The organism is Candidatus Manganitrophaceae bacterium (assembly GCA_012960925.1).
Lineage (GTDB): Bacteria > Nitrospirota > Nitrospiria > SBBL01 > JAADHI01 > DUAG01.
The window spans coordinates 1-52355 of sequence record DUAG01000078.1; the positions used below are offsets into that span (position 1 = coordinate 1).

General features: G+C 50.9%; 49 protein-coding genes and 3 pseudogenes. 32 read left to right on the plus strand and 20 right to left on the minus strand.

Annotated elements, in window-relative coordinates; translation table 11 throughout:
- Positions 1–386: 386 nt before the first annotated feature.
- A pseudogene (locus EYQ01_10680) lies at positions 387–1065 on the minus strand (IS6 family transposase).
- Positions 1066–1109: 44 nt separating this feature from the next.
- On the opposite strand from EYQ01_10680, the gene EYQ01_10685 reads away from it, so the two are divergent.
- Together EYQ01_10685 and EYQ01_10690 are read left to right on the plus strand one after the other, a co-directional pair.
- Positions 1110–2264: a class I SAM-dependent RNA methyltransferase gene (locus EYQ01_10685; protein HIE66251.1), complete on the plus strand. Its 1155-nt coding sequence runs from the start codon at positions 1110–1112 to the stop codon at positions 2262–2264.
- A gap of 53 nt (positions 2265–2317) precedes the next feature.
- Positions 2318–2533 (plus strand): hypothetical protein, encoded by a 216-nt coding sequence (locus EYQ01_10690; GenBank protein HIE66252.1) that lies wholly within the window; start codon positions 2318–2320, stop codon positions 2531–2533.
- Between the two features lie 16 nt (positions 2534–2549).
- On the opposite strand, the gene EYQ01_10695 is transcribed toward EYQ01_10690, so the two are convergent.
- The 4 genes from EYQ01_10695 to EYQ01_10710 all read right to left on the minus strand — a co-directional run bounded on the left by EYQ01_10695 (position 2550) and on the right by EYQ01_10710 (position 7451).
- Positions 2550–4196: a SulP family inorganic anion transporter gene (locus EYQ01_10695; protein ID HIE66253.1), complete on the minus strand. Its 1647-nt coding sequence runs from the start codon at positions 4194–4196 to the stop codon at positions 2550–2552.
- A 669-nt stretch (positions 4197–4865) separates the two neighbouring features.
- Positions 4866–5912 carry a diguanylate cyclase gene (locus EYQ01_10700; protein ID HIE66254.1) on the minus strand — a complete coding sequence of 349 codons (1047 nt, stop codon included), beginning with the start codon at positions 5910–5912 and terminating at the stop codon, positions 4866–4868.
- A gap of 57 nt (positions 5913–5969) precedes the next feature.
- On the minus strand, positions 5970–6458 hold the full coding sequence (locus EYQ01_10705) for a hypothetical protein (GenBank protein HIE66255.1): 489 nt from the start codon (positions 6456–6458) through the stop codon (positions 5970–5972).
- 132 nt (positions 6459–6590) lie between these two features.
- Entirely contained in the window at positions 6591–7451 is an 861-nt protein-coding gene (locus tag EYQ01_10710) for a DNA/RNA non-specific endonuclease (GenBank protein ID HIE66256.1), read from the minus strand.
- Positions 7452–7762: 311 nt separating this feature from the next.
- Between EYQ01_10710 and EYQ01_10715 the strand changes: the two genes are divergently transcribed.
- On the plus strand, positions 7763–8251 hold the full coding sequence (locus tag EYQ01_10715; GenBank protein ID HIE66257.1) for a nuclear transport factor 2 family protein: 489 nt from the start codon (positions 7763–7765) through the stop codon (positions 8249–8251).
- Positions 8252–8261: 10 nt separating this feature from the next.
- Positions 8262–9974 (plus strand): L-aspartate oxidase, encoded by a 1713-nt coding sequence (gene nadB, locus EYQ01_10720; protein ID HIE66258.1) that lies wholly within the window; start codon positions 8262–8264, stop codon positions 9972–9974.
- 206 nt (positions 9975–10180) lie between these two features.
- Here the strand turns inward: nadB and EYQ01_10725 are convergent, their stop codons facing one another.
- On the minus strand, positions 10181–10879 hold the full coding sequence (locus EYQ01_10725; GenBank protein ID HIE66259.1) for a lytic transglycosylase domain-containing protein: 699 nt from the start codon (positions 10877–10879) through the stop codon (positions 10181–10183).
- A gap of 65 nt (positions 10880–10944) precedes the next feature.
- Between EYQ01_10725 and EYQ01_10730 the strand changes: the two are divergent.
- The 4 genes and pseudogenes from EYQ01_10730 to EYQ01_10745 all read left to right on the plus strand — a co-directional run bounded on the left by EYQ01_10730 (position 10945) and on the right by EYQ01_10745 (position 16396).
- A pseudogene (locus EYQ01_10730) lies at positions 10945–13467 on the plus strand (AAA family ATPase).
- 121 nt (positions 13468–13588) lie between these two features.
- Positions 13589–14167, plus strand: a complete 579-nt coding sequence (locus EYQ01_10735) for a 50S ribosomal protein L9 (GenBank protein ID HIE66260.1) — start codon at positions 13589–13591, stop codon at positions 14165–14167.
- 155 nt (positions 14168–14322) lie between these two features.
- Positions 14323–15615: a nodulation protein NfeD gene (locus EYQ01_10740; protein ID HIE66261.1), complete on the plus strand. Its 1293-nt coding sequence runs from the start codon at positions 14323–14325 to the stop codon at positions 15613–15615.
- A gap of 16 nt (positions 15616–15631) precedes the next feature.
- Entirely contained in the window at positions 15632–16396 is a 765-nt protein-coding gene (locus EYQ01_10745; GenBank protein ID HIE66262.1) for a slipin family protein, read from the plus strand.
- A gap of 15 nt (positions 16397–16411) precedes the next feature.
- Here EYQ01_10745 and EYQ01_10750 read toward each other — a convergent pair whose 3' ends face one another.
- Both EYQ01_10750 and hemL read right to left on the minus strand, forming a co-directional pair.
- Complete coding sequence (locus EYQ01_10750; GenBank protein ID HIE66263.1) at positions 16412–16810, minus strand: ATP synthase subunit I; 399 nt, start codon at positions 16808–16810, stop codon at positions 16412–16414.
- Complete coding sequence (gene hemL, locus EYQ01_10755; GenBank protein HIE66264.1) at positions 16811–18094, minus strand: glutamate-1-semialdehyde-2,1-aminomutase; 1284 nt, start codon at positions 18092–18094, stop codon at positions 16811–16813.
- A gap of 206 nt (positions 18095–18300) precedes the next feature.
- Between hemL and hflK the strand changes: the two genes are divergently transcribed.
- The 4 genes from hflK (at position 18301) to EYQ01_10775 (ending at position 21579) form a co-directional block, all read left to right on the plus strand.
- Complete coding sequence (hflK, locus tag EYQ01_10760) at positions 18301–19329, plus strand: FtsH protease activity modulator HflK (protein HIE66265.1); 1029 nt, start codon at positions 18301–18303, stop codon at positions 19327–19329.
- A complete protein-coding gene (hflC, locus tag EYQ01_10765; protein HIE66266.1) occupies positions 19326–20192 on the plus strand; it encodes a protease modulator HflC in 867 nt (288 codons plus the stop codon). The genes hflK and hflC overlap by 4 nt, the downstream gene beginning before the upstream one ends.
- A 9-nt stretch (positions 20193–20201) precedes the next feature.
- On the plus strand, positions 20202–20807 hold the full coding sequence (locus EYQ01_10770) for a DUF4202 domain-containing protein (GenBank protein HIE66267.1): 606 nt from the start codon (positions 20202–20204) through the stop codon (positions 20805–20807).
- Positions 20808–21120: 313 nt separating this feature from the next.
- A complete protein-coding gene (locus EYQ01_10775) occupies positions 21121–21579 on the plus strand; it encodes a pseudoazurin (protein ID HIE66268.1) in 459 nt (152 codons plus the stop codon).
- Positions 21580–21648: 69 nt separating this feature from the next.
- On the opposite strand, the gene EYQ01_10780 is transcribed toward EYQ01_10775, so the two are convergent.
- The 4 genes from EYQ01_10780 to EYQ01_10795 all read right to left on the minus strand — a co-directional run bounded on the left by EYQ01_10780 (position 21649) and on the right by EYQ01_10795 (position 25775).
- Positions 21649–22110 (minus strand): ferritin-like domain-containing protein, encoded by a 462-nt coding sequence (locus EYQ01_10780; GenBank protein ID HIE66269.1) that lies wholly within the window; start codon positions 22108–22110, stop codon positions 21649–21651.
- A 522-nt stretch (positions 22111–22632) separates the two neighbouring features.
- The gene (locus EYQ01_10785) at positions 22633–23340 is read right to left on the minus strand and encodes an ABC transporter ATP-binding protein (protein HIE66270.1); all 708 of its coding nucleotides are present in this window, start codon (positions 23338–23340) and stop codon (positions 22633–22635) included.
- A gap of 29 nt (positions 23341–23369) precedes the next feature.
- Positions 23370–24569, minus strand: a complete 1200-nt coding sequence (locus tag EYQ01_10790; protein HIE66271.1) for an FtsX-like permease family protein — start codon at positions 24567–24569, stop codon at positions 23370–23372.
- A gap of 3 nt (positions 24570–24572) precedes the next feature.
- Positions 24573–25775: an efflux RND transporter periplasmic adaptor subunit gene (locus EYQ01_10795; protein HIE66272.1), complete on the minus strand. Its 1203-nt coding sequence runs from the start codon at positions 25773–25775 to the stop codon at positions 24573–24575.
- A gap of 910 nt (positions 25776–26685) precedes the next feature.
- Between EYQ01_10795 and EYQ01_10800 the strand changes: the two genes are divergently transcribed.
- Positions 26686–27246 carry a hypothetical protein gene (locus tag EYQ01_10800; protein HIE66273.1) on the plus strand — a complete coding sequence of 187 codons (561 nt, stop codon included), beginning with the start codon at positions 26686–26688 and terminating at the stop codon, positions 27244–27246.
- A 76-nt stretch (positions 27247–27322) separates the two neighbouring features.
- Here EYQ01_10800 and EYQ01_10805 read toward each other — a convergent pair whose 3' ends face one another.
- Together EYQ01_10805 and EYQ01_10810 are read right to left on the minus strand one after the other, a co-directional pair.
- Positions 27323–28000, minus strand: a complete 678-nt coding sequence (locus EYQ01_10805) for a hypothetical protein (GenBank protein ID HIE66274.1) — start codon at positions 27998–28000, stop codon at positions 27323–27325.
- A 1-nt stretch (position 28001) separates the two neighbouring features.
- Positions 28002–28799 (minus strand): tetratricopeptide repeat protein, encoded by a 798-nt coding sequence (locus EYQ01_10810; protein HIE66275.1) that lies wholly within the window; start codon positions 28797–28799, stop codon positions 28002–28004.
- 448 nt (positions 28800–29247) lie between these two features.
- Here EYQ01_10810 and EYQ01_10815 point away from each other — a divergent pair, with 448 nt between their 5' ends.
- Positions 29248–29580 (plus strand): hypothetical protein, encoded by a 333-nt coding sequence (locus tag EYQ01_10815; protein ID HIE66276.1) that lies wholly within the window; start codon positions 29248–29250, stop codon positions 29578–29580.
- Positions 29581–29607: 27 nt separating this feature from the next.
- Positions 29608–29841, plus strand: coding sequence for a hypothetical protein (locus EYQ01_10820; GenBank protein ID HIE66277.1), 234 nt, complete (start codon positions 29608–29610; stop codon positions 29839–29841).
- 44 nt (positions 29842–29885) lie between these two features.
- Here EYQ01_10820 and EYQ01_10825 read toward each other — a convergent pair whose 3' ends face one another.
- On the minus strand, positions 29886–30641 hold the full coding sequence (locus EYQ01_10825) for a hypothetical protein (GenBank protein ID HIE66278.1): 756 nt from the start codon (positions 30639–30641) through the stop codon (positions 29886–29888).
- A 146-nt stretch (positions 30642–30787) separates the two neighbouring features.
- Between EYQ01_10825 and EYQ01_10830 the strand changes: the two genes are divergently transcribed.
- A complete protein-coding gene (locus EYQ01_10830; protein HIE66279.1) occupies positions 30788–31126 on the plus strand; it encodes a hypothetical protein in 339 nt (112 codons plus the stop codon).
- Here EYQ01_10830 and EYQ01_10835 read toward each other — a convergent pair.
- Both EYQ01_10835 and EYQ01_10840 read right to left on the minus strand, forming a co-directional pair.
- Positions 31104–31970 carry a hypothetical protein gene (locus EYQ01_10835; GenBank protein ID HIE66280.1) on the minus strand — a complete coding sequence of 289 codons (867 nt, stop codon included), beginning with the start codon at positions 31968–31970 and terminating at the stop codon, positions 31104–31106. The two genes, EYQ01_10830 and EYQ01_10835, sit on opposite strands and share 23 nt — an antisense overlap.
- Positions 31967–33151, minus strand: a complete 1185-nt coding sequence (locus EYQ01_10840; protein HIE66281.1) for a hypothetical protein — start codon at positions 33149–33151, stop codon at positions 31967–31969. Before EYQ01_10840 ends, EYQ01_10835 begins: the two co-directional genes overlap by 4 nt.
- A 152-nt stretch (positions 33152–33303) precedes the next feature.
- Here EYQ01_10840 and EYQ01_10845 point away from each other — a divergent pair, with 152 nt between their 5' ends.
- The 4 genes from EYQ01_10845 (at position 33304) to EYQ01_10860 (ending at position 39192) form a co-directional block, all read left to right on the plus strand.
- Positions 33304–35454, plus strand: coding sequence for a nitrite/sulfite reductase (locus EYQ01_10845; protein ID HIE66282.1), 2151 nt, complete (start codon positions 33304–33306; stop codon positions 35452–35454).
- Between the two features lie 25 nt (positions 35455–35479).
- Positions 35480–35722 carry a sulfurtransferase TusA family protein gene (locus EYQ01_10850; GenBank protein ID HIE66283.1) on the plus strand — a complete coding sequence of 81 codons (243 nt, stop codon included), beginning with the start codon at positions 35480–35482 and terminating at the stop codon, positions 35720–35722.
- 263 nt (positions 35723–35985) lie between these two features.
- Positions 35986–37044, plus strand: coding sequence for a dihydroorotate dehydrogenase (locus tag EYQ01_10855; GenBank protein ID HIE66284.1), 1059 nt, complete (start codon positions 35986–35988; stop codon positions 37042–37044).
- Positions 37045–37218: 174 nt separating this feature from the next.
- Complete coding sequence (locus tag EYQ01_10860; GenBank protein HIE66285.1) at positions 37219–39192, plus strand: ABC transporter ATP-binding protein; 1974 nt, start codon at positions 37219–37221, stop codon at positions 39190–39192.
- 60 nt (positions 39193–39252) lie between these two features.
- Here EYQ01_10860 and EYQ01_10865 read toward each other — a convergent pair whose 3' ends face one another.
- Complete coding sequence (locus tag EYQ01_10865; GenBank protein ID HIE66286.1) at positions 39253–39687, minus strand: hypothetical protein; 435 nt, start codon at positions 39685–39687, stop codon at positions 39253–39255.
- Between the two features lie 235 nt (positions 39688–39922).
- Here EYQ01_10865 and EYQ01_10870 point away from each other — a divergent pair, with 235 nt between their 5' ends.
- The 6 genes and pseudogenes from EYQ01_10870 (at position 39923) to EYQ01_10895 (ending at position 45949) form a co-directional block, all read left to right on the plus strand.
- Positions 39923–42778: a hypothetical protein gene (locus EYQ01_10870; GenBank protein HIE66287.1), complete on the plus strand. Its 2856-nt coding sequence runs from the start codon at positions 39923–39925 to the stop codon at positions 42776–42778.
- A gap of 16 nt (positions 42779–42794) precedes the next feature.
- Positions 42795–43985 carry a lipopolysaccharide biosynthesis protein gene (locus tag EYQ01_10875; GenBank protein HIE66288.1) on the plus strand — a complete coding sequence of 397 codons (1191 nt, stop codon included), beginning with the start codon at positions 42795–42797 and terminating at the stop codon, positions 43983–43985.
- A gap of 114 nt (positions 43986–44099) precedes the next feature.
- Positions 44100–44444 (plus strand): hypothetical protein, encoded by a 345-nt coding sequence (locus EYQ01_10880; protein HIE66289.1) that lies wholly within the window; start codon positions 44100–44102, stop codon positions 44442–44444.
- A gap of 1 nt (position 44445) precedes the next feature.
- Positions 44446–44970 (plus strand): hypothetical protein, encoded by a 525-nt coding sequence (locus EYQ01_10885; protein ID HIE66290.1) that lies wholly within the window; start codon positions 44446–44448, stop codon positions 44968–44970.
- A 21-nt stretch (positions 44971–44991) separates the two neighbouring features.
- A complete protein-coding gene (locus EYQ01_10890) occupies positions 44992–45603 on the plus strand; it encodes an N-acetyltransferase (protein ID HIE66291.1) in 612 nt (203 codons plus the stop codon).
- 25 nt (positions 45604–45628) lie between these two features.
- Positions 45629–45949, plus strand: a pseudogene (locus tag EYQ01_10895) (oxidoreductase).
- An 86-nt stretch (positions 45950–46035) separates the two neighbouring features.
- Here EYQ01_10895 and EYQ01_10900 read toward each other — a convergent pair.
- The gene (locus EYQ01_10900) at positions 46036–47448 is read right to left on the minus strand and encodes a mannose-1-phosphate guanylyltransferase/mannose-6-phosphate isomerase (GenBank protein ID HIE66292.1); all 1413 of its coding nucleotides are present in this window, start codon (positions 47446–47448) and stop codon (positions 46036–46038) included.
- A gap of 356 nt (positions 47449–47804) precedes the next feature.
- On the opposite strand from EYQ01_10900, the gene rfbB reads away from it, so the two are divergent.
- From rfbB to rfbD, 4 genes are all read left to right on the plus strand, one after another.
- Positions 47805–48857, plus strand: coding sequence for a dTDP-glucose 4,6-dehydratase (rfbB, locus tag EYQ01_10905; GenBank protein ID HIE66293.1), 1053 nt, complete (start codon positions 47805–47807; stop codon positions 48855–48857).
- 176 nt (positions 48858–49033) lie between these two features.
- Positions 49034–49945 (plus strand): glucose-1-phosphate thymidylyltransferase RfbA, encoded by a 912-nt coding sequence (gene rfbA / locus EYQ01_10910; protein ID HIE66294.1) that lies wholly within the window; start codon positions 49034–49036, stop codon positions 49943–49945.
- Entirely contained in the window at positions 49932–50492 is a 561-nt protein-coding gene (gene rfbC, locus EYQ01_10915) for a dTDP-4-dehydrorhamnose 3,5-epimerase (protein ID HIE66295.1), read from the plus strand. The genes rfbA and rfbC overlap by 14 nt, the downstream gene beginning before the upstream one ends.
- Positions 50492–51409 (plus strand): dTDP-4-dehydrorhamnose reductase, encoded by a 918-nt coding sequence (gene rfbD / locus EYQ01_10920; protein HIE66296.1) that lies wholly within the window; start codon positions 50492–50494, stop codon positions 51407–51409. The genes rfbC and rfbD overlap by 1 nt, the downstream gene beginning before the upstream one ends.
- A gap of 99 nt (positions 51410–51508) precedes the next feature.
- Here rfbD and EYQ01_10925 read toward each other — a convergent pair whose 3' ends face one another.
- Entirely contained in the window at positions 51509–51778 is a 270-nt protein-coding gene (locus EYQ01_10925; GenBank protein ID HIE66297.1) for a hypothetical protein, read from the minus strand.
- 59 nt (positions 51779–51837) lie between these two features.
- Between EYQ01_10925 and EYQ01_10930 the strand changes: the two genes are divergently transcribed.
- On the plus strand, positions 51838–52086 hold the full coding sequence (locus EYQ01_10930) for a type II toxin-antitoxin system HicA family toxin (protein ID HIE66298.1): 249 nt from the start codon (positions 51838–51840) through the stop codon (positions 52084–52086).
- Positions 52087–52090: 4 nt separating this feature from the next.
- Complete coding sequence (locus EYQ01_10935) at positions 52091–52309, plus strand: type II toxin-antitoxin system HicB family antitoxin (GenBank protein ID HIE66299.1); 219 nt, start codon at positions 52091–52093, stop codon at positions 52307–52309.
- Positions 52310–52355 lie beyond the last annotated feature (46 nt).

Below are 52355 nucleotides of genomic sequence, written 5' to 3' on the forward strand. Positions count from 1 at the left end.
ATGGGATTGAGATCAATAAATCAGATCAGGTCGCCGCTTAATGAAGATCTCATACACCAGATTTGACAATAACTCAGGAGGCTCCCCCCCCAGCCAAGAAGGAGAATACGCTTAAAGAATTTCTTGCTAGGCGTACATTCAGGATATCAGATGATTGAAATAAAACAATCCCCTCAAAGGGGGAGGCAAGGGGTTGCCGCGTTCACCCTCACCGCTCCCTTTTTCCCTGTAAGTCGATAAAAACCGAGATGGTTGTATATTAGCAGGTTTCAATAGGAATTCGCTATTGTTGCCTATAAGTGTGATCTTTCAACCATAATTTGGGGTTTTTTGGGTTCTGTCGCAAATTACCCCATAGGACAAAAAGGGCCTGTAGATCTCAGCCTCTAAGCTGCCAATGAGAAAAATTGTTGGGCGAAGGTCTGGTGCTGTCCAACCCGCTGTTTCATCTGGCCCTTGCGAATCATATTGAACTGTTTCAATGCCGCCCAGAGTGATCCTGGCACTTCGGAATGATTTAAATCCAAGCATAGGTCGTATCTTCTTTTTGATGAAACGGTGGTCTTGCTCGATAATATTATTGAGGTATTTGCACTGCCGGATCTTTATACGTTTGCCGTTCTCCTGATTATATATTCTGATTCCAGCTTTGTTAGCCCCGCTCTTGTCGATGTTAATCTTCGAGGGTTTCTTCCGGAATTTTATCGCCTTGTTTAGAAACCTCAGCGCTGCATTCCGATCCCGCTTTGCTGTGAGGATAAAATCTATCGTTAGACCCTGTTTCTCTACCGCGCGGTAAAGATACTTCCATTTCCCTTTGACGGAGACATAGGTCTCGTCCATTCGCCAACTCAGGCCAATGGGCCTCTTTTTCTTTCTAAATTCTTTCTCGATAGAAGGAGTAAATTTCAAAACCCAGCGGTTGATAGTTGAGTGGTCCACATCGATTCCACGTTCTTCCATCATCTCTTCGATGTGACGGTAGCTCAGAGGATAAGACAGGTACCATCGGTTGCATAACAAGATGATATCTTTCTCAAAATGGCATCCTTTAAAACTTAGCATAAGGGCTCCAAAAACAGTATTTGTTTGATGACACGGATGCTATTATGAAACTGCTGGTAAAAACAATACGAACTTTGCGACAGAACCGTATTCAAGGCATGACAATGACTGATCAGCCTTTCCAATTCCAAATTGATCACATCGATCCGCTCGGACAAGGCATCGATAAAAACCACGGAGAGATCACCTTTATCGCCAAAACCCTGCCCGGCGAAACAGGGACGGCACACATCTGTAAAACGAAAAAGGGTGTGCAATTTGCCAAATTGATTGCCCTTGAGTCGTCATCGGAGAAACGCACCCCGCCCGAATGCCCCCACTTTCAAGACTGTCCCGGTTGCGACTATCTGCACACGGACTACGAAACTGAGTTGGGATTTAAAAAATCGGCCCTTGTTAAAACGTTTCAGAAGATCGCGTTCGATATGGCAAAGCTCGAAATCATATCGGCACCTCGAAGAACCGGCTACCGCAACCGGATGCAACTGCATTACAGAGAGAACAAGCTGGGCCTGGTTGACGGCCTCATCGACCGTATTGTGGAAATCCCCGATTGCATCATTGCAGGCGATGCGCTCCGGGCTGCCCTAAAAAGACTTTACGAGGACAAAAACCGGCAAGAAAAACATTCCGGAAGCGGACACTGCGAACTCTACTTTCACCACGGGGAATTGAAGATCGAATGGAACCGGCCGTATGCACACGGCGGGTTTTCTCAGGTAAACGACGAAATGAACGCAGTGCTCCGGCGCGCCGTTAGGGAAAGCTTAAAGGCGACGGTGGTTTCCTCCATTCTCGACCTCTTTGCGGGGGGCGGTAATCTTTCCGACGATTTAGTGAAGGCACACGCAGCAACCCGGGTGATGGTGGATGTCCCCCCAGCAAAGAGGCATCCCGATCTCATCCATCTGGACCTTTATCCCTTATCCGCACTGAAGATCTTCGAAAGAAAATCGCCTTTGAAGCGATTCGATCTCATTCTCCTCGATCCGCCCAGGAAGGGCTTCCCAGCCCTGAATACTTGGGTGGAAAGATACCGGCCTAAGACGCTGATCTACGTGAGCTGTCATCCCGGAACGCTTGCCCGCGATTTAGGGAGGCTTAAACCCGTACATGAGATTTCAAACTTGGTGCTTATCGATCTATTCCCAAGCACACGCCATTTTGAAACCCTCGCCCATATCCGCTTTCGAGACTGACCTTTTCTAAGGAACCTCTGATTAAGTCCGGGTTGAGTTTTTCAGGAGATAAAATGTCTCGATTCAAGGCGAAAATCGAAGAGGATGGTTCTCGCGAAGCCATACCACGCTATTTGGAAAAACCACACCTCAAAGGCAAGGATTCTACGACACGAAACGAAAAAGATCTTCATCTGTATTCGCTCGCTAACTCCGTACGCTTGCTATGCGTGGTCAAGATTTGCAACGCAGAAGCGGGACTTTTTTGCCCTGAAAAAAACAATTCATGACTTATTCAGAGCTTCCCTAAGCCAAGACATCATCCGCAATATGCCACTCCAGATCTTCAATCACACTCAGTTCAACAATACTTCCTGCTTTTCCCAACAGACCTCTACATTCCTTGCTCAAGTTCAGAAGGTGGAGTTTTTTCCCGTTTTGACTGTAACGCTCAGTGATATTTTGGAGGGCTTCAAGTCCCGAGTGATCCCAAACCCGGGATTCGGCGAAGTCAATCACAATATGTTCAGAATCACTTTTAAAATCAAAGAGATCTTTAAAGGACGTCACCGAGCCAAAAAATAAAGGGCCCTTCAGATGGTAAAGCGTTCGTCCATCTGTTTTTCTTTTTTCAGCCTGTATCATTTTCCCATGTTCCCAGGCGAAAACCAGGGCAGAAATAATAATGCCAACTAAGACCGCAATTGCTAAATCGACAGCAACCGTCACTCCAGAAACAATAATGATGACGAGCAGGTCTGATCTGGGGATTTTGTTCACCAATCGAAGACTGGACCACTCAAAAGTACCAATGACGACCATGAACATGACCCCAACGAGTGCCGCTAAGGGCACCTTTTCAATGAAAGCAGCACCAAATAAAACGAAGCCTAGTAGGCAGATGGCCGAGGTAATACCTGAAAGTCGCCCTCTTCCGCCACCACGGATATTGATCATACTTTGGCCAATCATTGCACAGCCACCCATGCCGCCTAAAAATCCATTTACCACGTTCGCAAGGCCCTGACCGATACATTCTTTGTTGCCACGGCCTCGAGTTTCTGTGAGTTCGTCCACCAGGGTTAGGGTCATGAGAGATTCAATCAATCCGACTGCTGCGGCAAGTACGGCATAAGGGAGAATCATTGTGAAGGCATCAAGGGTAAATGGCATGGCAGGCAGGCCGAATGTGGGCAGCCCTGCGGCAATTGTTGTGATACTTGCGTTGCGATCTTGAACAAAATCGAGCACGGTTCGCACAAGCCCGGGATTGCCTTGGTTGATAAAGTGTCCAATGAGGCTCACTACGGCAATGCCGATCAAGGTTGCGGGGACGGCCTTAGTGAACTTGGGGAGGAGGATGCCGATTGCCATCGTCAAGGCGATTAAAATACACATGAGAAACAGAGGTGCCATCGCAAGAAGTTCTCCACCTGCAGTAAACTGCTCAAACTGTGCTTTAAAAATGATAATGGCTAATCCGTTGACAAAACCCAACATGACCGGATGCGGTACGAGACGGATAAATTTTCCCAATTTGAGTACACCACACAGAATTTGAATCAAGCCCATTAAAATCACTGCGGAAAACAAATAACCCAGAGCATTTTCCAGGACCATGTCTGTACTCATTCCTGAGCTTTGTCCGAAGGAAACCACTTTGGCGACAAGTGGGGCAAAAATGACAGCAACAGCACCGGTTGCGCCTGAGATCATGCCGGGACGCCCACCGAAAATGCCCGTAACGAGTCCCATCATAAAAGCAGCATAAAGGCCTACTTTTGGATCGACACCCGCAACAAAAGAAAATGCGATGGCTTCCGGCACCAGAGCCAAAGAGACGGTCAAACCGGAAAGCAGGTCATTTTTTATATTTTCGGGCCGTTTTATTTTTAAGGGGATGAATCGATTTTTGGTGGAACGGAGTTTCATGGAGTGCTTAATTTCTGGCATTCATTTAATCCTTTAATTTTAATCGTTCAGCTGAGTTTTAGTTTGATTGATTTAAAGTGGGGTTGAAATGCACCCTGTGTATTCAAAGGCACATTTGAAGGCGGAACTTATGAGCTAAGAAAGGTATCGTAGGTCCACGTCCCAAGTAATTAAAATGATTGATCTACATTACGTCTTGCTTGTAGCATTCGTCAAATTTTTCAGTCTAAATTATTATCAACTTGTAGATGTTATCGGCAATTCTCAGAGATTCAAATTTTATCGAGTTGTAAGATAAATGCTTATTTAAAAAAGAGAACTGATCAAAACTCATTTCTGGAATTTGTTTTTTTTGAGTAGAATAGGTTGGAGCAGGAAGAACTTATTATTTTCCTGAATCATCTGGTGGTTAAATTACCCTCAAGCACCATTATGTAGCGAGTGGTTTTAATCTCATTAAAGTATTGTGTCGAAATTGTGATAAAATTAATCGAAAACCATAGAATCAATAGACCTAATAAAAATATCATAACCTATTGATATTACAACTTAAATTTTGGAACTACCCCAAAAAATCAGTTGCGAAAACACCCCTTTTTCATCTTCGAACCAAGGGGTCAAGGGTTCGAGTCCCTCTGGGAGCACCAGGTTCTGGGAGCTTTCACAAAGAATGGTCCTCTTTGTGAAAGCCTATAGTGTCTTTGAGTATCCGAATAGATGCCCCTGGATTAAATAGATTCCCAGTTCCTTCATGACCTTCAGTTCTTTTTCGTTCTCGATCCCTTCGGCAATAATCCCCTGTGTAGAGATCTTTCGGAGGCCGATCACCAAGTCCTTTAATACAATCCTGAACTGGGTTGAACTTACGGCCTGCAGGACGGTGGACCGGTCCAGCTTAATATAGTCTGGTGCGAGGTTGGCAATAAAGGGCAGGGAAATGAAGCCGGCCCCAAAATCGTCTATGGCGAATTGATACCCGGCCTTTCTCCATTTTCGGGTGATCTCAAGGCAATCCTGCACATCCCGTAAGATCTCTTCTTCTGAAATTTCCAGCACCACATCCATGCCAGGGGGCTTCGCAGGCAGATCGATCTTCTTTAAGACCTTGAGGTCCACGTTAAGGAACAAACAGTCCAGCTTGAGCTCCTGGGCAGTCTTCAGTTGTTTCATAAAACAAAGACATTTCAACTCATAAAGTTTTCCGATGGCATGATATCTTTTAAAGAGTTGCATAATGCTTTTTTTTCCCGAGGGGTCACGGGCCAAGGCCTCATATCCACGCGCCTGATTTAGATGAACATCCATCACGGGTTGGAAGACCACATCGATCGTTTGATCCTCCAGGGAGTATTCTTCTTCACCGATATGGAATTTATCTCCCCCTTTCTTCGCAATGTACAATGCCCGGTCCGCCAGCTGGATGAGTTGATCTGCCTCAGTCCCATGTTCTGGACAAATCGCAGCCCCGATACTGATGTCCAGCTCTGGATACCCCTTTTTGCTGAGTAGGCCAACTCCCTTTCGAATCCGTTCTCCAACGACCAGAATCCCATCCCGGTTGGTATTCGGCAGAACCACCATGAATTCATCACCTCCCCAGCGAAAAACCAAGTCAGAGCCCCGAATGGAATCCAGGAGGATTTTGGCGACCGCCTTTAGGACCAGATCTCCTGCCTGATGACCCTGGGTATCATTAATCTTCTTGAAATTATCCAGATCACAGAGGAATATGCCCATGATGTGTTGATCCCTATTCGCCCGGGTAATTTCTTCTTTGAACCGTTGCTCGAAATGTCATCGGTTATAAAGATCTGTGAGAGAGTCACGAATGGCCTGTTCAGTCAAAGCCTTTTTCTCCCGTTTTCCGTGATTTTCATGTTCTCTCAGCAAGCGGTCTGCATATCGGACGATGATGAAGAGGCAGAGATAGAGGAGTCCTAAAATAAGCGCGACCCCAACGACAACTTTTATTTGTGTTTTCCGGATTCTTTCAACCGACGGGGTGACGTCCGCATAGAGTTCGAAGACCCCTTCAATGGAAGAATCGGGATCGTTTAATCGAATAGGAATATAACTTGAAAGGATGTCTCGTTTAAAGATTAAGCCTTCAAAGCTATCTATCTCGCCTCGATGGGTGAGCGCGCTGACCACCCCACCTGTCAGGGCAGATGTGAAACCAGGATTTGAGATTTTGTCCTCCCCGATTTGCTTGGGGTCGGTTGAGAAAACGGTGAGGCCCTTTTTATTGTAGATCTTGACTTTGATCACCGAAAGTCCCTGCATCTCTTCTCGAACCGCTCTTTGAAGTTCAGCGATTTTGGATGGAGGAGGTGAGGGGATCTTCAGCCTGCGGGCTTCAGTGTGTCTATCCGGGGGCCTGTGGTCAATTGTCGGGGCATGGTGGGTAGGCCCAACTTAACCACTTGATGTGGTTTTCCCTTCGCATGTGAGTTTTTCACCGGATTGTGTCACCGGCCAGCTGGGTTTCAGTTTTCTTCCATCAAGGTCTAAGTCCTCAATTACCCCAAAGTCTGGAATAAAATCAAGCCAGGTCAGGAGATCTTTGAGGGATAGCTGGAAGCGATCGATATCTGAGGCCGTGGCCTCCCGTCTGTTTGGGAACACCCAGGCGACGTACTCTTTGTTGTCTAAGCGGTAGATGAGTTTCCACCAGTGGTCCGGTGTCTTAATCCCATGTGTTCCGGTGAAGAAATCATTTTCTGTATCATTTCCCCAGATGACCCCTCCCCATACCTCTAATGGTGTGATGTCTCTGTAGCATTCGGTAATAATTTCCGTCTGATGCCAGGCTCCTTTTGACTGCTTAAAGGCCGAGTTTTGAGGGAGGGTGTTGGTCAGTAAGAAGGTGTCCAGCAAGGCTGCTTTCTTATTGTCCATGTGGTTTGTGGAAACCAGGTGGCCTCGATCCCATGTTCCAAAAAATGGATCAACCGTTGTTGTCCGGTAAGAGCGCCAGGACTGAGGCTGACACTTTAGTGGAACTTTTCGATCATATTTGTATCGAGCACTTTTTGGGCTAATGTTTCCTCTGTCTGCACCAACTTTGTAGTAGAATGCGACGGCGCCATGGTGTTGCTCGCAGTCCAGCCAGAGGGTAAAACCGTGGTACTCTCTTTTGAGAAGATCCGGAGCGGCCTCGGCCTCTCCAGGGATCTGGACAAAGATTATAAATATTGTGAACAGCCAGTGAATCATTCGTCCTCCAATGAAGGCCGAGTTGAAGATCGTAAGTTCAAAATGTTCTGGTTTCCACACGATACCAGTATAACCGCCTGAGGTCTATCTTCAAATCATAACTTGTGGGTCTCGGTTGGAGAGTGTTGGCAATAGTCAGATCCGAAGGTGAGTTACTACTGAACTCTGCTTTGTTTCTGGAAGGGTTTCGGATTTCATGGGCTGTGAAAATGATTGCACAGTTTATGGCGATAAGTGTGAATGAGTTGATATGGGAAGGTGATTCTTGAAACGGGATAGCGATCTGTATCTGGATCTCCCCCACACTTGCCCTTGACCTTTCTTTTCACTATAATTCTCACATAATTCTTACAAAATGAGGAATCGGACTGATGCCAAGTATAGAGATAGGAAAATTTTCTTTTAGTAATTTTTCCCGACCCGCGAGATTGTTTCTCGTTGTGTACATGTTCTTCCTCCTTGGGGGTTGCGCGAGCGATGCCAAAAAGATTTCTCCGGTGCGATCACAAACAACACAGCTTCGGGAGGTGATTCAAACCTTGGTAGAGGCCTATGAACAGAAAGATGGGAAGACTTTTTTTGAAAAGCTTGATCCCTCTTTTCGCCTACTGGAACCCTTTAAAACCCAGATCAATCGGGATTTCGAAGGTTTTTCCAAAGCCGATATTCAGGTGTCCATAGAACAGATCCGGATTGAGGGGGGATTTCTCGTGACAGTCATTCGATGGAAGGGAGATTGGACCGCTGTGTCCGGTGGGCCATCGCTCAGAAAAAGAGGGCATGCTGTCTTCCGCTGGACCTCGAAAGAAAATCTACGTCTTTTGGAGATTAAGGGGAATCCTCCATTTGGGGTTTTTTGAGGAGTAAGGTATGCAGGCAAAAAAGACCAATGCGATCCTTACGGATTTTCTGATTATTGGCGGCGGCATCGCGGGGCTTCGCGCGGCCATCGAAGCGGAAAAGTACGGGAAGGTCATCATTCTGAACAAGGGAATCAAGGGAGAATCCAGCTCAGATTTTGCCCAGGGCGGAGTTGCCGCCGCCTTGGGTGATGATGGCGAGGGCATTCAATCGCACTATCAGGATACAGTCGAAGCCGGCATGGGGCTTTGCCAGGAAGATGCGGTCCGGGTCCTGGTGGAAGAAGGGCCGCAGCGCGTCCGTGAACTGATTGGCTGGGGGGCAGAATTTGACCGGTCTGGGAATGGTTTTGCCCTTGCCCGTGAGGGGGCGCATCGCCAAAGCCGAATTCTCCGAGCCAAGGGCGATGCGACCGGGTATGAAATCGTCAGAACCCTCCATCGCGTTATCGAGAAGAAAAAAAATATCTCAATTCGGAATGGCCATTTTGCCATGGATCTTGTATTAAGCCCGTATCAGGATGATGGAAATGGGCAAAGCACCCTCTGCCAAGGCGCGTGGGTACTCGATGAGCGGACGGAAGACCGGCATCTTTTCCTGGCACAGACCGTGATCCTTGCTACCGGCGGCGTGGGTCAGGTTTACAAAAAAACAACCAATCCCTTGGTGGCCACTGGGGATGGTATCGGCTTGGCCCTCGCCGCAGGGGCTGAACTGAGCGACATGGAGTTTTTCCAGTTCCACCCCACAGCGCTTTCTCTTCCTGCGGCGCCTTCTTTTCTCCTTTCTGAAGCTATGAGGGGAGAAGGTGCCGTCCTTCGGAACACGGCTGGAAAACAGTTTATGGAGGGCTATCATCCCGATGCGGAATTGGCACCGCGTGATATTGTGACGCGTGCCATCGTACATGAAATGCATCGTGAGCTTACGCAGCATGTCTTCCTCGACCTCACCCACCTTGACTCTACCTTTTTGAGAGGACGTTTTCCAAAGATTGATGCGACCTGTCTCCGCTATGGGATAGATATGACGAATGAACCCATCCCGGTCGCGCCAAGCGCCCACTATCTGATGGGAGGTGTGCTTACCAACTTGAAAGGGGAGACCAGCATCCCACGTCTTTATGCGGTCGGCGAAGTTGCGTGTACGGGAGTTCATGGCGCCAATCGGCTTGCGAGTAACTCTTTGCTGGAGGGTCTTGTTTTTGGTGCGCGTGTCGGAGAGGCTGTTGGGCAGGTAATGGCTATTCCTCTGGAGGCATCCGACCTTTTATGTCAAGAAAAGACAGGCTTGGCCGAGGCAGGTTTTTCACGGACGGATACGACTTCCACTTCCAGAGTGGAGTATCTCTTGGTTCAAAAAGAGCTGCGGGAAATGATGTGGAAAGAGGTGGGGATCATCCGGAGCCAGAACTCGCTAAAACGAGCCGCTCAAAAATGGGGTCGGTGGCGGTGGGTTTTTTCAAGGCCGACGCTGACGCGACTTGCCAGTGAGACAAAGAATATGCTCTGGACCTCTGCGGCCATGATCGAATCTGCACTCAGGAGAAATAAGAGCATCGGCGCTCACTTTCTTGAAGATGACCCCTGCGTCACGGCAGGCACTTCAAGGCCCCCGGAAAGCACGCGCGCATTGCTCTCTCAAATCACAAAAACGTCACTAGCAAAGAACTTTCCAATTGAGGAAACCGCCGATTCGCCTGCGCACGCAAAAAGAACGTAATACCCGACCTTTCCGGGAGGGGTTCTTCAATCTGGTCCTGGATTTTCTGATATTGAATGATGTGGGAAACCGCCAAGTTGTCTGAAAGACAAGGCCGGGAGTCTGTCGGAGAAATAGGATCGTAGCGAGGTTAATGGAAAATAGAGACAAGTTTTCAGATGATTTGAGGCGGATGGGTCTCGCGCCAGCCATCAGCGGTTTCTTATTCAAGGAGCGATGCGTCCCTCCCCCTGGTAAAATTCATAAAAACGAAGTACATCTTTGACGTAACGGATGGTTTGCGTGATTGGAGGGATTGCTCCGTATCGTGCCACATTTCCCGGTCCTGCGTGGTAAGCGGCCAGCGCCAGCGTGACATCACTCCCAAATCGATCAAGCAGATAGCGCAGGTAACGTGTCCCGCTTCGGATATTGTCTTCCGGATCAAAGGGATCTTCCAACTGGAGGTCCTTGGCTGTGGCGGGCATCACCTGCATCAGGCCCTGCGCACCCGCCGAGGAGACGGCCTCTGTATTAAAATCTGACTCAACACGGATCATCGCCTTGATCAAGGCCGGTTCGATCCCCTGTGCCTTGGCCTCATGATCGATAAACGGGTCGTATTGCGCTCTTCGCTGCTTTCTAGTAAGTGTGTGCGGTGAATATATCTTCCATTTTCTCTTTTGGTAACGGGAATTTGTCGGCACATTGGTAAAATGGGTGATCCCCGAGGCGTCGGTATATTGATAGATCTGCATCGAGAATGCCTCAATAGGCAGGAGGACTAGAAACAAAAGTGTGAGTTGTCGAAAGAAACGCATCTTCCCCTCTGAGGTGTTACTGTTCTTGTTTATATAAAACGTACCAGCGACTTGCGATTCTGTCAATTTTTCTAGTGACTTTTCCCTGGTCTTGAATATGATCATAGGAAGACTTATATTTTCTTTAGTAGAGAACGCATCATATTGGGTCTAAAAGAGAGGGGAGCGGGATGCGCCAGGAACGCTTAACATTAAAGGCCCAGGAGGCCTTTCAGGACGCTCAGAAGAGGGCCGAATCGTCTCATCATCAACAAATTGATGAAATGCACCTCGCATTGGCATTACTGGAAAAAGATGAAGGGATCGTCCAGTCCCTTCTCAAAAAATGGGCATCTCCATAGAGGAGGTCTGCGTAAAACTGGTCCATCGTCTGGGGAAGATCCCCCAGGTTCATGGTCCGGGTGCCGTCGGCTCGCTGCATATGACCCCGAGTGTCGCCGCCCTGCTTGAGCGGGCCGAAAAGGAGGCGGCGCAGCTCAAGGACGAATATATCAGCACCGAGCACCTATTCCTCGGCATGCTTGACCGGAAAGGGTCGGTACAAAAACTGTTCCTGAAAAGCGGGGTGGCACGAGAAAAAGTGCTCCTGGCTCTTGTAGAGATCAGGGGGTCCCATCGTGTGACCGACCCCAATCCGGAAGAGAAATACCAGGCCCTGGCCCGCTATTCGGGAGATTTGTGCAACCTGGCACACCGGGGAAAACTTGATCCGGTTATCGGGCGTGATGACGAAATTCGGCGCGTCATTCAAGTTCTCTCCCGGCGAACGAAGAACAACCCTGTCCTCATCGGTGAACCGGGTGTCGGGAAGACGGCGATTGCGGAAGGTCTGGCACAACGGATTGTCTCAGGCGACGTCCCGGATGGCCTTAAAGAGAAGCGGGTCCTTTCGCTAGATATGGGCGCCCTGATCGCGGGGGCCAAATTCAGGGGAGAATTTGAAGAGCGTCTCAAAGCCGTCATCAAGGAGGTCTTCAATGCCGAAGGGAAGGTGATCCTCTTCATTGATGAACTCCACACCTTGATTGGCACCGGGGCCGCCGAAGGGGCGATCGACGCCTCAAACATGCTCAAACCGGCCCTGTCCCGCGGAGAACTGCGTGCCATCGGGGCGACAACGACGGAGGAATATCGGAAACATATCGAAAAAGATTCCGCGCTCGCGAGGCGATTTCAACCGATTCTGGTTGAGGAACCGACGGTGGATCAGGCGATTTCTATCCTTCGTGGATTAAAAGAGCGCTATGAAGTCCATCACGGACCGTTTTCTTCCCGACAAGGCGATTGATCTTATCGACGAAGCCGCCTCGCGCCTACGTATGGAAATCGATTCCATGCCCTCTGAACTCGATGAGCTCACCCGAAAGATACGCCAGCTCGAGATAGAACGGGAGGCGGTCCGGAAGGAAAAAGATGAGGTGTCCAGGGAGCGTCTGAAGAAAATCGAAAAAGATTTGAGTGAATTAAAGGAGGAAGCAGATCCTCTTTCAGTGCAATGGAAGCAGGAAAAGGGCCGTATTCAGAAAATCAGGGCGCTCAAGGAAGAGATTGACCTGTGTCGCCAGAATGCCGAGCAGGCGGAACGGGCGGGAGATCTCGAAAAGACGGCTGAGCTTCGTTACGGAAAAGGTCCCCACCTTGCGGCGCAGTTGGCGGAGTAAAATAAGGAATTGCAGCGCTTACAAGACGATCATAAGATGCTGAAGGAAGAGGTCGATGAGGAAGATATCGCCGAAATTATCTCAAAATGGACCGGAATCCCGGTCTCACGCATGGTAGAGGAGGAGGTTCAGAAACTGATCCATATGGAAGAGCGCCTCCATCGGCGTGTCGTCGGACAGGACGAGGCCATTGCGGCCGTCTCCAATGCCATCCGCCGGGCCAGGGCAGGGATCTCAGATCTAATCCGACCACTCGGATCATTCATCCTCCTGGGACCGACCGGTGTTGGAAAAACCGAGCTGGCGCGTGCGCTCGCCGAATTTCTCTTCGACAATGAAGAAGCGATGATCCGGATCGACATGTCGGAGTATATGGAGAAACACGCCGTCGCACGCTTGATCGGGGCTCCGCCCGGTTATGTTGGATACGAAGAAGGCAGGCAGTTGACCGAGGCCATTCGAAAACGGCCTTATGCCGTTGTCCTCTTTGATGAGATCGAAAAGGCCTATCCGGATGTCTTCGGCATCCTCCTCCAGGTCCTGGACGATGGAAGACTGACCGATGGAAAAGGGCGGACGGTCGATTTTAAAAATGCCGTCCTGATGATGACATCGAATGTCGGGAGCCAGGAGATCCAGGACAGCGACGGGGACGAGGGTGAGATTCGGCGACAGGTTCTTGGGGCCTTGCGGACGAATTTTAAGCCGGAGTTCTTGAAGCGAATCGAGGACATTGTCATTTTTCATCCTCTGGAAATGGAAGAACTGGAAAAGATTGTCGACATACAGATGGTCCGACTGAAAGGCCGGCTTGACCAAAAACAGATGACTCTGTCGCTTTCTCCTAAGGCAAAAACCTACTTGGCACGTGAGGGCTACGACAGGGTTTTCGGGGCACGGCCTCTGAACCGGGTGATCCAGCGGGATATCTTGAACCCCCTCTCTATGGGACTTCTGGAAGGGACCTGGAAAAGCGGTGATCGGATTGTGGTGGATGTGGAAGAGGGAAAGATTGTCTTTCGTGCAACCTGAGAGGCCTTACATTAAATATTGACAACACGGTCTCATTATTAATAGAATTCCCCCAGCCTTTCCTCCCCCTGTGCAAACGGGGATAGGGTGAGGAAAAATATTACTTAGGGAGGGCTTAACCATGAAGCTTATTTTGAAAGAAGATGTTGTACAGCTCGGTCAGATGGGAGACCTGGTCGATGTAGCAGACGGGTATGCGAGAAATTACCTCCTTCCACAGAAAAAAGCAACTTTCGCGACGACCCGGAATGTAAAATTATTTGAGCATGAAAAACGAGTCGTTTCCGATCAGGTCAGGAAAGAGCGTTTTTCGGCGGAAGAGACTGCGAGAAAAATAGAAGCCCTTGTAATCCGCATCCCCGTCAAGGTGGGTGAAGAAGGGAAGCTTTTTGGATCGGTGACCTCAAAAGACATCGGTGAAGCGGTGGCCGCTGGGGGTATTGGAGTGGACAAGCGTAAGATTCTTCTTGATAAGCCGATTAAGGAACTCGGAATCTTCGAGATCAAGATCAAGATTCATAATGACATCACCGCCCAGATTAAAGTCGAAGTTGTGGGCATGGATGAGGTTGTGACTGAGGCCGTAGAAAAAGCTGCAGAACCGACCGTAGACGAGGTTGTTTCAGAGGCAGCGGATGTGGCAGGTGATACGGCTGAAAATGAGTCCGTGGAAGATACGGGTGAAGAAGCTTCCGAGTAAGTCTCCGAGACTGTTCCTCTCTACCCACGACACAATATTGTCTAAAGTGTTCTCCCAGGATCCACACGTGGGTCTTGGGTTTCCTTCTCTCTCCTCCCTTCCCCCCCCCCTCCTCCTGCTTGACTCTTCTGTCTGATAAGGGATAAGATTTGTCTATGTATCCCTTTGTTTGGTCTGCCTTTTTTCTTTTTATGTTGACCTTCTTCCCTGTCGCTTCCGAGGCGGAGACGATACATGTCCTCACCTATGAAGGCATCATCAATCCTGTCACATCTGAACTGTTCGTCAATGCCATTCATAAAGCAGAACAGGCTGAGGCCGAGGCCTTGATTATCCAACTCGATACCCCAGGCGGACTCGATCTTTCAATGCGCGCCATCATCAAGGCGATGATTGCCTCAGAGGTTCCGATCATTATCTATGTGGCGCCCAGCGGGGGTCGTGCTGCCTCGGCAGGGGTATTCATCGCCCTTGCGGCACATGTGTCGGCCATGGCCCCCGGAACCAATATTGGTGCGGCCCATCCGGTGGCAATGGGGGGGCAGAAAATAGATGAGGAGATGCAGAAAAAACTGGAGAATGATGCCGCGGCTTATATTCGGTCCCTGGCCGAGCGTCAGGGTCGAAACGGTGTGTGGGCTGAGGATGCGGTCCGGAACTCGGTCTCGATCACAGAGACGGAGGCACTTGAAAAGAATGTTGTCGACCTGATCGCGGAAGATCTTCCGGACCTGATCCGACAGATAGACGGCAGGACGGTGGTCACCATGAAGGGAAAGCGCCTCCTCGTGACTGCGGATGTGGAGATTATCGAGAACCCGATCAGTCTGCGCATCCGCATTCTCAAGGCGATCTCTGATCCGAATGTGGCCTACATCCTGATGCTTCTCGGAACGACTGGGCTAATTGCTGAACTTTATAGTCCAGGTGCCATCTTTCCGGGCGTGGTCGGCGCCATTTGCCTGATTCTCGCCTTTTTTGCCTTTCAAACCCTGCCGATTAATTACGCCGGGCTTCTCTTGATTTTATTGGCGATCGTCCTTTTTATTGCCGAGGTGATGGTCCAGAGCTTTGGTATTCTCGCAATGGGGGCGGTGACGGCCCTCTTCTTCGGGTCCTTGATGCTGATCGATTCCGATATCCCGTCACTTCGGATCTCAATCTCGGTGATCCTCACGACGACTTCTGTCACAGCGCTCTTTTTTATCGTGGTCCTGCGCGCGGCCTGGAAGTCCCAGCGGGCTCCATCCCTCACCGGGGTGGCGCAACTCGTGGGTGAGATAGGGGTGGCGCAGGCCGATCTTTCTCCTGGAGGGCCGTTTCGAATTCAAAGAGAGATCTGGCAGGCCGAAAGCGAAGAGACCGTTCGGGCGGGAGAACAGGCAAAGGTGATCGAAGTGGTTGGATTGAAGCTGAAAGTAAAGAAGTTAGGGTCTTTCCCGAAATAAAAATAGGAGGATACAAATGTTCCCGACCTTTCCTGTCATGGTGGCCGTCCTCTTCGTCCTCTTCATCCTCGTCAATGGTGTCCGAATCCTGAAAGAGTATGAGCGGGCGGTGGTCTTTCGTTTGGGACGGGTCCTTACGAAAGGGGCCTTCTATGGGGGGAACGGACCCGGCCTGATCATCCTGATCCCCTTTATCGACAAGATGGAGCGTGTCAGTCTCCGGACCGTCACGATGGATGTCCCGGCACAGGATATTATTACTCGGGATAATGTGACCGTCAAGGTCAATGCCGTCCTCTATTTCCGTGTCGTTGAGGAGCAGAAGGCGATCCTGAATGTTGAAAATTTTCTCTATGCCACATCCATGATTTCGCAGACGACCTTGCGAAGCGTTCTCGGACAGAGCCAGTTGGATGATCTTCTTGCCAACCGGGAAGAGATCAATGTCGAGCTCCAGAGAATCATCGACCAGCAGACTGAACCCTGGGGGATCAAGGTCAGCGCGGTCGAGGTGAAGAATGTGGACCTGCCGCAGGAGATGCTTCGGGCCATCGCCAAACAGGCCGAAGCGGAACGCGAACGGCGGGCCAAGGTTATTCATGCCCAGGGAGAATTTGAGGCCTCGCAGAAATTGGCCGACGCGGCACATATCATTGCGACCGAGCCTGCGACGCTCCAGCTCCGGTTCCTACAAACGCTCACCGAGAACAGTTCAACCATCGTCTTCCCGGTCCCGATCGACCTGATCTCCTCCTTTTCGAAGCCGAAGAAGAAGGAGTAGTGGCGTGCTGAAGGGTTATTGTTTTCGCATCGATTCGAGGAATACTGCACTGGTAATCATGAAAAATCCGGCGACGATCCCCAGAACGCTTGCTGATTCCCACTGAATGATCCAAAAGAAAAGGCCGACGATCAGAAAGAGTTTCAGGCTGTATCGGAATTGTTGTTTCTTTCTGGAAGGGGGATCAAGGATCTGCTGCTGAAACATTCGATGTAAACTTCGGAAGTTAAACATGCCCAGCAGACCGCCGATGAGAAGTGAAGCCCCGAAGTTCCCAAAGACAAAAAGGGTTGCGACACCGCAGGCGGCCAGAATCAGGAGGCTATGCTTCTCGATCCGGCGGAGGACGGCGTTGCTCTTTGCCAGAAATTCTTCAGGGTCGATCTCGGATTGCTGTGCATTGTCCTGAACCATCTAAATCTTTTTTAACACCTTGTAGGCGGCGCGGACGGTCTTCTCGATGTCTGAAGGGGAATGTGCTATTGAGAGGAAGAGTGCTTCAAAAGGGGAAGGGGCAAGATAGACTCCTTCTTCCAGCAGGCCGAGAAAAAACTTTCCGAAGCGGACCCGGTCGGTCTTCAAGGCCCCCTCGTAGTCCTTGACCTTTTTATCGGTAAAGAAAAAGGTCATCTGTGACCCGATCCGGTTGATCTGAAGGGGAATCTTTGCCTTACGGGCGACATCAGAAATCCCTTCCTCGAGGGCAGCGGAACGTGCCTCCAGTTTTTCGTAAACACCGGATTCCTGAAGCAGGCGCAATGTTGCGATTCCGGCGGACATCGCCAAGGGGTTGCCGGAGAGGGTTCCCGCCTGGTAGACCGGACCGACCGGCGCAATCTGATCCATGATTTCTTTCTTCCCTCCATAGGCCCCGACCGGCAATCCTCCGCCGATGATTTTTCCCAGACAGGTCAGATCCGGTCTAATGCCGTAGCGTTCCTGTGCGCCGCCGGGCGCGACCCTGAAACCGCTCATGACCTCGTCAAAGATCAGGACAATGCCGAAAGGACGGGTCAACTCCCGAAGACCCGGAAGAAAACCATTTTCTGGAACAATCGTTCCCATATTGCCTGGAACCGGTTCGACGATCAGGCAGGCAATCTGGTTTCCCAACTTCTCGAAGGTCTTACGAAGGGCGCTCAGGTTATTGAAAGGGACCGTGAGCGTGTCGCGTGCTAGATCGGGCGGGACGCCGGGAGAATCAGGGATCCCGAGGGTTGTGGCGCCCGACCCGGCCTTGACAAGGAGGGAGTCGGCATGGCCGTGATAACAGCCTTCAAATTTCACAATCTTGTTCCGACCCGTATATCCCCTGGCGAGACGAATGGCGCTCATCGTCGCCTCTGTTCCGGAATTGACGAAGCGGACTCGTTCCATCAGGGGAAAGTTTTCCTGGACCCGCTTGGCGAGCGTGACCTCTAGTTTTGTCGGCGCCCCGAAGCTGGTCCCGAGGGCCGCGGCCTTCTGAACGGCCTCCACCACCTTTGGATGCGCATGGCCGACGATCATCGGTCCCCAGGAGAGGACGTAATCGATAAAGCGATTGCCATCGATATCTACGATCTTGCTCCCCTTTGCCCGTTTGATGAAGAGGGGATTCCCCCCGACCGACTTGAACGCCCGCACCGGTGAGTTTACGCCGCCCGGAATCCGTCTCTGTGCTTCCTCGAACAGTGCCTCTGATTTGTCTCGTTTCATAGTGCGTCATTTTATGGAACAGGGCGAAACAAGTCAAGCCGTGCTTTTAAACCCAAGATCCAATCGTGGATATTGGGTTCAGGAGCAAATCGTATAGATCTCAGCATCCTTAATTCCGGATGGACTATTTCGATTGACGGCAAGAGTCGTTGATGCTACTGTAACCAGAGCGGTATGTTATATATATTTAATTTGAGGAAGATCTGATGGCATGGGAGCCGAGAAAGCCTGAAGGGGAAAGTGGCGATCCCTTCGTAAAATTGATGAAGGACCTCCAGAAGCTGGGGGCCGGAGGCCCTATTAACTTTAAGGGCTTGAAGCCGATCATTGGGATCCTCGTTGTACTCTTCTTATTATGGAAAGGGTTCTACATTGTCGCGCCGGACGAACAGGGGGTTGTCCTCCGTTTCGGGGAGCTTGTCCGGACAGCCGAGCCCGGCCCCCATCTCAAAATTCCTTTTGTAGAGACCGTTCTTCTTCCCAAGGTGACAAAACTCCATCGTATCGAGATCGGGTTCCGCACCACCCGCGGTGGGTCCCAGACCGTCCCGAGAGAGGCCTTGATGGTGACCGGTGATGAGAACATTGTCGCGGTTGAATTGATCGTGCAGTTCCGTATCCTGGACGCCGAGGACTTCCTCTTCAACGTCGCCGATATCGGGCCAACCATCAAAAAAGTGGCCGAGGCCTCTATCCGGCAGATCATCGGCCAAAGCCAGATCGATGAGGCCCTGACGGTCGGGAAGGCCAGGATTCAGCAGGACACCCAGATTGTGCTTCAACGGATACTGGATGAGTACGAGGCGGGGGTTCAGATCACGGCCGTCCAGTTACAGGATGTCGATCCGCCCGGTGCGGTTGAGGCCTCTTTTAAGGACGTGGCGAGTGCCAAGGAGGACAAGGAAAAGTTAATCAACGAGTCCCATGGTTATCGCAATGACATCATCCCAAGGGCCAAGGGGGAGGCGGCACAGGTCATCAATGAGGCACAGGCCTATTCCGAAGCACGGGTTCGACGGGCTGAGGGAGAGGCGGATCGTTTTTTACAGACCTTGAAGGAATATCGTCAGGCGAAGGGGATCATTCGGAAGCGGATCTACATTGAGACGATGGAGGAGGTTCTGTCTAATATTGAGAAAATCATCATTGACGACAGCCTGGGTGGAAAAGTGCTTCCTTTGCTCCCTCTCGGAAAAGCGGGACTTGGAGAAATGAGCGGGAGGGGAAGGCGATGAAAAAGAAAGACCTCATGGGCATTGCCGTTCTGGCCTTCTTTGTCCTGCTGATGATCGGGGTCTCCCCTTTCTTTGTGGTGGATATCGTCCAGACGGCGATCGTCGTTCAACTGGGAAAACCGGTCCGAACCATTACCGAACCGGGCTTGAAGTTCAAGATCCCTTTTATCCAGGAGGTGATCAAATTTGACAAGCGTCTCCTTGACTATGACTCAGAGCCGCAGGATGTGGTGACCCGGGACAAGAAGACCCTGGTGATCGACAACTTTGCGAAGTGGCGGATCGTCGATCCCCTGAAGTTCTATGAAGCCTTCCGGACACAACGCGCGGCACGCTCCCGTCTGGACGACATCATTTATTCTGAACTGCGTGTCGATCTGGGGCAGCACGATCTCTCAGAGATCATTTCTCAAAACCGCTCGGAAATTATGGCCACGGTGACCCGCCTGACAAATGAGAAGGCCCTGGTCTATGGAATTGAGATTGTGGATGTCCGGATCAAGCGGGCCGATCTTCCGGAGCAGAACGAAAAGGCGGTCTTTACCCGGATGCAGGCAGAGCGGGGAAGAGAGGCAAAGCGCTATCGCTCCGAAGGGGCCGAACAGGCCCAGAAGGTTCGCTCAGAGGCCGAGAAAGAGAAAGAGATTCTCCTTGCCGAGGCCTACAAGACACAGCAGGAGTTGATGGGGAAGGGCGACGCTGAGGCCTTCCGGATCTACGCGGAGGCCTATGGTCAGGATGTGAAGTTCTTTGAATTCATCCGGTCGATGGATGCCTATAAAAAGGTATTCAAGGATGGGAAGTCCATGATCGTCCTCAGCCCGGACTCGGAGTTCTTCAAGCACCTAGAAGGTGTGAAGTAAGGCTCTGCCATGACGGTTCAATTGAATCGGTTCCGCAAGGCCGTCGCGCAGTTTGATGCCGTCAATTGTGAAGATCCTAACCAGGAATCCTACCAGGGAAAGACCTTTCCAAAAGAATTACTCTACGCACAACGGATGACCGCCTGCCTGGCCCAGCTTGCCCCTGACGCATCGGAGGCCCTTCGCCTCGCCGCAAGATCCCAGCACATTGCCCGCTGGGAAATCCCCCGAAGCAACTACCCCTTGGACCGGCTCGGCTATCAAAAATGGCGGACAACCCTGAACCGTTTTCACGCGGAAAAGGCAGGTGAAATCCTTAGCATACTTGAATACAACGATGAAACAATCTCACGCGTCCAGGGCTTTCTTCTCAAAAAACATCTCAAGAGTGATCCTGAGATGCAGCTTCTGGAGGATGTGATCTGCCTGGTCTTCCTGGAAAGTTATTTCTCCGATTTTTCAAAGAAGCATGAGGAGAATAAGATGATCGAGATTGTTCAAAAAACCTGGAAGAAAATGTCCGCCCGTGGTCATGAAGCCGCGCTTCAGTTGGACCTGCGACCCGAGGATCTTGCCCTTATCAGGAAGGCGCTTTCGCAGAGCCTTTCAAGATAGGTTCCTGTTTGAGCATGTAATCAGGTTTTTCAAAGAAGCAGACTTCATCTTGACAATTTCCAGGGACAAGGTTATATTGCGAGGCTTGATAGGCGCTCTAGATGATATAGGGATTCACTCTCATTATCGTTAATGTCTCAAGGATGGGCCTTGAAAAACGGGTTTATTTCATGGTGAGCGCAAACCTCCCTCTTCTTGGGCAGGGTTTGGCGAGCGGATAAAAATAAAGAGGATCGTCCTCGAGTTGGAGAGTTCTTGCCGCTCTGTGGCAGGTTTCTTCAAATTTAAATATCTTTTAAAGGGAGGAACAATAGTGCGTAAAGTTATAGAAAGAGTACTTCTTCTGTCCATTTTTTTGATTTTCACATCAGTGGTTGCCCAGGCGGCGACGATCAAGGTGGCGATGCTGAACACGGGTACCGATGGCACGTCTCAGATGGTTTTTGAGCCGGCCTTTATCGAAGCCAAGGTGGGAGACACGATCGAATTTGTTGTCACCGACGTCCTCCATCAGCCTGTCTCTGTTTCTGTCCCTGAAGGCCAGGCAACATGGCATGTAGAGCCCAGTGAGGGTGTCACGGTGAAGATCACGAAGGACGGGGTCTTCTTCTTCAAATGTGAAACACATGCCATTCTGGGCATGTCCGGGATCATTCAGGTGGGTAGTTCGAAGGCGAACCTTGATGCAGCAACAGAAGCTGTCGAGGAATACGTTGAAGGGCTGGCCATGAATGCGGACCGCATTGAGGGTTTGCTGGCAAAGGTAAAGTAGGGTTTTTTCCCTTCCTGAACGTCATAAAATAGGGTGAGCGATGCTCACCCTATTTTATTTTCCGCAAGCTTAAGCCTGTTTCAGGCGGACCTCTTTAATCGCATCGGAAACCTGAAGGGAGAGTTTGCCTAAGATTTTCTTGAGTCCCAACTGGTGGTTATATTCCTCAAGGGTCATATCTTCCAGCATCACACGAAAAGGTACATTGTCTTCAGCCATCTCGACCCCCTGGGTGTAAGTTGCAAGGGCGGCTGTCTCTATTTCGAGTCCAAATTCCAGCATCTCCGTCAGGTCCGTCGTCTGCTTGATCGGGGCGGGTTCGACGGTTGGAATCCCCCCCAATCCGACAACATATATTCCCAGTTTCCGGGCATGACTAAAACTGTCGTTGCTCATGTCTCCAAAGAAACCGGAGTGGACTTCCCGGTAGGTTCCCTGAAGGAGTACACTGTTTTGAGAATATTGAATGGCGCCGCCATATTCCAGGCTGATCGCGCTGTTGAGAAGACTGATCATCGCTTGCGAATCCATGGGAAATTCCTCCTCATTTTTGAGTGACAAAATTCTAATGCAAGAGTCCACCTATAAAGGTCAGTATACAAGCTCAGGATGAGGCAATCAAGGACAATGTTTTTCTATCCTGTTGATTTCATTGGGCGATATTGATTTTGACAATTGATATCGAGACCGGGACGAGATCCAGGTGAGAATAGAAATCACTCTCTTCGGAGAACCTTTTTTTGACGATGAAAAGTGATCGTAATCCGAGGAAATATTATTGGCAGGCCCGTTTTTAGGAAAGCTCTGATTAAGTCTGTGTTGAATTTTTCGGGAGCTAAAATGTCTCGATTCAAGGCGAAAATCGCAGGGAATAGCCAGCTATTTGGAAGAACCACGCCCGGAAGGCGAGGATTCTACGACACGAAACGAAAAAGGTCTTTATTTTTATTCGCTCGCTAACTCCGTACGCTTGCTATGCGTGTCAAGATTTGAAACGCAGAAGCGTGACATAAGGGCCCTGAAAAAACAATTCATGACTTGATCAGAGCTTCCCTAGTAAATAAACGGTGTCCGAAGGCTCTTCTTCGGTAGGACAGTATTGTCGATAAGACCATCACAAAGCCGAATAATTCGCGTCGCATAGGCCGCGATGTATTCTTCGTGCGTGACCAGAATGATGGTGTTGCCCTGTTCGTAGAGTGTGTTGAACAATCCCATGATTTCAGTGCCTGTTTTGCTGTCGAGGTTCCCTGTCGGTTCATCCGCAAGAATGAGGGAGGGCTTTGTGACCAGGGCCCTTGCGATTGCAACACGTTGTTTTTGCCCACCCGATAACTCATTGGGTCGATGTGTCATTCGGTCACCCAGGCCAACCTTTTCCAGGACCTGTCTCGCCATCTTTCCCCGAAGTGAGGAGGGAATGCCGAGGTATATCAGGGGCAACTCGACATTTTGGAGGGCAGTCACACGGGGAAGGAGATTAAAGGACTGAAACACAAAGCCGATATGCTTGTTTCTAATTTCCGATAATTGGTTGTCACTCAGGCTTTTTACATCCTTATCTCCGAAATGGTATTTCCCCGAAGAAGGGGTATCCAGACATCCTAGAATATTCATCAATGTTGATTTTCCAGAGCCGGATGGGCCCATCACCGCGAGATATTCATTGGTCTTTATGGACAGGTTAATATCATGCAAGACCGGAATTTCCTCCGATCCCATCCGATAAGACTTAACGACATCTTGCATTTCAATCAGCATGTCTACCCTACCTGTCCCCGGCCTTTCATCTATTCATATCGAAGCGCGTCAATGACATTCTTGTTGGCGGCCCGAAGTGCCGGATAGATTCCCGCCACCGTACCGATCCCCGCACAGATTATAAAACTGTAAGCAATCCATTCCATCGGCAGGATCATCCCCTCTCCAATTCTGTATTGGTTGAAGGCGATTCCACCCACAATTCCCAATAGCCCTCCGAGGAGGCCCAGGATGATGGATTCGGTCATGAATTGAGTGAGGATGTGAATCTTCTTGGCGCCAATTGCACGTCGTGTCCCGATCTCGCGAATACGCTCGGTCACAGAGATCAGCATGACATTGGCAATCCCAATCCCGCCGACAACAAGTGAGACGAGGGCAATTACCATAATAAACTGACCGAGTTCTTTGTTCGCGTCTTTAATCGTTGCAAGGAAGAAATCCTGCCGTCTGACCCTGAAATCATTCTCGTGCTCCGGATGGATCCGGTGATTTCGTCGAAGGGTTGTTTCGATCTCAAAAAGGGCTTCATCGTAATCGTCGGCTGAACGAATCTGAGCGAGAATGCTCGCGACATGTTTTGTGCCAAACAGGCGCTGCTGCGCCGTCGTCAGTGGGATAAAGATCTGATCGTCGGGGCTTCTCCAGCTTTCCCCCTTGGCTTTCAACGTGCCGACAACCCGATAGCGCTTCCCCGTGATCAGGATAGTTTCGCCGACAGGAGACCGGTCCCCAAATAATTTTTCGTGAACGGTGGCCCCCAAGACACTCACACGCGATCGTCGATTGAGTTCGTCCTGATTAAAAAAGCGACCTTCGATAAGATGCTCATTATTAACGGATTCATATTCGGGTGTTGTGCCGGTAATCCGTGTATTCCAATTTTTGTCTCTGAACTGCACCCCTTTGGAGCCAGAATAAAGGGGTACGGTGGCGGTGATGACTTCCGAATGATCGGCCAGCTCTTTTGCTTCTTCCCACTTCAAACTGACGACACTTGTGTCCGTGCGAACCCCTCGCCTTCTGGAATAGTTGGGACGGATCTGCAGGACATTTGAGCCCAATCCCGCCAAACGTTTATTGATTCTCCTCTGGGTTACTTCTCCGAGTGCAACCACGTGGAGCACTGCGGCAATACCAACCGCCATGCCTGTGAGGATCAGGATAGATCGCAGGGGGTTTGCCTTAAGGGTCTGCAATGCCAGAAGGATATTTTCAAACAGAATCATCTCTTATTTCTTCTTCCTCACGCCGAAACCCCGGCTTCTCTTGATTCTTTCTTCAAGCCGCTTGTTTGCGGCGTTTAATCTGGATGTCATCGGGATGCCGAGGATATCTCCTTCCGAAAGTCCGGAAAGAATCTCGGCCTCCTTAAAATCAGAGAGACCGACCGATATGGTGCGAGATATAAAGACATTGCCCTGTTTTAAGTGAACCACGCGTTCATCCGGCGCGGCATCCGCGCCCTGGATTTTTTTGAACGCAGTCACAGGGGCCAGAAGAATATTGTCCTTTTTGAAAAGAGTCAGTTCCATTTCGGCATTCATTCCGGATTTTAATTTACGATCCGCATTTTCCACCTTGACGACGATATTAAACCGGGTCACACTCTTCTCGTCAGGGTCTGCTTCCGGCGCGATACGGACGACCTCACCCAGAAACTTGAGCTGGGGATAAGCTTCCGCGACGATGGTGGCGGACTGCCCTATTTCCATCTTCCCGATGTCAATTTCGTTAATCCCTGCTTCAATGTACACAGAAACCATGGCGGCGATATCGACAATCGGGTTTCCGCCATCCGCGCCGCTGACGCCGGAGGCAATAATTTGGCCCTCTTCCACATATTTTTGCAGGATAATCCCCGAAATGGGGGCACGAACAATCGATTCGGCCAGCGTTTCCTTGGCGGTGTCAAATTTGGTCAAGGCCTGAATGACCTTTCCCTTGACCACCGCCAGCTTCAGCCCGGTCTCGTCCCGTTCTTCCTCTGAAATGATCTTCCTCTTGTAGAGCGTGTTTCGACGGGTGAACATGCGTTTTGCCTGCTTCAGTTCCGCCCTGGCGATATCGAGGTCTGCCCGGGCCTGCGCAACCGCTGACTTTTCATCCCGCTGATCTAGCTTCGCGATGAGGTCTCCCTTGCGGACAAAATCGCCGGCTTCCACGGGCAGCTTTATGATCCGGCCGCCGGCCTTCGATTTTAACTCAATCCGGTTGATCGGTATCACGGTTCCATCGGCCGTCACCACTTCTTCAAAAGTACCCAGTTCAACCCGGACCTCTTTATACCTTTGGGCATCCCCTTCGGAACTGCTTCCTTTTGGGCTTATCCCCAGGAAATTGATTCCAATTTTGTCTGCCCCATAGTGATTGATCCCAACAATCGCAATCGTAAAAAAGGGAACCACAAGAAGTATTTTTTTAAAGAAAGACATTTTTACTACCGTAATGGGTTGATGGTTCTGTATCCGCGAAACTATACCACAGCATAATGGATTGTAGCCGTAAGGGTCAAGCGTGGGGCCAAGGATGGTGATTGGATCTGAGGGGCTCTCGATGTCGGGTTTATTTCAGGGGGATCGAAACCTGTTGACAGATCCCCAGTGTGACCTCTGGGATATCTTTTGATCAACGCTTATCGATTCCAATATAGTTCTAATCTTAGTTTCCTCTGGTTCTCATTAATAAGACTGATATTCCAAAGCTGGTCATTGTGAGCATCAAGGGTATCTCCGTTAAGGGCCAAGACCGATCTTGCAAGAATGGGGATCTCCGAATCAATCAGGAAAATTGACGAAAAGTTAGGACTTTCTAGTTTTATGGAAATAATAGCAGCCTAAATTCAGTCAAATTTTGTAACTGTTTGTAAAAATCTATTTTTATTACGACTTTCGTTAGGCTTAGTATTATCCGGCCCAACAGGGTGATGGGGAACGATCTGCTTTTGAAAAGTTTAAAAAGGTTCTATTATTGTATTAAATCAATGAGTTAAAAAGATGGCAGGGAATGTGCTTTGTATGAATTTTTACAATCACCTTCCCTGCGAGAGGGGCCTTGACGGATTCATTGACTCGAGGTGGGGAATGGGGTACGAAGCAAAAAACCTCTCAAACCACTATTAAACCTTTCTGTAATGGAAACTGTAATGAAGAAGTTCTTGAATGCATTGGTTCTGTCGTTCGTTGTTTTTGCTTTTCTCTCAAAAAAGCAATCTTCGTCTTATCAGTTCAGTTAAAAGAGATCAATCCCTCAAAAGAGGGGGCACCTAGACACGTGTTGGGTTCTTCCTTGACAGATAAATCGCAGAGGATGTACCTTTAATGATAGGGAAAAGGAGGAATCGAAATGGTTCCGAAAAAATATCGGCAATGCGGTTTTCTTGCCCTTGTGGCAGTTGTGACACTGTCCGGGTGCGCGTATGGAACACGTGCGATCTCGGAGGATCTCAAGGTACAGATCACACCCGGGGTGACGTTTCGGGAGGTGATCCGCGACCCTGGATTATCGATCGGGAAAAGAGTTCTTTGGGGAGGGACCATTGTCAGGACGACAGTTACCGAAAGGGGGACCATCCTGGAGATTCTTCAAAAGCCGCTCGATCACAGAGACCGTCCCCTGCGGACGGATGAGAGTGAGGGCCGTTTTTTGATCGAACGCATTAACGCCTTCCTCGATCCGGCCATTTACAAAGAAGGACGAGAGGTTACCGTCATCGGCGAAATCACGGAGGAACGACGGCTTCCACTCGGAGAGATGGTTTACGCCTATCCCTACTTGGTCTCCTCCCATATTCACCTCTGGAGGAAGCGACCTTTTCCCGATGAGCGTTATGCGGGACCCCCTTACCCCTATCCTTACTTCTACCCCTACTGGTTCACCTCTTTTGGCATCCATCGACACTTTTGAGCACGCATAGAGAGCGTAATCCTCGCCCCTCTGGGGCGGGGTTCTTCGATCTTTTCAAGAGACATTCACCCCCTCGCTACGATCCTGTTTTCCCGACAGGTGCTTTCACAAGAAGTGACATCAGGCGAAAGGTCTGCAGCGCTTCTTCGATCACCGTCCCCTCTTTAAGCGCGGGATGGTCAAATACAAGATAACGATGGATCTTTAAGAACGGTCTGTTTTCTAACGCCGCGCTGACTTCTTTTTTATTGTCCTTCCGAATTTCAAGGAGGGTGTTTGAGTCTAAACGCCATTCCCAGAGGGTATCGGTCATCAGGATGAACAGTCCTTGATTGGCAAGAGCGATGTAATGGTCCAGCAGATTTCTTTTATATTGATGGAGATATTCTCCTTCTAGTATTAAGGAGAAGACAAAAAAATGCCCCCACCAGAACAGGGTGCGAAAAGTCAGTTTCTCCTGACCTTTAAAAAACTTTGGGAAGTCCAGGTAGAGATAGGGAAAGCCCTGAAGGTGCTCTCCTTTGACGAACTGATAATTTTCAGGATCAAATTCCCGGGGAGCGAGAAAAGAAATTTCACGAAGCTCCTCCTTTAATTCAAAATGCAGTTGGAGGAGGAGAGTTTTGACCTTTTGGGAAACGGTGGCCTTGGTTTCAAAAAAATGGGTATCCTGGATAAGTGCGTGCTCTTCAATAGTAAAATGAACCGGTGTGTTGATAGGATCTGGACCTTTTATCCCTACTTTATTGTTCATTTTAATTACTCCTAAGCCCCGCCTGATCTCCGCCGGGAGAGGGAAGGCCGAATCTTCTGCAAATCTCCGTCATCCTGTTCTGGCAACGGAGAACAAGTTCCGGATCGCCGCGGCGTTTATAGAGATGTGCCAGACCGCGTAGCGCCTCGATTTCACCATAGGGATCGCCCAGGCTTCCGAAATGGGTTGCTGCGTAGTTCAAACAGATTTCGGCATCACGATCATTGCCGTCCTTTGTGAAAAGACGACCAAGTTGTCCCCAGGTTGTGGCAAGCCCCTCTTCAAAGCCGGTTTTTTTGTGAAGCTCCACTGATTTTTTTAGATAGTCAATGCCTTCATCGAGTTCCCCTTTGTCTTGAGCGAGTAGACCGAAATTACTATAGAGTACGGCCAGAGAGTGCGTATCTTTTTCTTTCTCCAAGAGATCTTCGGCCTCGAGGTAGTAGGCTTCCGCGCGTGTTTTGTCCCCGTTTTCCCGTGCAAGATTTCCAAGGTTTACAAGGGTCAGTCCGACGGCATGTGGATCGCTCTTTTCCTGTTGCAGAGACAAGACCTCCCGGTAGTACTCCTGCGAACGGTCCGGCACGTCAAGTTGTGCGTAAATATTTCCGATGTTGATTAAGAGATCGATCCGGTAGTTCAGAGTTTTGTTGGGTCCCAGGGCTTCCAGATCGGCCTCAAAGCAACGCAAGGCCGCTGGATAGTCCCGACGATGCAAAAAACGCTTTCCGTTGAGAAAAAGGCCGCTTCGATCTGTATCCATCGGGGCGTCAATCTTATTGGGGTCGGGTTGTGTCATGCTCTTTAAAATAACGGATCGGGTGTTTTAAATCAAAACTTAATGCAACGATCCTAGGATGCCTGTATTTGGCTTCGCGAGACCCATTCCTTCAGGGCACGGCCCGAGGGGCACAGAACCCGGAGTGTATGGTTTATATGTGAGGATTCAAGCACCACCGCAACGCCGGCATGGAGGAAGGGACTGGTGTGCTGAATCGTTGCAGCTATCTGTTGACAAAATGAACCAGAATAGTCGGATAATGAGTCCGTTAAAGTTGTTCTTCAATGTTTTTCTCAAATTTTTAAAACAATTGAAGGTCGTGATTCGACATGTCTCCTGAGAGAAAAGCCCCCACTGTTCAAAAAAAGTGGGAAATGAATGCACGAAAAGTCTCTTTTGCAAAATCATTCCCGGGATGCTTAGAGGGATGGACTGATGCTGTTGGAAAAAAATAGAACAGGTTGTCGTGCTGGAAAAAGAAAAGGCCGAGGTGGTTATCTTTATCGATGGGACCTTTGTTTTTGTTTCCGCTGCAGATTTAAAGCCCGCGGTGCTGATCAAATTCCTGCTCAAAGCAAGACCCTTTTTGGAACGTCACTATAAGGGTGCCTACGAAACGCTTGATCAACTCATTGCCTCAGATAAGGATTTACAGCGTTTATCCCGTTTGGGAAATATCATGGGCGCCATCCAAAATAATTACGCACAGATCCCCGAGTTGAAAGCAGAGCTGAGCCGTTTTCTGAAGAAAGTTGAACAAAAGTCCGTTGCTCAGGACATTTCTGGAATCGAAAAGTGAAAGCGTGCTTGTAATCTGGAAGAATCCATGGGGATAGAAATATTCGGGGCCATTGCCGTTTCATCCATGGTGATCTGCTACGCTCTTGAGCAGAAGTCTCATTATTTTGTGCTGGCCTTTTCTATTTCGTGTTTAGCCGCGGCTTTATATGCCTTTCTCATTCAATCCTGGCCCTTCGCCGTCATTGAAATGCTTTGGTTCTTGATTGCGGCTAGACGCTGGACCTTGCTACGCCGTGTTGAAGGGCGTGAAGACAAATGATCCGGATCATCACCGGGGCAGTCATCTCAGGTTTTAAAGAGACTTCATTGAAAGACACGTGCCAGTGATTCTTGAACGCTTGGTCTCCCACCTGAGGCAACATCTTTTTTTCTCCTCTGGTGAAAGAGGGTGAGCGTTTTATTCGCTTTGGCCAAGACAACAATCTGTTCACAGTACTGCTCAATATTCTCTCCAGGAAGCGCCCATAACGCCACTTCATCTGAGAGTGCATCCAAATATGTTCTGGCCCCGCAGCACCCCAGGCTCACGGCTGCCTTACCATTATTCATGACTTGGGGAATGACGGCACATGCAGGATGTCCCATTGCAGGCGCACTGTTTTTATCGACCCGTTGAACGGCTTCGCTGATGATCAGCCCCTGTTGCGCATGAGCAAAAAGCAAGACGATATCGGGATCCATCGGAAGCTCTGCAAGAGGCCCGTAGACAAGATGCTTCACTTTACGATCCAAAACCGGAATTTGGGCGACTTCCTCTTCACGGACGTAATCCAATCCGCTCATCGCCTGTAGTACTTCCCGAAGCTCCCCCTTATATGATGCAGAGGGTTGAGACAGGTTATGGGTATGTACGCCAATGGCACATAGCTCGTGATCTTTGGTTGAAGTCACAAAAATTCCCGTTGCTGCTTCCTGCCAGAAGGAGCATCCGGCCGGGACGGTTCCTTCAAATTCCGGGATATTTTCAGGAAGGTCTTCACAAAAGGACAGCGCAACCGGCGTCAAAGGAAGGTCCAAAGCCTCCTCCAATTGACGTGCAGCAATTTCATTTTTATTCATGTTGACCTCCAAGATTGTCAATGAATTATAAAACAAGACGCGGTACTTCCAAGTCAAGCCCTTTTTCCCCTTTCTGTCCTGCATCACAGCGGGTTGCGCAAGGAATACGGACTCTGCTAACCTGAGCCTTGAAAAGGAGGATGCACATGACAGTCGCAGAATTGATGGCTCGATTTCCTAAAATTCCGAGGACGCTCTCAGATGAACCGCTGGTTGCCGAATTTGCCCAGGCCTGTGGGGAGTGGTTGGCAATGGCGCAGGAACCGAGTGCCTGCTCTACCCAACATGATGCACGGAATCAGTATTATCTGAAGCTCATCGGCCCCATGGCCATACATGGATATGGACTCTCCTCCCGCGAAGATCTTTTGAAGGAGCTTCAGGGTTTTATCGATCGACACAAGGCGGACCCCAGTACGTTTGCGGTGAGTCTGCTCTCACCTGAAACGGTTGAAAAAGAAGTCAAGGGACCTGGTTGTTTTTAATAAAATGATCCTTTAAAAACTGGATGATTGATGCATACTGGAAGGTGTACCCCAGGACATCCTTCACTTTCTGATTAGAGACGCGCCGTTCCGGTGCGGGGGGCGCGGGGCCATCCGATAGAATCGGAACCCCCTTTTCCTGGGAGATCCACTGGGCCAGTTCCCGCCTTCGGAGAAGGCTGTTGTCCACCACATTATAAATCTCACCGACCGGCCCTTCTCTTTCTTGTCCGATCACCCGGTGGATGACACCACAGAGGTCATCCTGATGGACGGACAAGACCCATTGATCCGACATCTCCGATGTGCAGATCTTCCCTTCCCGAATATATCGATAAAAATATCCCCGTGCAAGGCTATACAGTCCGCCCGAACGTAAAATCGTATAGGGAACATCACTTGTGACGACGGCCTGTTCGGTGCGGAGTAGAATCTCTTGACGGTCAGATTCGATGGAAATGTTGTCGTTCTCGTGCCAGGTCTTGTCTTGAGATCGGGGGTAGACGCCCGTGGAGCCAATGAGAATCAGGTGGGGAAGGGGAGGTTTTCTCCGCCTGACCTGTTTGATGAGGAAGACCATGTTTCCGAGATAAGTCTCCCGATAACACGCGAGGTTTCCCCTCCCGGAGGATGGGCAAAAAATAATGTCATCTGCCCATTCCACCAGAGGCAGGAGCGCTTCACTCCGGATCGGCGCAAGGACAAGCGGACAGGGATCGTCCAGCAGGGGCGAGCGCTTGATGCCCCGGATCTCATAGCGCGTGTTGTAGAGGCGGAAGAAAGCAACGCCAAGGGCCCCATATCCGAGGATGAGTACCCGTCGGCGGCGTATCGTGGGATTCATGTCTGTGGTGTCGTCTTGCAGAAGAGGGCAATACTGGCAGTAAATCCGTGAAGAAAGTTTTTCCGGCCGATGGGTCCGATCTCTCCCTGTGCGAAAAAGCCCGCCACGGGGATGTCCCCCAGGCATTCCCGGATGGCACCGATATCGTGATGTTCGCTACCGAAAAACCGTTGACCCCGGCCGTTGCAGGAAAAGAGAAGCGCCGCTTCGGCCCTGGCCTCACCCAGTTCCCTTTTTCGAGTCTCTAAGAGCAGGCGAAGGTCTTCCCGGGCGCTCTCTCCATCCCGGACCTGCAATTGAACCGTTTGCCCCTCTTTGATGAGGTCTCCACAGGTGAGGCTGCCGCTGTCCTGATCAATTCCGATCAGGCTGCGGATGAGGAAGTCACCCCTGCCAAAGTGGCTCTTCTGCTCGTCAACCGCAATGCCAACATGAAGGCCTTCTTGTGCGAGGCGTTTTTCCTGTTCACTAAGTTTTGCATAGGTTTCTTTGACCGACTCGAGGGCAGGCCGACCCCCTAGTTCATGGATCACGTTTCGCTCAGCAGCCGTCACCAGAAAACGATCTCCGACAGGGCGGCAGCCCTGGGAAACGACGGTTTCGAGTTGGATGGCGCCATGGACCATGACACCGACACAGCCTTTTTGTACAAGCTGATTATTAAAAAAGAGGAGATTCTCTCCGGGATTCCGGGAACCGCCGGCTATCCCGCCCAATACCGGCGCGAAGGGAAATTTCTCCTGGAGGAAGCTGAGAAGGGTGTTTGCCGGCGTCGAGAATGGTTCAGCCAACAGTATGAAAAATGGGGAGTTTTCAATCGGGAGGAGTGAATCGGGCCACCCCTTTACCTGGGCGCCGTGGACATTTTCATCAAACGAGAGGTGAAAAGGGAGGAGTGTGACATCGGGCAGGTTTGCGGTCCAGAGTGATATGGCCGGGCCTTGTTCGACCTCAAGAGAGGACCCGATGATTCCCCCGCCGGTACAGCCCAAGAGGACCCTGGCGTTCAAGGCGTGATTGAGGTGGGTGGCAATCTCAGAGGCTGCTTTGCGATGGTGAGAGGAGATAAAAAAAACACACAAGTCTGGGGGCGATCCCATGGCCTGCATCGCATCTGAAGCGAGCTTTTCCACGGCGTTACGTGATTCGGCCTCAGTTGAAATCCCGGCCCAAAATTTCATGGCGATACCATCCCCCAATCAGATACCAGCATAACAAGCTGACATCCCGGGGTCAAACACGGGGTGGCCGTTCTTAGGGAAGCGCTTGATTCCATCTCTTTGGATGGTGTATCCTCTTACTCAGTTGAAGAACATTGTTGAGGAAAGGCCTGATGAAACAAACAAAAATTGCGGTGACCGAGGAAATCACCAAGGAAATTGAGAACTTCGGTATCCAGATGGCCCGCTTCAAAAATAAGGAGATCCCGGAGGAGAAATTCAAGCGGTTCCGGCTTCAATACGGCATCTACGGCCAACGGCAGGCAGGGTTGCAGATGGTTCGCGTCAAGATTCCGTCCGGACTTCTGAATGCCCGAAAGCTTCGTTGCCTGGCCGATATCTCTGAGAAATATACAAAAGGCATCGGCCATGTCACCACCCGCCAGGACATTCAGTTTCATTATGTCGATCTCGACCATGCCACCACCATCATGACCCAACTGGCCGAGGCGGGACTCACGACCCGTGAGGCCTGCGGCAACACCGTCCGAAATGTCACCGCCTGTCAGCATGCCGGGACCTGCCCCACCGAGCTGTTTGACGTCACCCCCTACGGTGAGAAGGTGGCCTATCATCTTCTGCGGAACCCGATTACCCAGGACATGCCTCGAAAATTCAAGATCTCTTTCTCCGGTTGCCAGAGCGAATGCGGTCTGGCGGCCATTCACGATATTGGTTTTATCGCCGAGAGCCGGGAGATTGCAGGAGAAACGGTTTACGGTTTTAAGGTTCTGGTCGGGGGAGGCTTGGGGTCGCACCCCAAGCTGGCAATGCTTTATACGGAATTCCTTCCCATTGATGAGGTGCTTGTGACCTGCGAGGCCATCTTGAGAATTTTTGATAAGCATGGCGACCGACGGAGAAAAAGCAAGGCCCGGATGAAATTTATTCTGGAAAAGTGGGGGCTGGACCTTTTTAAAGAAAAAGTCTCAGAGGAACTGGCCGCATTAAAGAAAGAGGGGAGGGAGTATCCTGCCCTGCCGAGACCGGTACAAAAGACGCCCAGCCAGCCCCTGTCCATGGTCCAAAACGGAAACGGTGCTCAGGCTGCCGACCCTGAATATGCACGATGGATGCGGACGAATGTGGTGCCGCGCCCGGAAAAGCGTTGTGCCGTCCAGATCAAGCTGACTCTGGGTGACATTACTGTTGCTCAGTTTCGCGGGTTGGCCGATGTGGTTGACCGCTATTCCCCTGATGGTCTTCGGACAACGCACCAACAGAACATGCTCCTCCACAGTATCCATCGGAAAGACCTTCCCGATCTCTATCGTGCGCTTTGTGAGATCGACCTGGCGGAGGCCGGTGCGGAACGGGTGGTGGACGTCATCGCCTGTCCGGGGGCCGAGACCTGTCAATTGGCCCTGACCTCCTCGATGGGACTGGGCGGCGCCCTTGTGGAATCTTTCTCAAAAGATCTGCCGGAGTATGAAGACCTTGAGGGCCTTCGGATTCGTATCTCCGGCTGCCCCAATTCCTGCGGTCATCATCATATCGCCGGGATCGGGTTTCACGGCGTCGCAAAAAAGGTCAATGGAACACTTGCCCCGCATTACCAGCTTCACCTTGGCGGAAAAGTCGATGCAGAGGCCTCCGTCATCGGAAGTTCAAATTTGAAAATCCCTGCGAAGAATATACCGTCGATGGTATTGGAAATGGTTCGGATTTATCGTGAGAAACACCAGGAAGAAGAGAACTTCAACGACTTTGTCGAGCGCTTTGGCCGGAAACAGTTTTGCGAACAACTCGAACGGTTTACAAGCCTCCCGACCCCGGAGGCCGCCCCGGATGCCTATCTGGACTGGAAGGAAGAAAAGGCCTTTACACTTGATGATCTCGGTCCTGGTGAATGTTCCGGGACCGTCATCGATATGATTGAATACGCCTTGAGAATGGGGAGAGAGACCGTTAAGAAGGCCGCCCTGGCTGTGAAAAACAGTGAGTATCCCGAAGCGGTCAAGCTGATGAAGGAGGCCATCCTCTTTGAATCCCGTGCGCTCCTGTATACCTATGGCATTGAATCGCCTCACGAGGATGAAACCCTGAAGGAGTTCCAGCACAAGCTGGTGGAACAGGGCATTCTCTCCGAAGACTTTGAGTACTTCACCGTGGATCTTGGGGTCTGGACTGATTTTGATATGGCACCAACATCGGTTTCGACCCATGTCGAACGGGCTGCAGCCTTGATCGCAGAGTGCCAGGCAGCTTACGACCGAATGGACGCCAGCATGAAGTTGCGCAAGAGGGAACCGTCTGAAGTGTAACTCTGAAACAGAAGATGGAGGGCCTATGGAAGCGGGAAAAGAGGTTGATGTTCGCCTTGATCTTTCGGGTGTGCTTTGCCCGATGAATTTTGTAAAGACAAAACTCCAATTGGAAGAGATGGAGGCGGGCCAGGTTCTTGAAGTCGTGATCGATGAAGGGAAACCGGAACGCAATGTTCCCCGGAGCGTTCAGGCCGAAGGACACAAGGTTCTGGAGCTGGCCGAGATCCCGGACGGGCATTTCCGTCTGGTCATCGAAAAAGTTTGATTGACGATCAGGATCTTTCAAGCCCAGACTTTACTTCGTCTGGGCTTGTTTTTTGATGGTCTCGTAAAAAGTCTGAACACGAATCGTGAGCGTAATCCTCGCCCTCTGGGGCGGGGTTCTTCAAAAAGCCTATTCCCGTCATTCTGGCGAAGGCCGGAATCCAGTCTTTCGCAGGTGGTTTCAAGCCTTTTGGACTCCGGTTTTCACCGGAGTGGCGACTTTTTACGAGTGCATCATTTTTGTGAGAGGATGCTTTTTACCCAATGAAACCGATGCCCGCATATGATGTCGATCGCTCCTATGAGGCAAACTACCGGGAGGGGCCTTTTATCAAAGAAAAGGCCCCGGTGCGTCAGATTAGGCGAAAGGAGCGCTTCCTCGGTTTTGAAGTTAATTCCCGTCTTGGGATACCGGCCGGTCCCCTTTTAAACGCGCGCTGGATCCTCGCCTACGCGGCCATGGGTTTCGATCTTCTTGTTTACAAAACCGTACGGACCTGTGCGACCCCCAGTCATCCCAAGCCCAACTGCATGTTTCTGGGCATAGAGGACCAGATCCGGGAGGTCGATTTTGAGAAACAGCTTGTCGCGACCATGGAAGCGCCTTCTGATTTAAGCCGAATCAGCATCACCAATTCCTTCGGGATGCCGTCACGCGCGCCAGAGGTCTGGCAGGCCGATATTCAAAAGGCAAAAGAGGGTTTGAGTGCGGGACAGGTCTTGATTGTCAGTGTGGTCGGGACGCCGGGCGAGAAAGGTCTGGAGGCCGATTATGTCCAAGGGGCGACCCTTGCGGTTGAGGCAGGAGCCCCGATTATTGAGATCAATCTTTCCTGCCCGAACGTCGTCACCGGAGAAGGAAGTCTCTACACCGATCCGGAGTCCTCTTCCGCGATTTCCAGGGCGGTAAAACGCGCGATCGGCGATGTCCCTCTGATGATCAAGATCGGCTATATTCCCGACCCGAAGCGGTTGGCCGAGGTGGTCGGGGCAAACGCTCCCCATATCGAGGCCATTGCGGGTGTGAATACCCTTTCTTTTGAGGTGGTCGGTCCGAATGGTACTCAAGCCCTACCGGGGAAAGGCCGTCTTCGTGCCGGGGTCTGCGGCGCGGCGATTCGTCAATGTGCCATGGAGCAGGCGGCGCGGATTGTTGATCTGAAGCGGAAGGTGCAATACGATTTTGAAGTGGTCGGCGTCGGAGGCGTGATGACGCCGGAACATATCCGAAGCTACCTGTCCCTGGGTGTTGATGCCGTCATGTCGGCGACCGGTGCAATGTGGGACCCGCTCCTTGCTTCCAGGTTCTGGTCTCAGGTGTAACGATCCATCTTACCTCTTTTTTCCTTCATGGCTGCGTTACTGTGGTGCTCGAATCCTCACGTATAAACCATACGCTCCGGGTTCTGCGCGCCTCGCGCCTTACCCTGAAGAAAAACGAGGCAACCTGAACCATTACGGATTTCCACCGTTTATGTTAAAAAATAAAATCGTAGCATGATTTCTCTACTGAAAATTGCAAAACGTTTTGGAACGCGGGCGCTATTTTCTGAGGCGACGCTCCAGATTTCGCAAGGGGACCGTATCGCCCTGGTCGGGGCCAATGGGACAGGCAAGACAACCTTGCTCGAGATGATCGGCGGGCATATGCGGCCCGATGCAGGGGAAATCGTCATCTCAAAAGAGACCGTGGTCGGCTACCTTCGGCAGGAGGTAATTCAACTGAGAGGCCGCAGCATCCTTGAAGAGGTCCTCTCCGGATGTGAGATCCTCCATGAGATTGAAACCGAGATGAAGCAGGTTGATCGAAAGATCCACCAGACAAGCGATCCGGAAGAGAAAGGGCGTCTCGGTCTCCACTATGCTGAACTGCAATCTCATTTTGAAGCAAAGGGCGGCTATGCGCTTGAACATCGGGCAAAGCAGGTTCTCTCGGGGCTGGGCTTTCAGGAAGCGCGTTTTGGCGGGCGGACGGACCAACTCAGCGGTGGGCAGCTCATGCGGGTCGCCCTCGCGAAGATCCTCCTTTCACTGCCCGACATCCTCCTCTTGGACGAACCCACCAACCATCTCGATCTCGCGTCCGTGATCTGGCTCGAAGGCTTCCTCAGAAACTACCCCGGTTCGATCCTCTTGATTTCACACGACCGTTCTTTCATCAACGGCTTGACCAATCGGGTCATCGAAATCGCGCAGGGAAAACTGTTGACCTATGCAGGAAATTACGACCGCTACCTCAAGGCCAAGGCGGAATCCCTGGCGATTCAGGTATCGACCTACAAGAACCAGCAGAAGAAGATTGCGCAGACGCAAAAGTTCGTGGACCGTTTTCGATACAAGGCGACCAAGGCGCGCCAGGCTCAGAGCCGCATCAAACAACTTGCAAAGATCGAACGTATCGCCCCGGTTCAGGAGGCGAAGCAGGTCCGGTTCAATTTCCCCCAGCCGGCACGGGGAGGGGCCGCGGTGATCACGCTGGAGGATGTGGGTCAGTCCTACGGGACCCTACGTGTTTATCAAAAACTCAACCTGTTGTTGCGGCGTGGGAGCAAGACGGCCCTGGTCGGACCGAACGGCGCCGGTAAATCGACACTCATCAAGATCCTTGCCGGCATCCTCCCGATCGATCAGGGGAAGCGCTTTCTGGGTGAAGGAATCACCCACTCTTACTACAGCCAACATCAGCTTGAGACCCTCAATCCGGACTGGACCATACTAGAGGAGATTCAATCTGCCGCGCCGGAAGGGGCGCCCTCTTTTCTCCGCGGAATCCTCGGAGCCTTTCTTTTCATGGGGGATGATGTCTTCAAAAAGGTCTCAATCTTGAGCGGAGGAGAGAAGAGCCGGCTCGCTCTGGCGAAAATGTTGATTCACCCGGCAAACTTTATTCTTCTCGATGAGCCGACCAACCACCTCGATATCCCCTCAAGAGATGTTCTCGAAAAGGCTTTGATCGCATACACCGGCACGCTCTGCTTCATCACCCACGACCGTCATCTCATCCGCCAGGTGGCCGACAGCATTATCGAAGTGGATCAGGGACAGGTGACCTTCTATTCCGGTGACTACAATTACTATCTTTTTAAAAAGGAAGCGATGGCAACCTCACAGTCTGGTATCTCCGGTGAAAACGGGGCCGATCGAGTAAATGGCTCAGAGGGGACGAAAGAGAGTTCGGATCGTCAGGAGGGGAGAGAACGGCGGCGGCGGGAGGCCGAACAGCGCAACCGATCCTATAAGCGCCGCCGGAACCTGAAGAAAAAGATCGAGGCGCTTGAAGAGGCCCTCGACCTTAAAACCCGCGAGTATGAAGAATGCGTCGCCCTCCTGTCAGACGCAGAGATCTACCAGGACAAAAAGCGCTTTCACGAAATCATGTCGCGGCACAACCGCCTAAAAGACGAGATCAAGGAAAAGACGACCGAGTGGGAAACCCTCTCGCTGGAGGACGAAGCACTTTCTCAAGCTTAAAACAGACTTAATGGAGAGGGGTCTTTAAGTCATGTTTCAGAAGGCAATCTGAACCCTTCCCTAGTTCATTTCGCTGGCATGGTTGTTTCCTTCATAGGCATAGGCCAGTGCATCTTTTGTGTGATCTATCATGAGGTCGAGGTGGTCTTTCATGCCATGTTTTAGCGCGCTTCGGGCATGTGCAATGGCTTCTGCCACATTTTCCATCGCTTCAGGGCCATGTGTTCTGGTGGCCTTGCTGGCGTCAGAGGCCTTGATCCCACCCTGCCCGTGATTGATGCATTCCTCGGCCTCGTGGATCATCTTCTTCAGGTGTTTTATGGCTTTTCCGGCATGCCCCTTCTCCCCATGTGCAAGGCTGTCTTCCCCTGACGCGACCATCGCATTGCAATGTTCTTTTGCGATTTTGACATGCTTTGCAGAGCTGGCGAAGAGGTTTCCGGGCAAGATGAGAAAGGCAACTGCCGCCAAGGCTAGAGTGAAGTAAATACGCATCGTTCCTCCTTCTTTCGTAGGGTGGATAAGGCGGGTTATCAGTAAGCGGAACTCTAGCATCATGCCCCGGATGTGTCAATATTGATAGACCCTATTCACCCATCTCCAAACACCCATCACGGCCTTTTCAACACCGCATTTTAATGTTTCTTATTGACAAACCTCATTGGTAATCTATAATGAAACCCGGCATTTTACTGATAGAATTTTGTGATAAAACTGGAGTATATATAATTTGAAGATGCATTGTGCTCCGCCTTCTCCTAAGAATCACTATCCCCTTTTCTTTGCCCTAAGCGTTACTTTCCTCCTGGGAATAATTTTATCCCCCGGAGCCGCCACGGCCCAGGATAAGGGATTCTCGATTAATTCACTTCCCCCTGCCTCGCCCAGGTCACTGACCCCGAAACAGTTACAAAGGGGAAAGGAGATATTACAGCAGAAACAAGGCGAGACATCTTCTCCCTTTGCCCAGCCCCTTGCACCGACAGGAAGGAACGAGGAAAAAAAATCGGCAGAAATCCGGCCAGACTCAACCCAGGCTGAAGAGAAGGCAGAAACAGCCGAGGGGGGTCCGTCGTCGCCGGAGAGAGGGCTCTCTCCCTTCGAGTCCTATATTCAGGGGAAGAAGACCCAGGCCATCTCTTTGAATATTAGACAGTTTGGCTATGATCTTTTTGAGAACCCCCCGACGACCTTTGCCCCGGCCGACATGGTTCCTGTGGGTCCGGATTATCTTCTCGGTCCCGGAGACGAACTCCGGATGAATATCTGGGGAAAGCTGAATGCAAACCATATCTTCTTCCTGGATCGAGACGGAAAGGTCGACCTTCCCCAGGTTGGAACCATCCACCTGGCAGGACTGACTTTTTCAGAGGCAAAGGAATTTATCCGAGAGGAGTTTGGTCGATACTATAAACCGACCGAAGTCAAGATCAACATCAGCATGGGGCAACTCCGCTCCATCCGGGTTTTCATTGTCGGAAAGGCCGAGCGACCCGGGAGCTACACCCTCTCTTCTTTCTCCACACTGATTAATGCCCTCTTCTCTGCCGGCGGTCCGAGCAAGATCGGGACGATGCGGGACATCCAGGTGAAGAGAAAGGGAAAGACGATCACCCACTTCGACCTCTACGATTTCCTACTGAAGGGAGGCAAGGAGAACGACATTCGTCTGATGCCCGAGGATGTCATCTTCATCCCGACCGTTGGGCCCCGGGTCGGGCTTGCCGGAAATGTGAAGGCCCCCGCCATCTATGAGTTGAAAGGAGAAACAGGGCTCCAGGACCTGATTGGTCTGGCCGGAGGAATTAATGCGACCGGTTATCTTCAGCAGGTGCAGATGGAGAGAGTCTTTGAAAACCAGGCAAAAAAGATCCTCGATATTGATTTCAGGCAACTGGAAGAAGGGGGAAAGATCCCCTTAAAAGATGGGGACATTGTAAAAGTCTTCTCTATTAATCAGTCGGTGACAAACCAGGTGGACTTGATCGGAAACCTGGTCCGCCCGGGGACCTATCAATGGAAGCCTGGAATACGGATAAAAGATCTGATTCACAGCACGGACGATTTTTTGCCCGACACCTTTCTGGACTTTGCTTTGGTGGAAAGAATGGTGCCGCCTGATTACCACAAGGAATATCTCTCGATCGGCCTGGGAAAGCTCCTTCTCGACGGAGATGAAAGTGAAAATATCCTACTCTCACCATTTGATACGATAGTGGTCTTTAACCGGTGGGATCTCCTGACCAAAGAGAACGTCCATATATCCGGTGCCGTAAACAAGCCGGGAAGATTCGAGCATCGGCCCAACATGAAACTTTCAGATCTTTTGAAATTGGCCGGCGGTTTAAAGCGGTCTGAGCATCCGGATTCGTATCTGGGTGAGGGGATCATCACGCGCCGCATGCCTCCTGATTTTCATGAGGAGAAGCTCAGCTTTGATTTCAGACGGGCGGTCATTGAGCAGGATGCAGAGGCCGACCTCTTTCTTTCCCCGATGGACAGGGTTCAGATCTTTGACATCTGGGAGCTTGCTCAGGAGAAAAAGGTCCACATCGTTGGGGCCGTGAACAGTCCGGGAAGCTTTGCCTGGGCCGAAAAGATGCGGGTTATCGATCTGGTCAACCTTGCAGAGGGTGTGAAATATTTTGCATCGCTTGAATTGGCGGAACTGACCCGGATTGCTCCAACTTCGGAGGGGCCGAAGGTGGAGCGCTTCGAAATCAATTTGGAGAGAGCGATAGGGGGGGATCCTGAACACAACATCACGCTTCAGACAGACGACCACTTTTCCGTACAGACCATTCCGGAATGGGAGCTCTACAGAACCGTTCACATCGGCGGGGAAGTCCGCTTTCCCGGAACCTACACAAGCAAAAAGGGAGAAGCACTCTCTGCCCTCATCGCGCGGGCCGGAGGCTTTACCGAAAGGGCCTATCTCAAAGGGGCCTTTTTTACACGGGAATCAGTCCGTCAACTCCAGCAAAGACAACTCGATGAAGCGATAGACCGGCTTGAGCATCAGCTTCTTTCCCAATCGGCCAATACGATTGAAGCAGCCCTGTCACCCGATGTTCTCCTTCAGGAAAAGGCCGCGACGGGTCAGCGGCAGGCCCTGATCGCTAAGATGCGGGCGGCAAAGGCGAAGGGGCGAATCGCCATCCACCTGGAGACCCTCGAAAACTTCAAGGGCAGCCCCTCCGACCTCATACTGGAAGAGGGCGACCGGCTCGCCATCCCGGAAAAGCCCCAGCAAATTCAGGTTATCGGTTCGGTTTATAACCAGACCGCCTTTATTTTTGATGTCGAAGAAGATGTCTCGGACTATCTGAAAAAAGCCGGGGGGATGACAGAGCATGCCGAAGAAGATGCCCTCTACATTCTCAAAATCGATGGCTCGGCCATTTCAAGGCGGCAGGGCGAATCTTGGTGGGGGGGCGGGATCATGTCCTCAAGCCTCGACCCGGGGGATACGATCGTCGTCCCGGAAAAATTGGAACGAATTTCCTGGCTCAGAGAGGTAAAAGAGCTCACTCAAATCCTGTTCCAGATCGCCACAACGGCCGGCATCCTCATTGTTGCACTCTAAGAAATGAGCCGTTCTTATGCCCGATAGTGATCAGAATATTCCGGAGGCCTCAGGTCCGACATCTTACATTGACGAAGATGAAATAAACCTGCTTGACTACTGGCGAGTCTTGATAAAGCGGAAGGGGCTGCTTGCCCTCATCATCGGGACTGCCGCGACTGCCTCCGTCATCATCAGCCTGCTTCTTCCCAAGATCTATGCCTCAACGACCACCCTCCTCCCCCCCCAGGACAATGGGTCCGGATCGGCCCTCTTGGCCTCACGGCTTCCAGGCGGAATGGGTGGGATGGCTTCCGGTTTTCTTGGAATCAAGTCTCCCGCCGATCTCTGGGTCGGGATATTGAAGAGCTGGACAATTCGGGATGCCATCGTGATGCAACTAAATCTCAAAGAAGTCTACGAGGCCGAAACAGACCAGGCGGCCGGAGAGCAGCTTGGAAATGCCCTGAACGTAAAAAAAACGAAGGAAGGGATTGTCTCGATTACGGTGCAAGACAAAGACCCCACCCGTTCGGCGGAATTGGCCAACGCCTTTGTGGCCGAGCTTGATAAGTTCAATAAGAACATCGTGATGACCTCGGGGGGACGGATGCGGACCTTTGTCGAAAAACGGCTTGATGAGGCAAAGGAAACGCTGGTAGTGAGTGAAGAGGCCCTCAAGACCTTTCAGGAGGAAAATGGGGCGGTCAAACTCGATGCACAGTCCACGGCCATCATCGGGGCGATCGGGAACATCAAAGGGCTCCTAATGGCAAAGGAGATCGAATTGCAGACCCTCCTCTCCTTTGCCACCCCGCAAAATCCTCAGGTCGAAATATTAAGGACAGAAGTCAAGGAGTTGAGGAAAGGTTTAAGAGAGCTGGAGGAAGGGAAGAAAGATGGGAAGAGATCTTCAGGGAGCATCTTTATCCCGACCGCCCGCTTCCCCGACCTCGGTCTGCAGTACGCCAGGCTGGTCCGGGATGCCAAGATCCAGCAGGCCCTCTTTGAACTCCTGACCCAGCAGTATGAGATGGCCCGGATTCAGGAGGCCAAAGATACACCCACAGTCCAGGTCCTGGATGTGGCCAAAGTCCCCGAGAAAAAGACCAAGCCAAAGCGGACGCTTATTGTTCTGCTTTCCACCTTCACCGCCGCCTTCTTTGGGATCTTTCTGGTCTTCTTCCTGGAATATATCGAAAAGGCCTCTCTGACCGAGAATACGTGACCGTCATGAAGGAAGAGATCCCTCTCGGTCCTTAACCCTTGATAATACATCTTATATTTGTTACATATTCTTTGACGGCCTTCTCAAATTGTTTGATCTCTCAGGTCTTGCCCGATGAAAACCACAAGTAAATTCCTCCCCTCTTCCGGCCCGGAAAAGCGGCTCCGTGTGATCCCTTTTTATACAGGTGATCAGACGCTGGAGGAAGTGTTAAGACACCCCTCCAGCCTTAAATTGCTCTGGATCGAAATTCTCCTGAACCGGGATTTCTCCTGGAAAGTATATCTTGGACGCCCAGAAGTTCAGGCTGCCCACGAAAAGGCGTGTATCTGGTATGGCCATTTTAAGACCATGGTGGAAAGCCGTATTGGGGCTTCCTCCTTAGAAGCCAGGCCGGGAAAGATTGATGAAAAAGAATACAGAAAACTTGTGGAGGCCCTAAATTTTGTCGCAAGTTGATCTGAAATCTGTCATTGAACTTCTGAAACAATATACCTCAGAGGAACATAAATCGCTGAAGGTCACATTGTTAGGCGGTTTGGCCTTGCATTATTACGGCATGAAAGGGCGGAGTACAATTGACATTGATGCCGAGATAGAGGGGGATCTTGAAGCACTCTTTTGTTTTCTGAAGGCTAGGAACATTCCTTCAGATCTGAGTGAGAACATCTCTGGATGGTCGGTGATCGCAATGCCGCCAGGTTATCAGGACAGGGCCATGAAGATCCACCAGTCTGCCCAACTGGAGGTCCGGGTCCTGGATCCAAAAGATTTTGTGATCGCTAAACTGCGCCGTTTCACCGAAGAGGATATTGAAGATGCTCTTTTTGTGGTTAAAAAATATCAAATCAAACCTGGAGAAATTTCCCTCTCCGCAGAGGCGGCGACTCAGTCTTCTATAAAAGACACCATGCTGTTCCTCTTCAAAAAAAATGTGGATATTTTTCTGGAAAAAGTTAAAAAAATGGAAAAAGGTAAATCGTAATACGGAATCAAGAGGAGAAGCATGGTCAAGCATGAGGATTTGACCCCAGGCTCACAAAAAGATTCTCCCGCTTATTTTGCCCACGAATCTGCATTTATTGATGATGGGGTTCAAATCGGAAAAGGGACAAAGATCTGGCATGTTTCCCATGTCCTGAAAGGCTCCTGCATTGGGGAAAACTGCAAGATCGGACAAAACGTCGTCATTGGTCCCAAGGCCGTTGTCGGAAATAACGTCAAGATCCAGAACAACGTCTCCGTCTATGAAGGGGTCACTTTGGAAGACCATGTTTTCTGTGGTCCGTCCGTTGTTTTCACAAATGTTTTCAACCCCCGCAGCGAGATCCCCCGAATGAATGTTTTGAAATCGACGCTTGTTAAGCGGGGCGCAACAATCGGGGCCAACTGTACCATTCTCTGTGGAATTACCCTTGGTGCCTATGCCTTCATCGGCGCGGGAGCCGTTGTCACAAAAGACGTGCCCGACTATGCGCTGGTGGTCGGGAATCCGGCCCGTTTCTCCGCTTGGTTCTGCCGTTGCGGAGTGAAGCTGAAAATGATGGGAAAAACCTCCAAATGTAGTGAATGTGGTCTTTCCTACCGGAAGGAAGGCAATCGTCTAGAACCTTTATGAAATGGATCGTCAGAAGGAAAATGGTATGAAAGATTTTGCCTTGATTGGTGCCGCGGGCTACATTGCGCCTCGCCATATGAAAGCGATCAAAGAAACAGGGAATAATCTTGTCGCGGCCCTGGATAAAAATGATTCGGTCGGGATTCTTGACCGCTATTTTTCTGAGGCGGATTTTTTTACAGAGTTCGAGCGATTTGATCGCCATATTGATTTATTAAAGCGGAAAGGAAGCCATATTGACTACGTCAGCATAGCCTCCCCGAATTACCTGCATGATTCACACATACGCTTTGCACTGAAAAATGGCGCCGATGCCATTTGTGAGAAGCCTCTGGTGCTAAACCCCAGGGAGGTCGGGGCCTGCGCTCGCTATGCGTGCCAGGAGAATCGGCAGTTTCTGATTCTGCAATCTCGGAATCAGGAGAATAAAGACTACTTGATTCTTCCGTAAACATCTTCGTAACGGGTAATGTCGTCCTCCCCAAGGTAGGTTCCGCACTGTACCTCAATCAGTTGTAGCGGTTCGTCGGTGGGGTTCTCCAGCCGATGCTTGACCCCCATCGGGACAAAAGAACTCTGATTCGTCTGAATTGTAAAGACGCTTTCGCCACAGGTCACCCGGGCCGTCCCGGACACCACCACCCAATGTTCACTTCGTTTTCGATGCATCTGAAGGGAGAGCTTCGCCCCTGGGTTGACAACGAGCCGTTTGATTTTGAATCCCTTCCCCTCTTCCAATACGGTATAAGTCCCCCAGGCGCGGATCACGGTCCGGTGGACGCGGTGTTCATCACCGTTGTCCCGATCTTTTAAAATTTGAACAACTTTCCGAACGTCCTGAGCCTTCTCCTTGGCGCAAACCAGAGTTGCATCCTCGGTATCGGCGACGACGACATCTTTCAAGCCGACCACGGCAACCAGGCGCTTGCCTCCATAGATGACACATTGTTCACTCCCGACATTGACGACATTGCCGGTGATGATATTCCCATCGGCATTTTTTGGAAGGACCTGGTCAAGGGCATTCCACGAGCCGACATCGTCCCATCCCATGTCGGTTGGAATCACCGCCATCCGGTCTGATTTTTCAAGGACGCCAAAATCAATTGAAATGGAGGGCAAGTGCGTATAAACGCGTTGAAGGGTTTCCGCCTCCTTCTCCGTTCCGATATCCGGCTCGATTTGCTCGAGTCCTTCTGCCAATTCCGGCAGGAAACGCTTGATTTCTTCCAGAATCGTTGAGATCTTCCAGGCAAAAATGCCGGTATTCCAGAGGGTATCTCCACTCGCGCAATACCGCTCGGCCGTTTTCCGATCCGGTTTCTCAATAAACCTCCGTACGGCCGCAGCGGGAGGATAGCCATTCAGGGACTCTCCTTCCTGAATATAACCATAGGCCGTTTCGGGCCGTGTCGGTTTTGCGCCCAGGGTAACCAGGTGACCCTCCTCTGCGATCTTCTCCGCCAGGTGAAGGGAGTGAAGAAAGGCGGCATTGTCCCGGATATAATGATCGGCGGAGAAGACAACCATCGTCCCGTCCTGGTGTTTCTTCCGGAGCATCATCGCTGCGAGACCCACTGCTGCCGCCGTGTTCCTGGCGGCCGGCTCCAGGATGAAGAGAGGTTTGGTGGTTAGCGAGGACAATTGCAGGCGGATTTGTTCGGCTTGTTGGGCGTTGGTGATGATGTAAAGACGTTCAGGAGGAATCAGATCTGACACGCGGGAGAAGGTGGCCTGGATGAGGGTTTGATGGCCAAATATTTTGAGGAGCTGTTTCGGGAATTCCTCACGGCTCAAGGGCCAAAACCGCGTTCCGCTTCCTCCCGCTAAAATCACACCGAACATCCATTCCCCCTTGTTTGATAACTACTTATAGTAGTAAAAGTTTCAGCAGATATTACTCTGATCTTCTTCAAAAAGCTATTCAAAAGCAGGTTTCTAATTCCGCAATTTCGGAATTAAGGCGGGTCAAAGGCCAAGCAAATTAGGGTGGAATAAAGGGCTGATCCGGGTTTTCTCCTTTACTCAGCAGGCCGATTTCAGTAGTATAATCCAAGCTAAAACATGAGGTGGTGTGCCCGGCGGCTTCCGGGAGGCAAGCCTGGAGCCAAAAGAGCCCTGCAAAAGAGAATAATCATAGTGAAAGATTTCCATATTTCAAGACCTGACCCCAGTGACTCACACAGACTCTCAGGGTGTCCATGAAGATTCTTGTTACCGGGGGTGCCGGATTTATCGGTTCCGCCCTGATTCGATATCTCATACAGGAGACAGAGCACAGCCTGCTCAATGTGGATAAACTGACCTATGCCGGCAACCTGGAGTCTCTGATTGATGTAGAAGAGGACTCACGTTATCGTTTTGAAAAGGTTGATATCTGCGACGCAGTGGCAATCAAAGGTCTTTTTGAGAACTACCGTCCGGATACCGTGATGCACCTTGCGGCAGAGTCCCATGTCGACCGCTCGATTGATGGACCGGCAGTATTCATCCAGACCAATATTCTGGGGACCTATACCCTCCTGGAAGCGGCGCGCGGTTACTGGGATGACCTGGAAGGACCAGCGCGGGCGCAATTTCGTTTTCACCATGTTTCGACCGACGAGGTCTTTGGCTCCCTCGGTGAGACCGGCGCGTTTACCGAAGAGACCGCTTATCATCCAAACTCCCCCTACTCTGCAAGTAAATCCTCTTCAGATCATTTGGTCCGCGCCTGGCATCATACCTACGGGCTCCCGGTTCTCATCACCAACTGTTCAAACAATTACGGTCCCTACCAGTTTCCGGAGAAACTGATTCCCTTGGTGATCCTCAACGCACTGGAGGAAAAACCGCTTCCGATCTACGGAAAGGGAGAAAATGTCCGGGATTGGCTTTATGTCGAAGACCACGTCCGTGCCCTGGTTCTCGTTTTGACGGAGGGCCGGCCGGGAGAAACCTACAACATCGGCGGTCATAATGAGAAGACCAACCTGGAAGTGGTCGAAACGATCTGCCAACTTCTTGACGAACTTGTGCCCAATGCCAAGCTGAGGGATCATGCCTCTCTGATTCAGTTCGTGAAAGACCGGCCGGGACATGACCGGCGCTACGCCATTGATGCCTCAAAGATTGCTCGGGAGCTGAACTGGAAACCAAGGGAGAGCTTTGCCTCCGGACTGAGAAAAACAGTACAATGGTATTTGGATCACCGACCCTGGTGCCGCCGGGTGCAGGATGGGAGCTATAGAAGGGAACGCCTGGGCACTCTGTAACGATCCAGATCACCCGTCTAAGGCTCCAGGGTTGCGTTGCTGTGGTGCTCGAATCCTCACGTATAAATATACGTTCCGGTTCTGTGCGCCTCGCGCCTTGCCCTGAAACCTTATCCAGGCAAGCTGAACCGTTACAGAACCATTACAATGGATTAGAAGGGTAAAAAATGAGTGAAATGAAAGGGATTATTCTGGCCGGAGGGAGCGGGACGCGCCTTTATCCTGTGACTCAGGTGGTGAGCAAGCAGCTCTTGCCGGTTTACAACAAGCCGATGATCTACTACCCACTCACCACCCTCATGTTGGCCGGTTTGAGGGAGATTCTGATTATCACCACACCTCACGATTTACCTCAATATCAAGCCCTTTTAGGCGATGGATCGCAGTGGGGACTTTCCTTGACCTATGCCGCGCAGCCTCAGCCCAACGGACTGGCGCAGGCCTTCCTGATCGGGGAGGATTACATCGGTGACCGTTCCGTCTGTCTGATCCTTGGAGACAACATATTTTACGGAAGGGGTCTTGCGGAAGTGACCCGGAAGGCCGCGAGCCTGAAAGAGGGGGCCATCGTTTTCGGATATTATGTCCGCGACCCGCAGCGCTATGGTGTGGTACAGTTTGATGAACACCGGCAGGCGATCGCTATTGAAGAAAAGCCGGAGCATCCCAAATCAAACTATGCGGTGACAGGACTCTATTTTTACGACAACACGGTGGTCGATATTGCCAAGGGCTTAAAGCCTTCCCCGCGGGGTGAGCTGGAGATCACCGATTTAAACAGCGTGTATCTGGCCAAAGGAAAGCTTCAAGTGGAGCTGCTTGGGCGGGGCATCGCCTGGCTCGATACAGGGACCCATGAATCACTCCTGCAGGCGGCTCACTATATCGAAGTCATGGAGACCCGTCAGGGGCTCAGCATCGCCTGCCCCGAAGAGATTGCCTACCGGATGGGCTATATTGACGCCTCTCAATTGGAATCACTGGCCAAACCGATGCTTAAAAATGGTTACGGCCAATATCTCCTTGATCTGGCAAACGGGGATGGCCCCCCCGATGAATCTATGAAAAGAACCCATGAAAAGAATTGAAACCAAGCTCCCCGGAGTCATCATCCTCGAACCGACGATCTTTCGTGATCCCCGTGGATTTTTTTTGGAGACCTGGCACCAGGACCGGTATAAAGCAGCCGGTCTCCCTGACTTTGTCCAGGACAATCTCTCGTTCTCCACTCAGGGCGTCCTGAGGGGACTCCATTTCCAGAACCCTGATCCACAGGGGAAGCTCGTCACCGTCCTGCAGGGGGAGGTTTTTGACGTTGCCGTCGATATTCGCGTCGGCTCTCCCACCTTCGGCCAATGGGTCGGCGTCACCCTATCAGGGGAAAACGCACGCCAGATCTACATCCCGGAAGGTTTTGCGCACGGCTTCTGTATTACCAGTCCCACCGCTCTATTTTCCTATAAGTGTACTGCTTTCTATAAATCTCGGTCTGAACAGTGTCTTCTCTGGAACGATCCGGATATCGGGATCACCTGGCCAATCGAGACCCCGATTTTGTCTGAAAAAGACAGCGCTGCACCCAGTTTAGAGAAGATCGACCATGGGGGCCTTCCTCGATTTTCAAGGGGATCCTGATGGCGCGGATTGCGTCGCGCCCGGATATTGTCCCCCGTATTCTCCTTTTGGGAAAGCAGGGGCAGGTGGGATGGGAGTTACAGCGGACCTTGGCTCCCCTGGGGGATCTCATCGCGCTCGATCGGGCCGATCTTGATTTGACGCAGACCGATGCCGTTCGAAAGCGGATCAGAGAGATCAAGCCGACCCTCATTGTCAATGCGGCTGCGTATACCGCAGTAGACAAGGCTGAAGACGAGCCGGAGTTGGCCATGCGGATCAACGGCACGCTTCCCGGCCTTCTTGCTGAGGAGGCCAACCGGGTCGACGCCGCGCTAATTCACTACTCGACCGATTACGTCTTCGGGGGAGTGCAAGCGCCTCCGGAGGGCTACACCGAAGAGATGACGCCCCATCCACTCAATGTCTATGGCAAGACGAAGCTTGCCGGAGAGCGTGCCGTCCAGACCATAAGCCGGTCTTACCTGATCTTCAGGACAAGCTGGGTCTACGGCCTGCGGGGAAATAACTTTCTCCTGACCATGCTGCGTCTGGCGCGGGAGCGTGAGGAGATCAAGGTTGTGAATGATCAGGTCGGGGCGCCGACCTGGAGTCGTATGATTGCAGAGATGACTGCCCGGGTCCTCACACGATTCAATCAGGCGGCATCATTAAAGGAGGTCCGTGGCCTTTACCACCTTACCGCCGGGGGTCAGACGACCTGGTATCACTTCGCAGAGGCCCTCCTGAACCAATCCCGCTCCACGGATTTTCGACTGAAGGCCCTCCTTTCTATCCCAAGCTCCGCTTATCCGACTCGTGCCCCACGCCCGGCCTTTTCCCTACTGGACTGCCGCAAGCTGAAGCGGACCTTCGGCCTGGTATTGCCCGATTGGGAGGAGAGTCTGAGGCATATGCTGAAGCCTGAAAACGCATAGCAAGCACGATCTCTGTTCCTTTATGGGGGATTTCAAATGGGATCAGAGGGCTTGAGCCATATTCCCCTTTACTCAAGGTACCGATATCGGTACCATTACCTACGAAAGAAACGGAGGCGGTCGTTCAGCGCCTGACCCCGATATATTAAGGAGGGATACACGCTGGTTTACCTCGTCATTCCGGCGTATGCCGGAATCCAGTACTGTCGCTTGTGGACACCAGCCTTCACCGCATTTTCCTCCTCTTTCAAGGACGATCATGATAAGCTTCGGAAGCGGGTCCCCGACGGGGCCTTTATTAAGATCTTCTGAATGTCTTGTGGCTCTTAAGGCACGGAAGGCGGTGGAATAGTGAATTATATCAAGCACTCTGACCCCTTGATTCCTGCAAAAGGGATATGGTTTTTTGAGATCCCGATAGTTATAAAGTGAACAAGAAAAAGTTACTTAAGAAATTATTGTCCGAATCGAAGAATATACGGTTCTCAGAGGTTAAATCTTGTGCAGAGATGGTCGGGTTTAAGTTAGATCGAATCAGCGGAAGCCATCATATATTTATTCATCCTGCTATCCCTGAGCTCATCAACCTCCAAGATGTGAAAGGAAAAGCAAAACCATACCAAGTGAAACAGTTGCTAAAGCTAATCGAACGCCATAATTTAAAACTAGGGGAGTAATCAGATGAAAGATTACCATATCAATGTTTTTTATAGTGAAGAGGATGCTGGATATATCGCTGATATTCCCGACTTAACTCACTGCTCTGCCTTTGGTGATACTCCAGAGCAGGCGTTGCGAGAGGTCCTAAAAGCAAAAGAGGAATGGATCAAATCAGCGAAGGGTTCAGGGAAACCAATTCCCAAACCTCACTATCGTCCGGCCATATATCAGGTTGCGTGAATATCGAAGAAATAGCACCTATCACACTTCATAGATTACTCATGAC

Excerpts from the sequence above, each read along its gene's own strand:
- EYQ01_10700 (HIE66254.1), bottom strand. The coding sequence starts at position 5,912 with ATGGGCATATTCCTCTGTGATCTGGATAATTTCAAGAAGATTAATGAT.
- EYQ01_10835 (HIE66280.1), bottom strand. The coding sequence starts at position 31,970 with ATGAATCCCACGATACGCCGCCGACGGGTACTCATCCTCGGATATGGG.
- EYQ01_10840 (HIE66281.1), bottom strand. The coding sequence starts at position 33,151 with ATGAAATTTTGGGCCGGGATTTCAACTGAGGCCGAATCACGTAACGCC.
- EYQ01_10715 (HIE66257.1), top strand. The coding sequence starts at position 7,763 with ATGCCAAGTATAGAGATAGGAAAATTTTCTTTTAGTAATTTTTCCCGA.
- hflC (HIE66266.1), top strand. The coding sequence starts at position 19,326 with ATGAAAAAGAAAGACCTCATGGGCATTGCCGTTCTGGCCTTCTTTGTC.
- EYQ01_10805 (HIE66274.1), bottom strand. The coding sequence starts at position 28,000 with ATGAACAATAAAGTAGGGATAAAAGGTCCAGATCCTATCAACACACCG.
- EYQ01_10690 (HIE66252.1), top strand. The coding sequence starts at position 2,318 with ATGTCTCGATTCAAGGCGAAAATCGAAGAGGATGGTTCTCGCGAAGCC.
- EYQ01_10865 (HIE66286.1), bottom strand. The coding sequence starts at position 39,687 with ATGCGTATTTACTTCACTCTAGCCTTGGCGGCAGTTGCCTTTCTCATC.
- EYQ01_10820 (HIE66277.1), top strand. The coding sequence starts at position 29,608 with ATGGGGATAGAAATATTCGGGGCCATTGCCGTTTCATCCATGGTGATC.
- rfbA (HIE66294.1), top strand. The coding sequence starts at position 49,034 with ATGAAAGGGATTATTCTGGCCGGAGGGAGCGGGACGCGCCTTTATCCT.
- EYQ01_10890 (HIE66291.1), top strand. The coding sequence starts at position 44,992 with ATGGTCAAGCATGAGGATTTGACCCCAGGCTCACAAAAAGATTCTCCC.
- EYQ01_10790 (HIE66271.1), bottom strand. The coding sequence starts at position 24,569 with ATGATTCTGTTTGAAAATATCCTTCTGGCATTGCAGACCCTTAAGGCA.
- EYQ01_10705 (HIE66255.1), bottom strand. The coding sequence starts at position 6,458 with ATGCAGGGACTTTCGGTGATCAAAGTCAAGATCTACAATAAAAAGGGC.
- EYQ01_10845 (HIE66282.1), top strand. The coding sequence starts at position 33,304 with ATGAAACAAACAAAAATTGCGGTGACCGAGGAAATCACCAAGGAAATT.
- EYQ01_10750 (HIE66263.1), bottom strand. The coding sequence starts at position 16,810 with ATGGTTCAGGACAATGCACAGCAATCCGAGATCGACCCTGAAGAATTT.
- nadB (HIE66258.1), top strand. The coding sequence starts at position 8,262 with ATGCAGGCAAAAAAGACCAATGCGATCCTTACGGATTTTCTGATTATT.
- hemL (HIE66264.1), bottom strand. The coding sequence starts at position 18,094 with ATGAAACGAGACAAATCAGAGGCACTGTTCGAGGAAGCACAGAGACGG.
- EYQ01_10685 (HIE66251.1), top strand. The coding sequence starts at position 1,110 with ATGAAACTGCTGGTAAAAACAATACGAACTTTGCGACAGAACCGTATT.
- EYQ01_10725 (HIE66259.1), bottom strand. The coding sequence starts at position 10,879 with ATGATCATATTCAAGACCAGGGAAAAGTCACTAGAAAAATTGACAGAA.
- EYQ01_10855 (HIE66284.1), top strand. The coding sequence starts at position 35,986 with ATGAAACCGATGCCCGCATATGATGTCGATCGCTCCTATGAGGCAAAC.
- EYQ01_10850 (HIE66283.1), top strand. The coding sequence starts at position 35,480 with ATGGAAGCGGGAAAAGAGGTTGATGTTCGCCTTGATCTTTCGGGTGTG.
- EYQ01_10875 (HIE66288.1), top strand. The coding sequence starts at position 42,795 with ATGCCCGATAGTGATCAGAATATTCCGGAGGCCTCAGGTCCGACATCT.
- EYQ01_10860 (HIE66285.1), top strand. The coding sequence starts at position 37,219 with ATGATTTCTCTACTGAAAATTGCAAAACGTTTTGGAACGCGGGCGCTA.
- hflK (HIE66265.1), top strand. The coding sequence starts at position 18,301 with ATGGCATGGGAGCCGAGAAAGCCTGAAGGGGAAAGTGGCGATCCCTTC.
- EYQ01_10900 (HIE66292.1), bottom strand. The coding sequence starts at position 47,448 with ATGTTCGGTGTGATTTTAGCGGGAGGAAGCGGAACGCGGTTTTGGCCC.
- EYQ01_10770 (HIE66267.1), top strand. The coding sequence starts at position 20,202 with ATGACGGTTCAATTGAATCGGTTCCGCAAGGCCGTCGCGCAGTTTGAT.
- EYQ01_10780 (HIE66269.1), bottom strand. The coding sequence starts at position 22,110 with ATGGATTCGCAAGCGATGATCAGTCTTCTCAACAGCGCGATCAGCCTG.
- EYQ01_10785 (HIE66270.1), bottom strand. The coding sequence starts at position 23,340 with ATGCTGATTGAAATGCAAGATGTCGTTAAGTCTTATCGGATGGGATCG.
- EYQ01_10740 (HIE66261.1), top strand. The coding sequence starts at position 14,323 with ATGTATCCCTTTGTTTGGTCTGCCTTTTTTCTTTTTATGTTGACCTTC.
- rfbB (HIE66293.1), top strand. The coding sequence starts at position 47,805 with ATGAAGATTCTTGTTACCGGGGGTGCCGGATTTATCGGTTCCGCCCTG.
- rfbD (HIE66296.1), top strand. The coding sequence starts at position 50,492 with ATGGCGCGGATTGCGTCGCGCCCGGATATTGTCCCCCGTATTCTCCTT.
- EYQ01_10880 (HIE66289.1), top strand. The coding sequence starts at position 44,100 with ATGAAAACCACAAGTAAATTCCTCCCCTCTTCCGGCCCGGAAAAGCGG.
- EYQ01_10795 (HIE66272.1), bottom strand. The coding sequence starts at position 25,775 with ATGTCTTTCTTTAAAAAAATACTTCTTGTGGTTCCCTTTTTTACGATT.
- EYQ01_10695 (HIE66253.1), bottom strand. The coding sequence starts at position 4,196 with ATGCCAGAAATTAAGCACTCCATGAAACTCCGTTCCACCAAAAATCGA.
- EYQ01_10825 (HIE66278.1), bottom strand. The coding sequence starts at position 30,641 with ATGAATAAAAATGAAATTGCTGCACGTCAATTGGAGGAGGCTTTGGAC.
- EYQ01_10830 (HIE66279.1), top strand. The coding sequence starts at position 30,788 with ATGACAGTCGCAGAATTGATGGCTCGATTTCCTAAAATTCCGAGGACG.
- EYQ01_10745 (HIE66262.1), top strand. The coding sequence starts at position 15,632 with ATGTTCCCGACCTTTCCTGTCATGGTGGCCGTCCTCTTCGTCCTCTTC.
- EYQ01_10935 (HIE66299.1), top strand. The coding sequence starts at position 52,091 with ATGAAAGATTACCATATCAATGTTTTTTATAGTGAAGAGGATGCTGGA.
- EYQ01_10800 (HIE66273.1), top strand. The coding sequence starts at position 26,686 with ATGGTTCCGAAAAAATATCGGCAATGCGGTTTTCTTGCCCTTGTGGCA.
- EYQ01_10810 (HIE66275.1), bottom strand. The coding sequence starts at position 28,799 with ATGACACAACCCGACCCCAATAAGATTGACGCCCCGATGGATACAGAT.
- rfbC (HIE66295.1), top strand. The coding sequence starts at position 49,932 with ATGAAAAGAATTGAAACCAAGCTCCCCGGAGTCATCATCCTCGAACCG.
- EYQ01_10735 (HIE66260.1), top strand. The coding sequence starts at position 13,589 with ATGAAGCTTATTTTGAAAGAAGATGTTGTACAGCTCGGTCAGATGGGA.